Source organism: Brevibacillus reuszeri (genome assembly GCF_001187725.1).
Lineage (GTDB): Bacteria > Bacillota > Bacilli > Brevibacillales > Brevibacillaceae > Brevibacillus > Brevibacillus reuszeri.
The window spans coordinates 1,953,192-2,010,862 of record NZ_LGIQ01000009.1 but is presented as its reverse complement, the minus strand read 5'-3'; the positions used below and the strand labels follow the sequence as shown (position 1 = coordinate 2,010,862).

The 57,671-nt window shown below is 47.9% G+C and carries 51 protein-coding genes (2 of these 51 cut by a window edge); 12 read left to right on the top strand and 39 right to left on the bottom strand.

Annotated features, from left to right (window positions below):
• The 7 genes from kamA to speE form a co-directional block, all read right to left on the bottom strand.
• Positions 1-740, bottom strand: partial view of a lysine 2,3-aminomutase gene (gene kamA / locus ADS79_RS23810; protein WP_049740828.1) — the 5' portion only. Its footprint begins 619 nt before the window's first position; the window shows 740 of its 1,359 coding nt (coding positions 1-740); the start codon lies at positions 738-740; the stop codon falls past the left edge of the window.
• Between the two features lie 170 nt (positions 741-910).
• Positions 911-2,341 (bottom strand): sigma-54 interaction domain-containing protein, encoded by a 1,431-nt coding sequence (locus ADS79_RS23805; RefSeq protein WP_049740827.1) that lies wholly within the window; start codon positions 2,339-2,341, stop codon positions 911-913.
• A gap of 89 nt (positions 2,342-2,430) precedes the next feature.
• A complete protein-coding gene (locus tag ADS79_RS23800) occupies positions 2,431-2,823 on the bottom strand; it encodes a hypothetical protein (protein ID WP_049740826.1) in 393 nt (130 codons plus the stop codon).
• 78 nt (positions 2,824-2,901) lie between these two features.
• Positions 2,902-3,315 (bottom strand): YwiB family protein, encoded by a 414-nt coding sequence (locus ADS79_RS23795; RefSeq protein ID WP_049740825.1) that lies wholly within the window; start codon positions 3,313-3,315, stop codon positions 2,902-2,904.
• A gap of 66 nt (positions 3,316-3,381) precedes the next feature.
• The gene (locus ADS79_RS23790) at positions 3,382-4,629 is read right to left on the bottom strand and encodes an MFS transporter (protein ID WP_049740824.1); all 1,248 of its coding nucleotides are present in this window, start codon (positions 4,627-4,629) and stop codon (positions 3,382-3,384) included.
• A 319-nt stretch (positions 4,630-4,948) separates the two neighbouring features.
• The gene (gene speB / locus ADS79_RS23785) at positions 4,949-5,818 is read right to left on the bottom strand and encodes an agmatinase (protein WP_049740823.1); all 870 of its coding nucleotides are present in this window, start codon (positions 5,816-5,818) and stop codon (positions 4,949-4,951) included.
• Between the two features lie 20 nt (positions 5,819-5,838).
• The gene (speE, locus tag ADS79_RS23780) at positions 5,839-6,672 is read right to left on the bottom strand and encodes a polyamine aminopropyltransferase (protein ID WP_049741125.1); all 834 of its coding nucleotides are present in this window, start codon (positions 6,670-6,672) and stop codon (positions 5,839-5,841) included.
• Positions 6,673-6,977: 305 nt separating this feature from the next.
• Between speE and ADS79_RS23775 the strand changes: the two genes are divergently transcribed.
• Complete coding sequence (locus ADS79_RS23775; protein WP_049740822.1) at positions 6,978-9,029, top strand: transglycosylase domain-containing protein; 2,052 nt, start codon at positions 6,978-6,980, stop codon at positions 9,027-9,029.
• Between the two features lie 59 nt (positions 9,030-9,088).
• Here the strand turns inward: ADS79_RS23775 and ADS79_RS23770 are convergent, their stop codons facing one another.
• The 10 genes from ADS79_RS23770 to ADS79_RS23725 all read right to left on the bottom strand — a co-directional run bounded on the left by ADS79_RS23770 (position 9,089) and on the right by ADS79_RS23725 (position 21,327).
• Complete coding sequence (locus tag ADS79_RS23770; protein ID WP_049740821.1) at positions 9,089-9,343, bottom strand: hypothetical protein; 255 nt, start codon at positions 9,341-9,343, stop codon at positions 9,089-9,091.
• A gap of 268 nt (positions 9,344-9,611) precedes the next feature.
• Positions 9,612-10,109 carry a YwhD family protein gene (locus tag ADS79_RS23765; RefSeq protein ID WP_049740820.1) on the bottom strand — a complete coding sequence of 166 codons (498 nt, stop codon included), beginning with the start codon at positions 10,107-10,109 and terminating at the stop codon, positions 9,612-9,614.
• A gap of 82 nt (positions 10,110-10,191) precedes the next feature.
• The gene (locus ADS79_RS23760; RefSeq protein WP_049740819.1) at positions 10,192-10,518 is read right to left on the bottom strand and encodes a hypothetical protein; all 327 of its coding nucleotides are present in this window, start codon (positions 10,516-10,518) and stop codon (positions 10,192-10,194) included.
• Positions 10,519-10,538: 20 nt separating this feature from the next.
• On the bottom strand, positions 10,539-13,331 hold the full coding sequence (locus tag ADS79_RS23755) for an alpha/beta fold hydrolase (RefSeq protein WP_236700065.1): 2,793 nt from the start codon (positions 13,329-13,331) through the stop codon (positions 10,539-10,541).
• A gap of 67 nt (positions 13,332-13,398) precedes the next feature.
• Positions 13,399-17,259, bottom strand: coding sequence for an ABC transporter permease (locus tag ADS79_RS23750; protein ID WP_236700064.1), 3,861 nt, complete (start codon positions 17,257-17,259; stop codon positions 13,399-13,401).
• 158 nt (positions 17,260-17,417) lie between these two features.
• The gene (locus ADS79_RS23745) at positions 17,418-18,335 is read right to left on the bottom strand and encodes an S-layer homology domain-containing protein (protein WP_049740817.1); all 918 of its coding nucleotides are present in this window, start codon (positions 18,333-18,335) and stop codon (positions 17,418-17,420) included.
• 101 nt (positions 18,336-18,436) lie between these two features.
• Positions 18,437-18,817 (bottom strand): thioredoxin family protein, encoded by a 381-nt coding sequence (locus tag ADS79_RS23740; RefSeq protein WP_236700063.1) that lies wholly within the window; start codon positions 18,815-18,817, stop codon positions 18,437-18,439.
• Between the two features lie 171 nt (positions 18,818-18,988).
• Complete coding sequence (locus ADS79_RS23735) at positions 18,989-19,426, bottom strand: hypothetical protein (RefSeq protein ID WP_049740815.1); 438 nt, start codon at positions 19,424-19,426, stop codon at positions 18,989-18,991.
• A gap of 88 nt (positions 19,427-19,514) precedes the next feature.
• Complete coding sequence (locus ADS79_RS23730) at positions 19,515-20,039, bottom strand: YwgA family protein (protein WP_049740814.1); 525 nt, start codon at positions 20,037-20,039, stop codon at positions 19,515-19,517.
• A complete protein-coding gene (locus ADS79_RS23725; protein ID WP_049740813.1) occupies positions 20,032-21,327 on the bottom strand; it encodes an HD domain-containing protein in 1,296 nt (431 codons plus the stop codon). The genes ADS79_RS23730 and ADS79_RS23725 overlap by 8 nt, the downstream gene beginning before the upstream one ends.
• 244 nt (positions 21,328-21,571) lie before the next feature.
• Here ADS79_RS23725 and ADS79_RS23720 point away from each other — a divergent pair, with 244 nt between their 5' ends.
• A complete protein-coding gene (locus tag ADS79_RS23720; protein ID WP_049740812.1) occupies positions 21,572-22,417 on the top strand; it encodes a CPBP family intramembrane glutamic endopeptidase in 846 nt (281 codons plus the stop codon).
• Between the two features lie 63 nt (positions 22,418-22,480).
• Here the strand turns inward: ADS79_RS23720 and ADS79_RS23715 are convergent, their stop codons facing one another.
• From ADS79_RS23715 to mnmH, 9 genes are all read right to left on the bottom strand, one after another.
• Positions 22,481-25,591: an efflux RND transporter permease subunit gene (locus tag ADS79_RS23715; protein ID WP_049740811.1), complete on the bottom strand. Its 3,111-nt coding sequence runs from the start codon at positions 25,589-25,591 to the stop codon at positions 22,481-22,483.
• Positions 25,588-26,820: an efflux RND transporter periplasmic adaptor subunit gene (locus ADS79_RS23710; protein ID WP_049740810.1), complete on the bottom strand. Its 1,233-nt coding sequence runs from the start codon at positions 26,818-26,820 to the stop codon at positions 25,588-25,590. The genes ADS79_RS23715 and ADS79_RS23710 overlap by 4 nt, the downstream gene beginning before the upstream one ends.
• 33 nt (positions 26,821-26,853) lie before the next feature.
• A complete protein-coding gene (locus ADS79_RS23705; RefSeq protein ID WP_049740809.1) occupies positions 26,854-27,477 on the bottom strand; it encodes a TetR/AcrR family transcriptional regulator in 624 nt (207 codons plus the stop codon).
• 185 nt (positions 27,478-27,662) lie between these two features.
• Positions 27,663-28,385, bottom strand: a complete 723-nt coding sequence (locus ADS79_RS23700) for a polymer-forming cytoskeletal protein (protein ID WP_049740808.1) — start codon at positions 28,383-28,385, stop codon at positions 27,663-27,665.
• Positions 28,386-28,405: 20 nt separating this feature from the next.
• Positions 28,406-29,029 (bottom strand): YhbD family protein, encoded by a 624-nt coding sequence (locus ADS79_RS23695; RefSeq protein WP_049740807.1) that lies wholly within the window; start codon positions 29,027-29,029, stop codon positions 28,406-28,408.
• 101 nt (positions 29,030-29,130) lie between these two features.
• Positions 29,131-30,063, bottom strand: a complete 933-nt coding sequence (locus ADS79_RS23690; protein WP_049740806.1) for an RluA family pseudouridine synthase — start codon at positions 30,061-30,063, stop codon at positions 29,131-29,133.
• 74 nt (positions 30,064-30,137) lie between these two features.
• Complete coding sequence (locus tag ADS79_RS23685) at positions 30,138-31,187, bottom strand: LLM class flavin-dependent oxidoreductase (RefSeq protein ID WP_049740805.1); 1,050 nt, start codon at positions 31,185-31,187, stop codon at positions 30,138-30,140.
• A 217-nt stretch (positions 31,188-31,404) separates the two neighbouring features.
• Positions 31,405-32,517: an aminopeptidase gene (locus tag ADS79_RS23680; RefSeq protein ID WP_049740804.1), complete on the bottom strand. Its 1,113-nt coding sequence runs from the start codon at positions 32,515-32,517 to the stop codon at positions 31,405-31,407.
• Positions 32,518-32,598: 81 nt separating this feature from the next.
• Entirely contained in the window at positions 32,599-33,660 is a 1,062-nt protein-coding gene (gene mnmH / locus ADS79_RS23675) for a tRNA 2-selenouridine(34) synthase MnmH (RefSeq protein WP_049740803.1), read from the bottom strand.
• Between the two features lie 77 nt (positions 33,661-33,737).
• Here mnmH and selD point away from each other — a divergent pair, with 77 nt between their 5' ends.
• From selD to ADS79_RS23655, 4 genes are all read left to right on the top strand, one after another.
• Entirely contained in the window at positions 33,738-34,799 is a 1,062-nt protein-coding gene (gene selD, locus ADS79_RS23670; protein ID WP_049740802.1) for a selenide, water dikinase SelD, read from the top strand.
• Between the two features lie 530 nt (positions 34,800-35,329).
• Complete coding sequence (locus ADS79_RS23665) at positions 35,330-36,568, top strand: MDR family MFS transporter (RefSeq protein WP_049740801.1); 1,239 nt, start codon at positions 35,330-35,332, stop codon at positions 36,566-36,568.
• Between the two features lie 143 nt (positions 36,569-36,711).
• Positions 36,712-37,353, top strand: a complete 642-nt coding sequence (locus tag ADS79_RS23660) for a hypothetical protein (protein WP_049740800.1) — start codon at positions 36,712-36,714, stop codon at positions 37,351-37,353.
• Positions 37,354-37,520: 167 nt separating this feature from the next.
• The gene (locus ADS79_RS23655) at positions 37,521-38,081 is read left to right on the top strand and encodes a GNAT family N-acetyltransferase (RefSeq protein WP_084766035.1); all 561 of its coding nucleotides are present in this window, start codon (positions 37,521-37,523) and stop codon (positions 38,079-38,081) included.
• Between the two features lie 36 nt (positions 38,082-38,117).
• On the opposite strand, the gene ADS79_RS23650 is transcribed toward ADS79_RS23655, so the two are convergent.
• Positions 38,118-40,805: a DUF4855 domain-containing protein gene (locus tag ADS79_RS23650; RefSeq protein WP_049740799.1), complete on the bottom strand. Its 2,688-nt coding sequence runs from the start codon at positions 40,803-40,805 to the stop codon at positions 38,118-38,120.
• 34 nt (positions 40,806-40,839) lie between these two features.
• Positions 40,840-42,006: a THUMP domain-containing class I SAM-dependent RNA methyltransferase gene (locus ADS79_RS23645; RefSeq protein ID WP_049740798.1), complete on the bottom strand. Its 1,167-nt coding sequence runs from the start codon at positions 42,004-42,006 to the stop codon at positions 40,840-40,842.
• A 332-nt stretch (positions 42,007-42,338) separates the two neighbouring features.
• On the opposite strand from ADS79_RS23645, the gene ADS79_RS23640 reads away from it, so the two are divergent.
• On the top strand, positions 42,339-43,148 hold the full coding sequence (locus tag ADS79_RS23640; RefSeq protein ID WP_049740797.1) for an Fpg/Nei family DNA glycosylase: 810 nt from the start codon (positions 42,339-42,341) through the stop codon (positions 43,146-43,148).
• A 17-nt stretch (positions 43,149-43,165) separates the two neighbouring features.
• Here ADS79_RS23640 and ADS79_RS23635 read toward each other — a convergent pair whose 3' ends face one another.
• The gene (locus tag ADS79_RS23635) at positions 43,166-44,071 is read right to left on the bottom strand and encodes a GNAT family N-acetyltransferase (RefSeq protein ID WP_049740796.1); all 906 of its coding nucleotides are present in this window, start codon (positions 44,069-44,071) and stop codon (positions 43,166-43,168) included.
• 143 nt (positions 44,072-44,214) lie between these two features.
• Here ADS79_RS23635 and ADS79_RS23630 point away from each other — a divergent pair, with 143 nt between their 5' ends.
• Both ADS79_RS23630 and ADS79_RS23625 read left to right on the top strand, forming a co-directional pair.
• Positions 44,215-44,637, top strand: a complete 423-nt coding sequence (locus ADS79_RS23630; protein WP_049740795.1) for a 2Fe-2S iron-sulfur cluster-binding protein — start codon at positions 44,215-44,217, stop codon at positions 44,635-44,637.
• A gap of 117 nt (positions 44,638-44,754) precedes the next feature.
• Positions 44,755-45,396: a thiamine diphosphokinase gene (locus tag ADS79_RS23625; protein WP_049740794.1), complete on the top strand. Its 642-nt coding sequence runs from the start codon at positions 44,755-44,757 to the stop codon at positions 45,394-45,396.
• A gap of 78 nt (positions 45,397-45,474) precedes the next feature.
• Here the strand turns inward: ADS79_RS23625 and ADS79_RS23620 are convergent, their stop codons facing one another.
• Entirely contained in the window at positions 45,475-46,158 is a 684-nt protein-coding gene (locus ADS79_RS23620) for a uracil-DNA glycosylase (RefSeq protein WP_049740793.1), read from the bottom strand.
• A gap of 236 nt (positions 46,159-46,394) precedes the next feature.
• Here ADS79_RS23620 and ADS79_RS23615 point away from each other — a divergent pair, with 236 nt between their 5' ends.
• Positions 46,395-46,910 carry a stalk domain-containing protein gene (locus ADS79_RS23615; RefSeq protein ID WP_049740792.1) on the top strand — a complete coding sequence of 172 codons (516 nt, stop codon included), beginning with the start codon at positions 46,395-46,397 and terminating at the stop codon, positions 46,908-46,910.
• Positions 46,911-47,064: 154 nt separating this feature from the next.
• On the top strand, positions 47,065-47,394 hold the full coding sequence (locus ADS79_RS23610) for an antibiotic biosynthesis monooxygenase (protein ID WP_049740791.1): 330 nt from the start codon (positions 47,065-47,067) through the stop codon (positions 47,392-47,394).
• Between the two features lie 54 nt (positions 47,395-47,448).
• Here ADS79_RS23610 and ADS79_RS23605 read toward each other — a convergent pair whose 3' ends face one another.
• The 4 genes from ADS79_RS23605 to ADS79_RS23590 form a co-directional block, all read right to left on the bottom strand.
• Positions 47,449-48,912, bottom strand: coding sequence for a sigma-54 interaction domain-containing protein (locus ADS79_RS23605; RefSeq protein ID WP_049740790.1), 1,464 nt, complete (start codon positions 48,910-48,912; stop codon positions 47,449-47,451).
• Positions 48,913-48,937: 25 nt separating this feature from the next.
• Positions 48,938-50,149, bottom strand: a complete 1,212-nt coding sequence (locus ADS79_RS23600) for a trans-sulfuration enzyme family protein (protein WP_049740789.1) — start codon at positions 50,147-50,149, stop codon at positions 48,938-48,940.
• Between the two features lie 215 nt (positions 50,150-50,364).
• Positions 50,365-52,083, bottom strand: a complete 1,719-nt coding sequence (locus tag ADS79_RS23595; protein WP_049740788.1) for a GMC family oxidoreductase — start codon at positions 52,081-52,083, stop codon at positions 50,365-50,367.
• Positions 52,084-52,101: 18 nt separating this feature from the next.
• Positions 52,102-52,845, bottom strand: coding sequence for a gluconate 2-dehydrogenase subunit 3 family protein (locus ADS79_RS23590; RefSeq protein WP_049740787.1), 744 nt, complete (start codon positions 52,843-52,845; stop codon positions 52,102-52,104).
• 157 nt (positions 52,846-53,002) lie between these two features.
• On the opposite strand from ADS79_RS23590, the gene ADS79_RS23585 reads away from it, so the two are divergent.
• Positions 53,003-53,704: a hypothetical protein gene (locus ADS79_RS23585; protein WP_049740786.1), complete on the top strand. Its 702-nt coding sequence runs from the start codon at positions 53,003-53,005 to the stop codon at positions 53,702-53,704.
• 58 nt (positions 53,705-53,762) lie between these two features.
• Here ADS79_RS23585 and ADS79_RS23580 read toward each other — a convergent pair whose 3' ends face one another.
• The 5 genes in view from ADS79_RS23580 to ADS79_RS23560 are tightly spaced (at most 15 nt apart) and all read right to left on the bottom strand, a layout consistent with a single transcriptional unit that may run on beyond the window.
• Complete coding sequence (locus tag ADS79_RS23580) at positions 53,763-54,614, bottom strand: alpha/beta fold hydrolase (protein ID WP_049740785.1); 852 nt, start codon at positions 54,612-54,614, stop codon at positions 53,763-53,765.
• A 15-nt stretch (positions 54,615-54,629) separates the two neighbouring features.
• Positions 54,630-55,418, bottom strand: coding sequence for an energy-coupling factor transporter transmembrane component T (locus tag ADS79_RS23575; protein ID WP_049740784.1), 789 nt, complete (start codon positions 55,416-55,418; stop codon positions 54,630-54,632).
• A gap of 1 nt (position 55,419) precedes the next feature.
• Positions 55,420-56,232, bottom strand: coding sequence for an energy-coupling factor ABC transporter ATP-binding protein (locus ADS79_RS23570; RefSeq protein ID WP_049740783.1), 813 nt, complete (start codon positions 56,230-56,232; stop codon positions 55,420-55,422).
• Positions 56,229-57,071, bottom strand: coding sequence for an energy-coupling factor ABC transporter ATP-binding protein (locus tag ADS79_RS23565; RefSeq protein ID WP_049740782.1), 843 nt, complete (start codon positions 57,069-57,071; stop codon positions 56,229-56,231). Before ADS79_RS23565 ends, ADS79_RS23570 begins: the two co-directional genes overlap by 4 nt.
• A protein-coding gene (locus ADS79_RS23560; RefSeq protein WP_049740781.1) for a QueT transporter family protein crosses the window boundary here: on the bottom strand, positions 57,071-57,671 show its 3' portion. Its footprint extends 2 nt past the window's final position; 601 of the gene's 603 nt are visible here — the last part of the coding sequence; the start codon is cut by the window's right edge — 1 of its three bases falls inside, at position 57,671; it ends in the stop codon at positions 57,071-57,073. Before ADS79_RS23560 ends, ADS79_RS23565 begins: the two co-directional genes overlap by 1 nt.

Genomic DNA, 57,671 nt, shown 5'->3' with positions numbered 1-57,671 from the left:
GCTTCTGGCGTGATTTCTTTTGGGTGGTTAAAGTGTGTATTGAGCCACACTGGATGATACTTTTTCAAAATGTTGCACAGGTTTTCGGTAATGCGCTGCGGGAATACAACCGGTGCACGTGTACCGATACGGATGATTTCTACATGCGGGATGTCACGCAGGCTGCTGATGATATATTCCAGGATGCGGTCGTTGATGAGCAAACCGTCGCCACCAGAGAGCAGGACATCGCGTACTTCTGGTCTGCTGCGGATGTAATCGATACAAGCATCGAGCTGTTTCTTTGGCACACCCATACCGATCTGACCGGAGAAGCGGCGGCGTGTACAGTAACGGCAATACATGGAGCATTGGTTTGTTACCAGGAACAGAACACGGTCTGGATAGCGATGAGTCAGTCCAGGTACGGGTGAGTCCGTATCCTCATGCAACGGGTCTTCCATGTCGTATTTTGTCCGAACCATCTCGGAGGACAGAGGTACAGATTGCATGCGAACCGGATCAGTTGGATCGTCTGGGTCCATCAGGTTGGCGTAATAAGGCGTAATATTCAAAGGAATCGTTTGCGTGGAAATGCGCACGCCCTCTTCCTCTTCTGGAGTCAGATTAATTACCTTTTTCAAGTCATCAACCGTTTTAATAGTGTGGGTCAATTGCCACATCCAGTCATTCCATTGTTCGTCTGTTACATCCTTCCAAAGATCAACCGAGCGCCAGTCACGTTTTGTTGCTACCGTCATCTGCGTCACATCTCCTCTCATCAGTAGTGAAGCTCATGCGTTTCACTCGCCAAGAAAGAGATGCAAGGGTCGTGCCAACTAAATCAAAAGATTTAGAAAATAAGGAATAGAGCGTTTTGTAAGCGCATCTTCCTTTTGGTCATTGTCTTGTTCTGCCGAATTTTCGGCATTCAACAGGGTGGAATCATCCGCTGTGACAGCTTGTATTGCAAGGTCTGTCTTGGGATCCCGAGCAGCTTTGCGGCACGGAGCACATTGCCATCGGTCGTTTTCATCGCGTCTCCAATCATTCGCTCCTCAAGCTCTCGCATGATGTCTGGCAGAGTACGCCCATCCCCAGCCTGCAGCAAGGCTGCTAAATCCATCATCGGCTCCGCTCCAGCTATCCCTGACAAATTGCGTTCCAGTACATGTGGCGGTAAATGCTCCATCTCGATCGTCTGTTCCTCGACCATATTCATCGCCGCTTCCACGACATGCTCCAGCTCGCGGACGTTACCCGGCCAGTCATATACTGCAAATAAGCGTGCTACCTTCGTGCTGACCTGCTGTACGTTCATCCCGAATTGCTGGTTAAATTTATCCAGGAAATGCCCTACCAAAAGATCAATGTCTTCTCTGCGCTCGCGCAAAGGTGGCAATTCAAACGAAACGACATTGATCCGGTAATACAGGTCTGCCCGCATCAGCCCTCGCTGAACAAGGGATTGCGGCGCTTCATTGACAGCAGCGATCACACGCACATCCACCCTCGTCGATTGACCACCGCCGATTCTCCTGATTTGTCCGTCCTGCAAAACACGCAGTAGCTTCGCCTGTAAATCGAGTGGCATGCTGTTTAATTCATCTAAAAATAAGGTTCCTCCATCCGCCAATTCAAACAAACCGGGACGATCATCTGCTCCCGTAAAGCTCCCTTTTGTTGTACCAAAAAGCAAGCTTTCCAACAGAGAGGCAGGGAGAGCAGCACAGTTTTGCGCGATAAACGGCATCGTGCTGCGGGACGAAGCCTGGTGAATCGATTGAACGAACAGCTCCTTTCCCGTCCCTGTCTCGCCGTATAGGAGAACAGGTGAGGTCGTACGTGCTGCACGGCGTGCGCGTTCTTTCAGATGCTTCATTTTTTCACTACTCGTTAAAATATCCTCAAAATGAAACGTGACTTCATCCACTGCACGCTTTGTTCGTTTGGGTTTGCTGATCTTCGCCTGCAAATCTACCAATCGCTCGGACAATGCTTTTAGCTTGCCGATATCCTTTGCTACCTCGACAGCGCCAACAAGCCTTTTTCCAACGCGCACCGGCAGTGTTGTATTGATCGTTTCTACACGCATGCCCTTCCAGTTTTTGTATACCTGTGTCTGGTTGTAAATGGATTCTCCGCTATCAATCACTCGAAGCAAGGTGCTCGATTCACGATCTAATGAGGGAAAAACCTCCAGAAGAGGCTTTCCCAATACTTCATCTGACGTCAATCCGTCCAGCTTGGCTGCAACATGATTATAAAAAATGGTAATCCCTTCAGCGTCGACCACATGAATCCCTTCATCAATGGCCCCCAGAATGGCCTGTAACATTTCAACCGTATCAGACAACGGCATCCTGGCATTCACTCCTCTCATCCATGCTGCCAAAAAACCATCACTATGCCGAATATTCGGCAAAATCTTCTTCATTCTTTTAGTCTGTGCTATCTATTTCGCCCGACCTGTATCGCAAGCATAATCGTATACAACAAATGTCCCAACACCCAAATCAAAAAGGCAAGCCATGTCATGGGGGTATTGCTCAGCAGACTGAAAGGCAAAAAAGCTACGGCAAAACCAAGCATCCAGATTCCAAGATATTTGAATGAACCTGCCCCCCGCTCCCGCGGATAAAAGTGCATCAGAAAAAAGGCAATGATGACACTAATCAGGAGATGAATCAACAGCTCTACAATAGATGGCAGATTTTCCATACCAGGTACATAGCTGAGGTCTATAAGCACAGGAAACGTTTGTGTATCAAACAATCCGTCACCCAGTGCGAGAAACGCTGCCAATCCCAGACCCGCGATAAGTCCGTTTACGAGTATAAACATCTGACAAAATCCCCCTTCCACATCCAGCCGCGAGTACTCCTATTGTACGTGTAAAAAACCGCCCTTGCCAAGGGCGGCTTATTTTCCTAGCTCTATTCGCAGTTCATGCTCACCACTGTACTGCTCGTTCATCCATAGCTGGTACGCGATTTCTATCAACACAGGCAGCTCATTCTCATACTGAACGCGCAGCTTGTTCGTATGCGTCTCCATGGCAAAAGGACCATAGGGACTTTGATAGGTGGATTGCGTACTTACCCCATTTTCAAACTGCTGTCTGGTAGAAACGCCACCTTGGCGAATCAATGTTAATGCTTTATCCGACAACTTTAAGGTTGTACTGACCTCACCTGCACCTTCCATGTGCTCCTTGTAGGTGACGTACCAGGACGTTGCCTTTTGTACACATTTTCCCTCGTAGTGATGGGTGGACGCGTCCCAGTTGCCCTCTACAAGGTGTTTGGCTGTCAGTTTGATTTGCACATCTTGCATATCTGTCTCCACACTCCACTTTCTGTACTACCGCTAGCAGCTATATATCCGTCCATTGTACGATCATCACTCTCCGCTTGCAACCGCAGCCTGTGCCTGTGCTTCTGCATCCGCAAGCAAATATTTCATCGTTGCAGCTACACCCCATGCAGCGAGCAGCAGCAAGCCTGCCAAGACAAGATAGCCCATTCCCGCACCGGTGTAATCGATCATGACGGTAAACAGTCCGATCAATATCAAGCGCATCATCATACCAATCGAGTTGAAAAAGCTCATGACTCGTCCCATAAACTGCTTGGGCACAACTTTCATATAAAGCGATTGGCGAATCAGTCTGACCGACGAATTACACCAGCCGTAGACCATGTACGCCGTAATCAATGCCCAGCCATATGGCAAGGCAACCATTGCGATAATGACGATAGCAAACAGCAGCGTATTGCCAATCATTGCTGACAATTGTCCCATTCTTCGCACGACGAGAGAGATAAGGATACCTGCGCTGACAGCTCCCAGCGCATATGCCATTTCCCCTAGTGAAAAGGTCGATACATCTGCCTTGAGCGTCTGACTGACATACACTGGCTTCAGCAAATTACTGGCCATGACCGCGATAAACGGCATCAAAGCCGAAATTCCAAAGATGAGGAAGCCTTTCTTTTCCTGAATGTACCGCCAGCTTTGTACGAGCTGTCCGATCCAGGATACACCTTGATTCAGCTTTGCTTCCCGCTCCAGCGTAAACGTATATTTCATCGTCGACAATAGACAGAAGGCAAACAGGTACGTGAACGCATTAAACAAAATGACCACATGAAGTCCGTAATTGCTGAGCAAAATCCCGGAAACGCCCCCTGCCAGTACCGTGGCAGTCTGCCCCTCAATTTCCAGCAGGCTGTTGATGTCATTGTAATGCTTTGGCGCAAAGGTCTCCTGCACCAGTGCCGATTGAGCCGGGTAATGAATCTGGTACATAAATGTCGTGACGAGATAAATTACGATGAGCATCCACTCCGCGTAATCTCCGAAAAATCCCCAGATGGCGAGTAAACACAACACAGTAAATCCGATCATGTTTTCAATGAGCAGCATTTTTTTACGGGAGAAGCGATCAATCAGAGTCCCGAGATAAGGTCCAATAAAAAACATTAATACCGCTGAAGTAAACATAGTGGAGCCAAGCAGCTGTGCAGATCCTGTTGTTTCGACGAGATACCAGGCAATACCGATCATCGTCATCCCTTGACCAAAACCCGAAAAAAGATTCGAGAAGAACAGCTTTCGAAATTGGACGTGGGCAAAAACCTCTCTCATATTCAAACAACTCCCCCGGTAACCTGAAAAGCATTTGGAAACATTTTCTTAGATAAGATTTTAACTCCTTTTATATACTTTGTAAACAAAAATGTTTGTTAAATTATTTGAAGTTAGGGAACCAGACTAATCGTCCTGACCAATAGCGACAGGAATGTATAAGAAAACCCCTATCGAGGCTTCCTCGAGGAGGAGCGACCGCGTTCAGCAGTAGCTTATCATGCGCTCCAGAATTCATAAGCGCCTCGCTTATAAATTCTTACACGTAAAAAAACCCCCGGTTTCCATACAAAAACCGGAGGCTTTATTCACATCATCATTATTTTACAAAGCTAAGGAGCAGCTCGCGCACGATTTTGGATGCCACAATCTGTGTCATCTCGCTGTGATCGTAAACTGGCGCTACTTCCACTAGGTCACAACCAATCACGTTTGCACCATTGTTGGACATGAAATGAATGGTATCGAGCAGCTCACGAGACGTAATGCCACCCGCTTCTGTTGTACCTGTACCTGGCGCATGTGCAGGGTCTAGTACGTCGATGTCGATGCTCAAGTAAATCGGGCGATTGCCGATGGTAGGCAACACCTGCTTCACTGGCTCCAGTACATCGTATTTGTACAAGTGCATGTTTTCTTTTGCCCACTCGAACTCTTCTCTCATTCCGCTGCGAATCCCGAACGAGTAAACATTCTTTCCACCAATCAGGTTGCACACCTTTTTAATTGGCGTGGAGTGGGAATATTGGTATCCCTCATAGTTGTCACGCAGGTCAGTATGCGCGTCAAAGTGGAATACCACCATATCCTTGTATTTTTCATAAACCGCTTGGAATACAGGCCAGGAAACGAGATGCTCTCCACCTAGTCCAAGAGGAAACTTGCCGTCTTCGAGAACTTTTGCCACGAATGTACGGATCGCATCCAGGCTACCTTCCACATTTCCAAAAGGAAGTGGAATATCGCCAGCATCAAAATACCTGATGTCTTCCAACAGCCTGTCCAAATACGGGCTGTACTCTTCCAGTCCGATGGATACTTCACGGATACGAGTTGGGCCAAAACGGGACCCTGGACGAAAACTCACTGTCCAGTCCATTGGCATGCCATAAATGACAGCTTGACTCTCTTCGTAGTTCCCGTGACTACGGATGAAGACATTACCGGAATATGCTTCGTCAAAACGCATGTTCACTCGTCCTCCTCCAACTAGTCGCGAGTCAGCTCAGCCACAAAGTTTGGCAACTTGAATGCTGCGTGGTGAACTTCCGCGTTGTAGTATTTGGTGTTCAAATCTTTGATTTTAGATGCATCTACTTCCAATGGATCGTGCTGTTTGGAAGCGATGGTGAAGCTCCACAGTCCGGATGGATACGTAGGAATGCTGCAAGTGTACAGACGAGTAACCGGGAAAATGGATTTCAAGTCTTTGAATACGCGCTTGATCAGCTCACGGTTGAACCATGGAGATTCAGTTTGCGCTACCATGATTCCGTCTGGTTTCAGGGCGTCATGAATGCCTTGGTAGAAGCCTTTTTCAAACAGACCTACTGCTGGTCCTACTGGCTCTGTAGAGTCAACCATGATTACATCGTATTCGCCTTTGTGATCATGGATATGTTTAATACCATCAATCACCTGTACATCGACACGCGGATTGCCAGTCAATGCACTTGCAATTTCAGGGAAGTATTTTTTGCAAGATTCAATTACGCCACCGTCGATTTCAGCCAGAACTGCTTTTTCCACGGATGCATGCTTCACGATTTCACGGATTGCACCGCCATCGCCGCCACCTACTACGAGAACCTTTTTCGGATTCGGGTGAGTATTAAGGGCAATGTGAGAAATCATCTCGTGGTAAACAAACTCGTCGACATCAGTGGTCATAACCATGCCATCGAGTACTAACATGCGACCAAACTGCTTGGTAGTAATGACATCGATTTGCTGAAACTCGGATTTTTCACTGTATAGGGTATCCGTAATTTTCGTTGTAATGCCGTGATTTTCCGTTTGTTTTTCGGTGTACCACAATTCCATATTCATGGTTATGTAACCTCCTTCAAGTAACCGCATGAAAATACCATATAACAAGAAAATTATAGATGCTGTCTAACAAAAAGCAAGGTTTTTTTGTCCAGACTTTAATTTAACCAATCTCTATTCCCGATCCGTGCAAATACTACTCCGATAAAAGCCATGGTGTACCTGGTTTTTTGATACAATCATCTTCTTTGCAGCGAGGCAAGTTTATCCAGCCTGCAAGTGACCCATACTAAAACTATCCTGCGATTTAGTATGTCCTGATTTATGGATTCAATCGGAAGAAAGGAGGGGTAGGCACAATGGAAGTCATTCGAGAGGCTCCGTTGCTGCGTTATCTGCGCTGGGCCAAGAAATTCGTAAAATTTTTCATACTCAGCCTATTATGCTTGTCATTTGCTATTTTGCTGTTAATTTTGTACCTGCGCTCACAGCCACTTCCAGAAACCTTTGTCAAACAAACAACGACCATCTACGCCTCCAATGGCGAGGTTCTGGATACTATGCACCGTGGTGAAAATCGCATTTTAGTCCCGATACAAGAGATTTCCCCTGCACTTATCGATGCCACAATTGCCATCGAGGACAGGTCGTTTCGCGAGCATTACGGTTTTGACTGGAAGCGTCTGGCTATGGCTGCTTACATCGATGTAATTAACATGGACATGCGTCAGGGAGCCAGTACGATTACGCAGCAGCTGGCACGTAACCTTTACTTGACCCTGGACAAAACATGGGACCGGAAAATCAAGGAAGCGCTCCTGTCCATTCAACTGGAGCTCAATTACAGTAAAAATGAAATTCTTGAAATGTATATGAATCAGATTTATTACGGTCACTCCGCGTATGGTGCACAGGCAGCAGCGCAAACGTATTTCGGCAAAAATGCAAAAGATTTGTCCCTTGCCGAAAGTACGATGTTAGCAGGCATTCCAAAGGGACCGACCTACTATTCGCCCTTTAATGACTTTGAGCGGGCAAAATCTCGGCAAAAGCTCATTCTCGACTCGATGGAACGAGACGGAATGATCTCCTCTAAACAGGCAGATCAGGCATTTGCTGAACCCATCAAGCTCAAGGAGAGAACGAATGAAAATTTGGCAGAGCAAGCGCCTTATTTCCGTGATTACATAGCCAGCCTCGTGAAAAATAAATACGGCATCGACGAAGAACTGTTTATTCACGGGGGGCTAAAAATTCATACGACGCTAGATCCCGTCATGCAAAAGAAGGCAGAGGAGATTGTTGCATCCGTATTGCCTAAGGATTCACCCAATTTGCAAGCCGCATTGATCGCTATGGACCCGGATACGGGCTACATCAAAGCCATGGTTGGCGGACGAGATTACAAAACAAGCCAGTACAACCGCGTACTGGGCAAAAGACAACCCGGCTCTTCCTTCAAGCCGATTATGTATTTGTCTGCCTTGCAAAATGGCTATACCCCGCTCACGCTGATGAAAAGTGAACCGACTGTGTTTACGTACGATCAGAACAAGCAATACATTCCCAGCAATTTTGGTGGAAGATATGCCCATGCCATGATCAACATGCGGGAAGCAATCAAAACCTCGGACAACATTTACGCTGTCAAAACGATTGATTTCTTGGGTCCACAAAAGGTTGTGGACGAAGCGAAAAGTCTCGGGATCACGAGCAATTTGCAGGCTGTTCCCTCGCTTGCATTGGGTACGTCACCCGTTTCTCCCTTGGAGCTGAATGCTGCCTATGCCGCGATCGTCAACAAAGGGGAGGCTGTGAAGCCAATTGCCATTACTTCCATTGAGGACAATCAAGGCAATATTCTGGTGGAGGAAAAGCCGGAGAAAACGCGAGTGGCCGATCCGGTCGCCTCTGCCCTGCTGGTAAATATGATGCAAAGCGTATTTGAACGAGGTGGCACCGGTTTTCGCGTTGCGAATGAAATTAACCGTCCTGTCGCGGGAAAAACAGGGTCCACAGATTATGACGCCTGGCTTAGCGGCTTTACTCCACAGCTTGTTTCCACGGTATGGGTTGGCTACGACAAAAACCAAAAAGTGGACGACGTAAAAGAAGGCTATTTATCCAAGAAAATCTGGGCACAATTCATGGAGGCAGCATTAAAGGGGCAACCTCCTGCACTCTTTGACATGCCAGCAGGAATTGTCTCTGTCTACATTGATGCCCAGTCAGGCAAGCTTGCTACCGAGCATTGTCCAACACCTCAATTGTTCTACTTTGCGAGTGGAACAGAGCCGCAGGAATACTGCACCGATCATTTGCCAGAAAATGAAGCCCCGACTCCATTAAAGCCGCCCGATTCTTCTACCTTCTGGCAGCGAATGGGCAGCTGGTGGAAGCCGTCGGATTAGAAGAAAGGGACGTGTGCATGTGACACGTCCCTTTTCTCGTGATGAGGCAAGTGTGTTTTTTATTGAAACGATTGCGTTTCTCCACCGCCAACGATGCCATCGCCATCGGCAAAAACATGGTCGTTGACAATCGTAATCAACCCTGCCTTGTCCAATTGCTCCAACACTTCAAACAAGCTTTCCCTTTTTCCGGCAGGAAGCTTGCGAATGAAGTTGTTTATTTCTACTGGTGCTACGTGCGAGCGGAAATGGACGCCGCCGTACTTGGCATAATGATCGTTATCGACTTCCTGTGCACGGGGATCTTCGTTCAATGGGTACCGCCCCTTCCGTCAAAAACAGTTTGGTTATAGCCCCATTAGTTTTTACGCACAACGCAGAAAGCATGACCTGAAAAAATAGCCTGAGTAACCGTTTACATTTTAGAGCTCGTTGAACGCAAACAGGGAAAGAGTGACGGCTCTTTCCCTGTTTGTTGACCCAGTGTACATGTACACAGATATGAAATCAAGTTTACCTGACTTCAATACTGGTAACAATTGATTTCACCATTTGTTCACATACCGTTCACGATTTCCAAGTTTAGGACAAAATTTGCTTTAATTCCTCACTTGAATTCTCATACATGGTTGCATTGTTTTCGATCAGCAGCTTTTTTAATGCAGCCTTTTCTTTGTCGCCCAGATCAGACAGCATAATGCGACGTTTCATGGAGTAATCCATACGATTCACATGGTCAGCCAAGATTTTGTAGCCTCGACGCGCTTCGCGATCAACCTCCATGTAGCATGCTGTTGCCCCAGCGTAATAAGGTCCTGCTTCATTCCGGTCAACCGTCACCCAAACGAGCCAATAAGGCTTTCCGTTCGGTACTTCTTCTTTATTGGTCGTCCATTTGATGCCTTTTTCTACTGAACTTTTTGCATGCAAAGCACCCATGTCAATATAAGCCTCATCACCGTCAATAATGACCGAGGAAACAGCATTCAGATCCAATACACCTTGACCAAAGCCGCCATGTACATCGGTCTTACCACTCATGATCGTAAAACCGCCTTTTTTATTATCAAAAATATCCATGTTATACACCCTCCAGACAAAAATTCTCCTTTCTATATTCTACTCGCAATCCTACAACGACGCAATTTACCTATGTGCCCAGTTATTGTTCCGTGGGCTCTTGGTCACTTTTTTTCCGATAGCGATTCCAAATTTTATCGAAAATCCATAAGAGAAAGGTTAGAAGCAAAGCCGAGTGGATTGCCATTAGTGCTTTCACCAGTAGTAAAGCACCAAGCATCGTATTCGATGGAACAACAATCATGTAGTACAGGAAGCTGATTGCAAAGGTAGCCCCCAGAATCATCCAAAAACGAAATCCGAAAATCGCCCGTAAATAGCCACCCACCAATAACCCGATGATCGGTCCACCAAGCTCGATAGAATATACAAACGGTCCCAAAAACAGCCAGACAAACAGATTATCCATGATTCATTTTCCTCTCTTGGTTACGCCGCTTCCTCATTGCTTACCTCTGTCAGACCAGCCTCGTCCAAGATATAGCGTCTACCGGTTTCTTGATAGGCTTTAGAATCGTCGGACGAAAAACGGTCGATGAAATAGCGCGGAGTTGGCTTGTCCACTTGTGGTGCAGGCGATGCAAACTCAATCTCTTCGTCATCCAGAACACGAATGACTGCGATACGGTTGTGATACTCGATAGACAAATCCTCCGATATTTCCCTTTCCTCTGGATCAAGCGTCATCGTCCGCCCTGATTTTGTAAAAGTAATTCTCGGAAAATCCCTATCCTCCTGAGAAATTACATAATAGAGATAGTTCGCTTTCCTCGTAGCAGCATTTCGGAGGCCAGGCTGCACCTTTTCCTCTCCCTTTAACAGCTGTGTGACTTGCTCGATCACTTCAGGGATGGTCGGGAGCTTGGCATGCTCTCCAGCTACGTAGTAACGTTTTTTGATGTCCTTTTGCGCATAATTGGCGCTAATATACGGTACCGTTCCGTCTCCCAAGCCCGTGTCGTAATAAGGGGCCCATTCATTGTGATAGGCATCGAACCAATAGCCTAAAAAGGTCGGTTGACCTGTTCCAATGATGGAATACTGTGGAACGTTGATCGTTTTGTTCTCCCATTTCTCATGCAGCAGCCCGCCTTGCTTTACAAGAGGCGCATAGGCAAGTTGAACTTTTTTATCCTGCAAAAATTCGTCATAGGTGTACAGATCATTTCGATTCTTTTTCAGAAAGCTAACCGTTTCAAAATACTTTTTGGAGGGCAACAGCTCATAAACAGCTGGCGCGTACTCGGAGATGATCCTGCCTGTATCCTCAGCCATCCATGGGATCGAGAAATTATAACCAAAGCGGATTGCCTGATACGCTCTCGGAGAACCTAGAAACGGAGTCCCCATGTAAACAATTCGATTGACCTTGGACTGATAGGAGACATTGGACAATAACGTCTCTCTGACCAGTAATCCCCCCATGCTGTGAACAACCAAATGAACCTGACGTGCTCCAGACCTTTGCAAAGCCAGATCGATTTTTTCTTTTAAATAGGTGGAGTTCTTTGTACTGCTATACCGCCAATCATACGGCATGGCAAATATCGTTCTGTGCTTTCGGTATCCCGTCTTTTCCAACTTTTTCACCATACTGTAGTACTGTTCGGTCATATTTCGTACTGGATCAAGGGGTGAGTATGACAAATATTCAATAGCACTAAACCCTTCATCGGCCCGTTCTGGATAAATAGTGACTCCTTGTTCTCTCGGCCCTACATCAACACTGTTTGGCCGAATTGGTTCAAGGGACAGCAATCGGCGATGCTTCGGATCATTGATGCCGACAAGACTATCTCCCAGTCCCAGCCAAATTTCTGTAGTTTTTCCTCCCTCTTCTGCTTCCAGACGCGAGCCCCCAATTCCCGGAATCAGAATGACCGGAATGGTCTTGGCTACAGCAGTGAGCTTGTACGAATTCGGAGTAAAACCAGAGCGCTTGCTCGCCATCACCTTAATCAAGTACGTACCTGGATTTGTATTGAAAATGATCTGCTCGTTTGCGTTTTTTGGCTTTTCCGACTTGGCTAATTCCTTCCCGGATTCATCCAGCAAGTACAAATCGATATCCATCCCCTCAGGCATGTCCTTCAGGTCGATAAAAAGCGTCGAAGCCAAGCTGAATGAAAAGCGATAGAAATCAACATCTGTCCGACTATGAAGATTGCCAATCAATGATGCGCTGTAATCTGAAGGCAATTCATACGCGGTTTGAATCGTGTTGTTTGGTTCATATTCGTCTACCTTGCCATTTTCTTGATCAGCCAGTACATCCGCACGTATGACATAGTAAAAGTCTTTGTGATACGAATTTCCGTTGCCGCTTACCTTCACGTAGTACCACTTGTTCTTTTCGATCGCAATACCTTCTACACTCTCATCACTGTTCCCGGATTTTTCCGACTTGCCCATTTCTTCTTGCTCTGCGTTGTATACATACAGATTGTAATCCTGTCCGTGTGGAATCTCCCGTAGCGAAACATTCATCATGCCGTCTTTGGTTGCCTTGATCTTCCACATATCTACATCGCCACTCTTGGCGATCCTGCCTCGGCCATCCTTCCCGTCAAACAGCCAATCTGCTTTTCCAAACGTATCGTTGGGCTCCAACTCAAAGATGACAGCTCTGCTCCGTAAAGCAGCTTCATTGGACTTATCCTCTACCGTGAACTCATCGTAAAAGTCATCTGCCCATTCCTGTATAGAGCCCTGCTGTTCGTTGCCCTCTGTCCCATCACCATTTTCATCAGTGTCTCGGTTCAGCTCTTCATCTGCATTCTCGTTTGCAATCAGCTCTATAGCTTCTTCCTTTTTGGCGGCTTTTTTATCCCAGGATTCTTCCCTGATTGTCAATCCCTTGTCACTTACGTTCACTGTTTCGGGTACAGTCAACTGCCAATCGCCAATTGGCTTCTCCTGGGAGGACAGTCGTAACTGTACGCTCAATGGACCCGTGCTGGATGGATTGATAGCTACCGATAATCGTGATTCCTCTCGAAGCGTCAGGGATTTTTTCTCATCATCCTGGATCACTGTAAGCAGGATTTTGGGCTGGGTGCTGGCAAGCGCAGCTTGTATCCGCAGCTCTCCATTCTCCACCCAAGCCCACACCTCTTCGACTATCGAATGACTCTTTTCGGCCCATCCTAACGGGGCCGAATTTCCCCAGCATAGAACGAGCATAAGTACAAGAAATAACGCTCGCTTGACTGTGTTTCTCACAAAAAAACCCCCTCTTCCTCTTACTCTCTTCACAGTAGGAAAAGACAGATAGGGGGTGCAAACATATTTACTGGGTCGTATGATTACGTATTCCCTGGCGCTCCCATGCATTTGCAATGATTCGGAAAGGTAAATGATAATCGCTTAGCTCATGACCTTTTCCAGCATTTTTATTGAGATAGGGAAAGCCTTTGTTCACATCGAAGCGAAAATGCACCTGGTAGTAGACCGCATAGCTTGCATCCTTTTTAAAGCCGTGCTGCTTGTCACCCATCAGCGGGATATCTACCCCCTGCTCTCTAGTTCCCAGCTTGGAGGCTGAGTAGGTAGGTCCCTTCCAAAGCTGCGGAGAAATCGCTCGCAAGGACAGCAAGGATTGCAGCGAGGTCTGTCTCAGGCCCGTTTCCGATATCCACGCTTGTGAAGCCGTAATGACCGGATATTGATTGCTGACAGGATGGCGATGACGCGGCTGTAATTCAATCTGCGCCAAAATTCGCTCTCCGGCGTAAAAGTCGTTGGACTGGCTGTTTGGATACCGGTCCCTGGAGTGGTACTCCTTCCATTCCTCCGTGTGATGAATCGAGCCAGTCGCGTTCGGCTCAAATACTTCGAATGGCCGCTCTCCCCCTTTTACCGTGATCGTATAGCGACCTGTCATCGTTTTCGAAATTTGATTCGGCTTGCACGTCTTATTCTCTTCCTCATCGGTTGTACACATCTCATAGGACAAATCGAAGCGAATACTGTAGTTCATCGTGATAACAAATCCGTTAATCTCTGCTTTATATTTTTCAGATTGCAAGACTTGCCGCCAGGTCGTTTGGGTCGGCACAATCGTTCCAGTGTACAAGTAGTCACCGCCCGTAGAAGTACTGCTCACCTGCCACTGCTGCGGAGTGCCAGGTCCACTCACACGTAAATCAAGGGATGCCGGAGAGTACACAGCCATGCTTTTTGCATCTGCAATCCAGCCTGGGGTCGCTGTGACCGATACATTTTCGATGTTTTCTCCACTCGCGGATTGCTCCAGCAATGCTTTGTAGTCTGTAATGCTCTTATTGATCTCCTGTTGTACTCTTTGAAAGCCCTCATTGATTTTGGTCTGGTCAATCACAACACGAATTCGGGCAGGCTCTCTTTCCCATACCCCATCTACATTGACCTGCAGTTTTTGCAGCTGCCGATTATCAGCATCGTAGATTTCCAGTCCGATTTCTCCGCCATCCATATCACCACCAGGGCCTTCTGGATCAGGCGGATCGGGAGGCTTCGGCTCCGGTAGCTCAGGATCTCCGCCACCAACAACCTTTACTGGCCAAAGAGCACGATTATCAGACCAAATCGTTTCGTTATCCGGGAGGTTCTTGGACGGATTAATATTCGCAATGAAATTCTCGGATTTTTGCGGATACTGAGTCGGAACCGTAATCTTGCGAATTTCCCCAGGCTTAAACTCGTTGACATCCAGTACCGTTTCTTTTGCTGAGCTTTCCCAGCGTACCGCAAGTTTTGTATTGTGGCTCAGTTTACCTTCATTTTTTACATCAAACGTAATCGTAGCTTCTATTCCCGCCTCTTGTGGACTATTCGGTGTAATCGTAAAGCTACTTTTTATGATGAGGAGATTCTCCCCTTCAAGCGGAGAGCTTCCAATTTTGACAAAGAAAAATCCAGAGCATCCTTCTTTGTCATAAACTTCTACCATGTACAGACCTTCGAGTAACCGTTTATTTGTATCTGTCGGGAAGTAAATATGATGTTTATTTTGAGCGTTCCTACTAGCACCAAGGTCTTGGCCGTTTCGTTTCCACTTCCATTTTTTATCGTCTGGATCGAACCAATTCACGAGATAGTGCGTGTCTCCTGATGTGAACACACTAAACCTGTAGTTGCCTTCATAGTCAGCATCTGAAAGCTCTATGGTTTCGCCTCGCTTGATTTCTTTCGACCACTTTTGGTCGGAAACCGAGACTTCTGATGAAACGAGGATGTTGTAGCATTTGCGATCTGACTTCACAGTAAAAGCGATTCGCTCAAGGCAGCCCTTGTCAGATTCAAACTCTAGCAAGACTTCACCAAAAGACTCTGCCAAGTCGGCTGGGATTATGAGATCAAATTGTTCGTTTGCTGCTAATTTGCCTGTTAACGCGGTCCTCTTATCACCTTCGAGCAAATACCATGTGCCGGGTGCATTGGCCGAAAAGCGCATGTTTGTATCATAGCTATCTGCGTTTATCATGGTGAACCACTTGAAGTACACGTCGTAGTACAATGTCGATGGCTTGCCCCCAGGCTGCTGATAAACTTCGTCACCAGCAGGTGAAAATGGATTCGGCGGATTGCCGTATACCTGAGCTTTGAGTGCATTCTGATCCGAGATTTCGCAGGCAACATTTCTGACTTTAATCGTAATTTCCCAATTACACTCTGGACGTTTATCCCAATCGGTTTGAGAATAATTCAGCTTGATTTTATACGTCTTTCCTCTTTCAAATACCACATCGTCTGGACTTCGACCATTCCCCCATGGAAGATTGAGCTTTTCTGAGTTGTAGGGGCGCCATCTGTCTCTGTCATCGTACTGGCCTGGCAACGTAACCACACTACCATTTGGTCTAGTGACATCCCACATAACAAGAGCAGGTCCACTTGTACCGTCTTTGTCCGTATACTTCGCATGGAAGTATAGCTTGTCTGTCGCAAAAATTTCGATCGTATCTCCATTGCGAACGGTGGCGTTAGAAAGCGTGATGATCGGACATTTGTCTTCGCCGCCTTTGTTAATAACAGTAAAGGTTTTTTCCCAACACTCAGTTCCATCGTCTGAGGTATAGACCACTTTGTATGATCCAGAAGACCCGACACTTTTTACCCCTGTTTTTCGATCGCCTTTATACGTAGGCATTTCTACGCCATCCATTTTGAACGTTCCCTGCTTTTTTGCAAAAATGCTAATGGTAGCATTCTTTTCGACCGCGATGCTGCTTCCGCTTGAAACAGCCGTGTAGTCTTTTACATCCTTGTCACCATCTACGTTTATGTCCATTTTGGTTTTGGAGCTGTCAATTGTGCATGATGGACCGGGATCAGGATTTTCTGGATCAGGAGGAGGTGCATCGCCAACTTTAAAGGGTACCTTATAAGGTACCCCTGTTCCGCCCAGTGAAGAGGCGTTCTGGCTATTTCGATCGTGTAGATCGGTTATTAGGAGGCGTGCTTCGTAGTTTCCGGGCTTGGTCGAAATGTACTGTTGCCCGGATACTTCGATGTGATAAGGATTGCCGGGCCCTCCTTTGGAGTAATCACCATTCGTAATGGCAGAGTGTTTCTTGATTTCACTGGAAAAGCTATGCTCTGTTACTTGTGTATCAACATTGTAAATATAATAATTAAGGACCTTAATTCCTCTGTTAAAGAAACTAAAGTCCTCCGCCCACATATTTACTTGTACGGTGTCTCCAACCTTGTATTGGGATTTACTACCGATTCCGATCCCCCCTTTTGGTTGGGGGGATGTTTCGAAGTTGACGACGCCTTTGTACCGCTGATTCGGATACTCACTTGATGTGTAGGGTATGGTTGTGTACGGTAACCCACTGCCTCCGGACATTTCGGCGATTTGGGAGAGGAGGTAGCCTGTGTAAATATCTTCTCCATTGTCATGTTGAACATAAAATTCATTCAACCCGTTAGAGTAAGAAATGAACGAAGGATTACCATTAAAAATAGATGCCCAAGCTCGCGCTTCATTGAGATCTACTACTGGATATCCGTTGTCCGAAGTTGTGGAGTTTTTTGTATAATTTAATACCTGACCAGAACCCGTTTTTGTCCCTTGCACTTTAACATCAGCTATAGAGACATTCATTTGTTCGTACTTATCGATTTCTGCTAGCCCATTAATTTTGTACTTACCGCTGTCCATAACTTTTTTATCCTTATCTAAAAAACCTGGTGCAACATCATAAAGCTCTGGACTATTTACAGCAGCTTTAACTGTATTTTTTAATAATAAAAATTCATTAAGTCCTGTCAAAAATATGATGCACGACATTAGAATTAAACAGACTTTTTTCACTAAAGTCACCGCCGTATGTTTTCATAGTCTAAGCTTGTAGGTAATTTAGTGTATTGATATAATGCCTGCGGAATCGCTTTTCCTTTATAGACAACGCGAACTCCCATTTTATAGGCTTGAGAAACGTCAATTGTAAACCTTCCTGTCTCTTTATAATCTTTTACTCTTGGACCATTTAAGTACAAAGCAATTTCCAAGAAATACTTTTCAGACTTTGGTATAACCCCTGTTACTTTACCATTGGAAAGTTTTAAACTCTTATGAAATTCCCCAAACAAAATCTCTGCTTCATTAATTCCAACAGTATCCTCATGAAGTTTATGTAGACTATAGGATACTTCTGCTCGTGTCATTGGTGATTTACTATCGAATTTCGCCGTTTGTGTTCCATTTGGCAGTTCTCCTGATTTACTGATCATAAATCCTGTACTCCCAATGAATTGTACTTGTGATTGATTTTTATATCTTTCAATTTCTTTTTCCGTTCTGGTACCACGCAGATTCTCCCAAGCATTTATAAGCAAATATGCTGCGTCTTCACGAGTTAAAACCTTGTTCGGATCGATAGCAACATTTAAGAGAATATCCTCTTTAGCGGCCTTCTCATAATACGTTTTTGCCCAGTGATTTGCAGGGATATTCTTGACCTCTATGCCTTGAGTTAACCCTTTTGCCTGAGCAATCCCCACAACCAAATCCGCCTGCGTAATCGTTTGATCCGGACGAAAATTCCCATCTGGAAACAGCCACATCAGTTGATTTTTCATCGCGTATTCGATATCTGCCTTATGCACATGGTTTTGATAGTCCTTAACTGCTTGATTCGCCTGTGCTGCAAAAACGGTTGATGATTCTCCCACACCGCCACCAGCTGCTGTAGCCGCCGCCAATACTATCGCCAGAAAAAACGATTTCCTTTTCACAATGAATCACCTTCCTACTCAGGTTCTATCATTCGAAATGAACGGTGTCATCTGGTTATCATCACTCGTCCATCATTTCCTTTTCAGATATTTTACCTATATTACCCATTTTTAGAAAGAGATTCATTTATGTTTTTTTGCAAAAATTCCCGCAAATGATGTTCCGGCACATCGCCTTCCAGCTTGTCTTTGACTTGCCCCTTTTCCACGATAATAATCGTGGGCGTAGCCTCTGCTCCCAAATTGAGCGCCTCATCCAGCCCCTGCTTTTTGTTAATATCCAATCGATCGATGATATCTGCGGGGTACTCCTGCATGACCTTCTCAAAGGTTGGTCCAAAGCTCGTGCAATACCCACAGCTATCGCTGTAAACATAAACAATTTTTATCTCAGGTGATCTTGATGCACTCCATGCCGTTACTGCTGTAAGAAGTAGCACGATGACGAGTGTCAGCCACAACCATACTTGCTTGATTCCCACGACCTCTTCCTCCTCTTGTCGCTTGTGGTTCCTCATCCATAGTCGCTTCAGTTTGTTCTATGTACTTGTCAAGGAGCAATGCTCGTATTATGCCTGCTCCCCCTGAGACAAAAAAAGTCAGCCCATTTGAATGGCTGACATGGCGACAACGTCTTGACGATTTTTTCTGCTTCAATTCGATTTTTCTTTTTGGAATACACCTTCTTCTGTAGCTTGGAAAAATTCATCTTCTCCTGCTTCTATCGCAATCGAAGCGCTCTGATCAACGCCTTTGATGGCATATAGCTTGGTGCCCTCCTCCAAATAATTGGAGACAATGACTGTTCCCGACGCTGTCCCTTCTTCTCCTTCAAACTCGTACTTCATTTCTACTCTCCCTATTTGTTCTCCGATAAGCTCCTTCGCTACCTTGCCTTCACCACTGGTTTGGATGACATAAACACGGCCCTCGATTTTGACAAAAGGATATGGCCAGCTAGCTACTGCATTCGTTTTCTCTTGCCTACTAGGAGCATTGCTTTCGGCTGGAGAACAGCCAGAGATTAGAAACAAAGCCATGAAAAACGCCACCAACCACGCCATTTTTCCTTTGCACCAAGTATGTTGCACCCTACCGTCCCCCCTCTTTTTTAACAAAAAAAAAGACGTACCTCAACTCTTACAAGTTCGTACGCCGTGCTGGTCATCGATTCACTTCTTACATCAGGTTCGTACCGTCTTCCTTCATCAATACTCGCAACTCTTCAATAAACGTCTGGCCCTTCTGAATTTCTTCCTCGGTATAACGCTGTTTGCTTTTGAAGGTGAAAATTTTGCCCTTCATCTCTTCGTACGGCAAATGGTTGAAATAGAGGATGGTAGAAACGAGCTCAAGAAAACGGGAATTTTCCTCGTTCATTCGCAGGATGGCACGCTCGCCGAGGCCAAAGTCCACCTCATGGAAGCGAAGAAAATCGCGTCCGGTTTCGTTCAGCTTGTAGCGATACATATGAATCGCGCCTTTGCTCTCCATCTGTTCATCCAAAAGCCCCATGTTGCACAGCTCGTCTACACGGAGAGTCAACTCCTCCGAATACGGTCCGTACATATGAAATTCGTAGCGTTCATCGAAATCCATCTCCAGCTGTTTCCCTATGTACACCATTTTCTGCAGTTTTTTCCGCCCGCTCACAACGCCTGCAATCTCAATCAGGCGAATAATTTTGGCGTGACGATTAAGCATCTTGCATCACTCCCAGACGTTCTCGAATCTTCCGGGAGAGATCCCCCGGCAAAGCAATGACTTTATCCAATGGAAAGTACAATTTGTAGTCAAATCGCCTTTTTCCGCTAATGGCCTGTACAATCTCAGACTTCTGCGACAGCTCGACAAGCTCGCCTGAAGGCATTTGGAGCATAATCGGAATCCGCTCCTCTTCTTCGCCGGCACGGTAAAAATCATACGGAAGATCAGAGGTCGTGTCTACCTCCAAATAATACATAGGATCAATTCCCGCAGCTTGGAACTCTTTTTTCAGCTCTGCCAGCAAGCGGAAATCCCTTGGATTATATTCGACGTATTTGAAGAGATTCCTGTCCAAAAAACGTGAGCACAAATCTTTCAATATCGGATCATTTTCTTTTCGCCACATCTGCATGTGGAAGAGAATAATCGATTCATCGAGCGCCAAATAATCCGCCAGCTCTACTTTATCCTGTAGAAATGGTAGAAGCATGATCGGCTGTTGAATGAACGGATAGCCTTGTGAAAATAACAATTTTGCCCGTTGAAAAATTTTGCACAACACAACCTCGGCACTTCGTGTCACCGGGTGGAAATAAACCTGCCAATACATTTGGTAGCGAGACATGATGTAGTCCTCGACCGCATGCATACCGCTGAACTTGAAGACAATCCCGTCCTCTTGCGGGCGCATGACACGAAGGATTCGTTCAATCTCGAAATTGCCGTAATTGACCCCAGTATAGTACGCATCGCGCAGCAAGTAATCCATCCTGTCCGCATCCAGCTGGCTGGAAATCAGACTGACAATCAGCTTGTTGTCGTATGTTTTATTAATCACTTCGGCAAGCTTCTTTGGGAAATCGTCGTCAAAGCGACGAAGAATTCGATTAATCTGCGTATCCCCTAGCAAAATGGCACGTGTCCAATCCTCATGATGGTACTTGAACACCTTTTCAAACGAGTGGGAAAAAGGCCCGTGACCCACATCATGCAGCAAGGCGGCACATAGACATAAGAGCTTTTCCTCATACGTCAGTTGAATCCGTCCCTCAAATGTATCCAAAATTCTGCGCATCAGCTCATATACGCCAAGAGAATGGTTAAAACGACTGTGCTCTCCACCATGAAAGGTAAAAAAGCTGGTGCCCAGTTGCTTGATTCGGCGCAGCCGTTGAAATTCTGCTGAATTGATCAAATCCCAAATAAATTTGTCCCGCACATGAACATAGCGGTGAACTGGGTCTTTGAAAACTTTTTCTTCATGAAGCAGTTGTGGCTGTTGCATCCTGGACACTCCCTTCCTATGTTACGCTCTCTCTATATGTACTCTGGTAATTTGCCTCTATCATACCACACCCGTTTCTCATGGAGAAACGAATGCATGTTGAGACTTTTAAGGATCGTTATCTTGTCTGTTAAGAAATTCTTCAGACTCTGAAATAAATCTGAAGAAACCGAAAATCCCATAGACCATTTCATTGATAAATAGGAGGATATAGGAAAATATTTAAAATCGTGAGGTCATCTTCATGTGGAAAAGTATACTCCGTTACATGTGCCTGAATCCGCTTTTGCTGGTCGTGCTGTCCATACTCCTCTTGCTGCCTCTCATCGCTACCTGGGGGCAATTTATCACTAGTGGTTTTTTGTCCGAATCCATCAAGGTTTCTCTCTTGTTTTGGCCGCAATCGACCTGGAGATTTTTTGTACAAATTCCCGGTTGGCTGATTTTTGGGACGTTTACCCTGCTGTATCTGGCAGGAATGTACTCACTCATCCGTCGCAAAAAGCTGGGGGAGGCATTCCTCATCGTTTTGGCGGGCTTTATTCTGGCAAAAACGGGTGGATTTTTGTTTCAGGCGATTACAGGCTGGGTTTCTACGAATCAAATGAACCCAAACGATTTAGTAGGCAAAGCAAACCTGCTCGTATTTGCTACCTGGCATAATCCGATATGGGAAGAAGTAGTCTTCCGCGGCATTCCGCTCGCACTTTTGATGGTTGTCTACCGCAAAGCCCCCTTTCCTACTGGAGCAAAGTGGCTTTATCTAATTGTACCTTCCATCATTTTTGCTATTTATCATGTTCCTGGGCATGGGGTTGGAACCGTGTTTGAGTCTTTCCTGATTGGTGTCCTATGGGCCTTGGCAGCCTTGCGATGGGGACTTTTAGCTCCGATTATCCTGCACATTTTTGCAGATGCCATGCAGGTTCCGCTTTTAGCTCAAATGAAGAACATGCCCTTGGCGGAAATCCCCTGGCTGGTGGATTATAGCTGGTTGCTGAATTCCGTCTGGACGATCTCCATCCTGCTCCTGCTTTTGCTAGTCCCGATTCTTTTTCTGGTGGGATGGCGCAAATCTATCCGTTCATAGCAAACGAAAGACAAACGCCCAAAGCAAATACCTGGACGTTTGTCGCTGTTTCCTTTTGTAAATCTATTCCATTTGTGCCTCTGGTCCATACAAATCAGGACGCTTGGCTGCTTTTTTCGCCAGCTTCTTGATTTTGCGCTGCGTCAGTACTGTATAGAAAGCAGGTACGACAATCAACGTCAGCAAGGTAGAGAACAAGAGGCCGGAAATAATCGTGACAGCCAGTGGCTTGAACAGGACATCTCCTGAGATCGCAAGTGGCATCAAACCGGCAACTGCTGTAAGTGAGGTCAAAAGAATCGGCCGCAAGCGTGCCTCGCCCGCATGAATCACCGCTTGCTTCAGCTCCACGCCTTCGTGACGCGCCTCTTCGATAAATTCGATGAACACAATCCCGTTCCTCACGACAATCCCTGACAGTGAGATGACGCCCATCATGGTCATAAACCCAAGAGGTGTCTGTGTGACAAACAAGCCAATTAAGCTACCTGCCACTGCGAGGTACACGGTACTCATGACCAGCACCGGAATCGTAAGCGAGTAGAATTGCATTGCGATCAAAATCAAAATCAGGAACACTACGAGAATCGACAGTTTCCCCATATCGATGAAAATATCGGTCTGCTCGGAGGTTTCCCCGCCGATTTCAAAGCGATATCCTTCTGGCAGGGACATGCCAGACAGCATCGGCGTTATTTCTGCCATCACTTCCGTAGCTGTCCGTCCTTTTACATCACTTGAAATCGTCACGGTACGGGATAAATTACGATGCGGAATCTTCTGGGTACTAAAGGTTGGCTTCATTTCTGCCAGCTGAGAAAGCGGGATCAGCTCTCCCCGTGCATTGGCAATACTGAGCCTTTGGAACAAAATCGACGGTTCCTCATCTGCTTTTTGCAAAAACAGCTTCATGTCCACCAAATCACTGCCCGTATCAAACTCACTTACGGTAATTCCCTCGCTCACCAGACGAAGCGTTTGGGACAAATCCGTGTAGTTCACGAGCTTTTGCTCCATCAGCTCTTTGTTAACGACAAACTCCAGTGTATGACGCTGAACTCCAAAGTCATCCTGTACGTCTGAAGTGCCTGCTAAGCTGGCAACCTTGTCTTTGACTTGCGCAGACAGAGAGCGTAGCGTCTCGATATCATCTCCATAGATGCGAATGACAACCGGCTTGCCGACGGGAGGACCCGCCTCCAATTGCTTGGGAATAATCGTTGCCTCTGGATACATTTTCTTAAATTCTTCTGTCCATGGCTCGATGATGTTTTCTATCTTCGTTTCCTTTTTGTTATAGCGGATGACAAGCTGCCCTGCAGTAATGCCGCTGCCAGCTGCCGTATCTCCGCCAAACATCTTCGGAGCACTGCCGCCACTATAGGCTGCTACGGTTTCAATAGCTGGCTGCTTCCGTATCCAATCAGAAACACCTGTCACTACCCGATCCGTTTCTTCCAGGCTGCTGCCGACCGGAACACGTACATCGACGAGAAATTGCGGTCGATCGTCGACTGGAAACAGCTCCACAGGGGTGAGTGGAATCAATCCGTATGCAGCAGTCCCAATCATGACTCCAACCATACCCGCCAAAAGCGGCCGTTTCAAAATGCGCGGCATCAGGCGACCTGCATACCAATGAGTCAGCTGTGTCAATTGTTTGCCTAATAGACCCGCTGGCTTGCGATACCCTTCGACGCCTGCTTTACGTCTCATTTCGTACCATTGACGGAAAATCGGAATAATTGTCAAGGACATGATCATGGACGCCAGCATTGTCAGGGAAATAATCGCAGGAACAGGACGAATAAACTGACCTACGTTACCATTCAGAAACATGAGCGGAGCGAACGAAGCAATCGTTGCCAAAGTAGCCGTAATAATCGAAATGGATACTTCCTTTGCACCGTTAACAGCTGCTCGTAAAGGCTTTTCCCCGAGAACGGACAGACGGCGCTCGATATTGTCATTCACAACAACCGCGTCATCCACCAAAATTCCGAGAACAATGATCAAGGAAACAATCGAAATCATGTTCAGCGAAATGCCCAATGACGGCAGGAACAAAAGTCCGACTGCAAGCGAGATGGGGATCGCCAGCGCCACAACAAAAGATGTAATGACATTTAAGCCGAGTGTACAAACCAGCAAAACGGCAAAGACCGCGATTATCATTTCCCGGGTAAGATCGCTAAACAGATCATCCACCCGTTCATTTTGACTGTAAATGGAATGTCTTTCCGCCCAAACTGGCAATGATTTATCCAGGGTGAGCATCATTTCATCCAGTCGTTTTTGCAGAGAGGGCACGTCACTACCTGTCTCTGCGTTTACACTGAGCGTAATCGCTGGCTTCCCGTTAAAGTAGGAATTGAAAGCGACGGTTTCTGTCGCCATTTTCACCGACCCGATGTCCTTCAAGTAAATCGGGAAGCCGTCTTTGGAGCGAGAAATAATGACCTTATTCAATTCTTCGACATCTTCGTTTTCTGCCAGCTTCAGCTGATAGGTACGTTTGTCGGTAGTTAAATCGCCAAGTGGAATTTTCTCATTTTCTTTTTTGACAGCCATCATCACTTGGCCCCAGGTAATTCCATACTGACTCAGCTTTTGTGTATCGACCTCGATGTGAACCTCTTGCTTGGGTAATCCTTCGACCAGTACATCCGCTACATTCGGGAGAGTACGCAGCTGGTCTTTCCATGATTTGATCATCGTCCGCAGGCTGTACAGCTCTTCTTTTGTGTCTGCTGTAACTGCAAAGCTTTGGACAAAGGTACGGTTCAAATCGTCATTAATTATCGGCTGTTTGGCGTCTGCGGGCAGGTCCGCCTCTGCGTCCTTTACCTTTTTCCGCAGCTCATCCCATTTTTGCTTCGGGTCCACATCGCCTTTGGTCTCCACCATGATCGAGGAAACACCGAGTGATGAAGTGGAAGAGATGTAGTTTAAGCCTTGCAGCTCGTTTATTTTTTCTTCCAGCTTTTTCGTTACTGTCTGCTCTACCTTTTCCGGAGAAGCCCCAGGGTAAATGGTCGTAACGATCGCCATATTGACAATAATATCGGGTGACTCTTGCTTCGGCAGCTGGAAAAAGCTCATAAAACCGACAAGCACAACCATTGTGAAAAACAGCAGGGTAATCTTGCGCTTGCGGACGATATACTCGATCACGGTTGTGTACCTCCTGCCGTCTCGATTGGGTCGCCGTCAAACAAACGGTCAACACCCTTGACGATCAGTTGGTCCCCCTCTTTCAAGCCACTTTTAATCTCCAGCTTGTCGTTTGTAATCTGACCAATCTCTACACTGGTTTTGACCGCCTTGCCATCCTGATTGATAAAGACATGTGCATCGTTATTTCCTCTGCTGATGACAGCCTCTACAGGTGCATAGATGCCGACCTGTCCCTGAATCGTCTTGGTCGCTTTTACTACCTGACCGGCATACCAGTCATGCTTGGCGTTTGCAATCTGCACCTCCACACCAATCGTTCCGGTGCTTTGATTCGTGGCAGGAAAGATTTTCGTTACCTTGCCTTCTCGTTTTTGCCCATAAAGATCAAGAGAGACGACCTCTCCCTCTTTCCACATGGAGATTTCGCGGTCTGGCACTGGCAGTACGACTTTTAGCGTATCGATGTTGCCTACCTGATAAACAGGTGTTCCTGAGCCGACCAGTGAGCCAGTCGAGGAAAGCTTGGAAATAATCGTACCGTTAATCGGGGAGCGCAGCTGTGTTTTGGCCAAGGAGCTGGCTGCCACTTCTTGTGCAATCACCGCCTGATTGTAAGTAGCGCGGCTCAAATCCTTGTCTTCGGCACGTGCTCCCTGCGTCACGAGTGAGTAAGCCTGCTGAGCATTTTCCAAGTCCTTTTGCGATAAGGTCAAGCCATTCTGAGCGCTGTCGAAATCACTTTTGGAAATCGCCTTTTCTTTATAAAGCTGTTCAATGCGCTTGAAATCATCCTGCATTTTCTGATAGCCAATCGTCGCTTTTTCCACCAGCAATCGAGCCTGTGTAATTTCCTGCTCCCGAGCTCCGTTGTTTACCTTGCTCAGATTGGCTGCGCTCTGCTGTACAGCAGCACTGGACGAGGCTACCTGGAGGGAATAGTCCTGCGCATTGACCTTGGCAAGTACATCGCCTGCCTTGACCGTATCCCCTTCGTTTCGATTCAGCTCTACAATCCGTCCACCTACTTCAAAAGACACCATCGCCTCTTCCAAAGGTGCCAGTGTACCGGAAAGCTCCGAAACAGTCGTTGCCTGCTCCTTTTTCACAGCGTCCATCACTACGTGCTTTACTTCCTTTACCGGTGCAGCTGCGGGCTGTTGTCCACTGCAAGCTGTAGTCGTCACGATCCCAAGCATCATTACAGAAACAAGCCATTTTCTTTTCATGACTTCCCCCGCTCCTATGTATCATCTGTTTTGTTATTTCTTGCAGTTGATTCCTTGCAATAAAATGTCTGAAGCGTTCTCGAACAGCTTTTCCTCTTCGATGTCCAAATCAACATTTACCCGGTATTTGGCCATAAACGCGTAGAAGAAGGTGGAAATAAACATCAGGGCAGCCGTACAAGGATCACCCTTTGGCAAATGCCCTTGTTCTTCGAATTCCTTTAGCTTGTTGCACAAGACATCAACAGCTGTTACCGGAAGACTGCTAAATAGCTTGACGACCTCTGGTTGATTATCCGCTTCAATCATGCAGATCATCAAAATTTCCTTTCGCTCCACCAGCAAATTGAAATAGGTTCTCGCATAATTTACTAGCAATTGCTTGATATCTGCATACTCGCCCTGAATTCCTTGCTCCAGCTGCTGCCGTACATCAAGGATATCCTTTAACAGCTCCTCCAGAATCGCAACCTTGGTTTTGAAATGGCGAAAAATCGTTACTTCATTGACCCCTGCGAGCTCCGATATTTTACGCGTGGTTGCTCCCTTGTATCCTTTTTGCGCCATTAATTGCCGCGCGGCTGACAAGATTCGTTCTCGCGTCTCCTGTTCTTCTGCCTTTCCCCCCAGTGACGGATCGATCGGTGGGTGTTCCATGACGCACCTCCTATGCATGCAAGTAGTTACTGTCATTTCAATATTTTCCAACGCCATTATATATCGCTCACGCATGCATGTAAATACTTGCATGCGCTTCCAACCCAAATATTTTTTCGGGCTCATTTTCGCCCAAAGAAAAAAAGCCTGAACATATATTCTCAGGCTCTTTCAACTCAGCGTCACTATCTGCGCATTTGTTCTTTAATCTGGGAGGACGGATCGTAACGGAGATCTGTTGCATACTCGACCAGATCAATCTCGCAGCCAGGACCGATGACGATGTTGTTACCGCGAACAACCTTGGCTCGTGTATATTCCAGATAGATTTCATCCCCTTCGACCGTATCTACCGAAAGGGTATTATTAAAAATGTGCTTCAGCAGCTTATTGAGTGTACTGCTCCCAGCTTTGCGTACCTCGATATGCTCTCCGCCTATTTCTCTTGCTTCACAGCCTCCATGCAAATGCACTTCAATGCGTCCTGCATTCAAAAGCCCTCCGACAGAGAAAGCACCTTTGCCCACAAACACTTCTGCTTCGCAATCTCCAGTGGTTTTTAAAAACCCGCGCACCTTGATTTCTTCACCAGTCAAGCTTCCGTGTACCTTGGCACTGCCATCTACTCGCAGCTTCGTAAAATCGACATCACCATTGATATCTACCTGACCGTAGACCTCGAGCGTGTCCATCTCTACCTTGCCGCTAATCGAAGCATTGCCTTCCACTTTCCCAAATGAGGAGAGCACATCGCCAGAAATCGTGACATGTCCTGCGCAGCGCAGCTCCCTGCATTCCACATTACCCGTGATCTTGCCGAAGCCTTGCACATTGACCAGGTTGTATACGCCTCCTGAAGTGTTAGTGGAGCCTTGTATGATCAGATCAGGTCGATTTTCCTGTTGCATAAATCATGCCTCCTTTATACCTACGAAATTTTTGCTTTCAGCTCTTCTATACATCCGGCTAGGTTCAGCCGCTTCACTACTTTTACACCGCTGTCGAAATACAGCTCAGTCGAGCTGGACACGAGTATAAAACTAGAAATCCCCATTTTTCGCACAAAAATGAGCTCGCACGGTTTTCCCTCAAGCTTGGGATAATGGCTGACCAAGGCTTTCAGCAATCCCGCGCCCTCGTCCAAGCTCATCTCTCCGGTCACCAGCAAGCGCTCAAGAACATAAGCGTACAAGATTTGTTGGAAAGTGTATGTCTCTGACTCCCCTTGCTGGTGAACGAACAGCTCCAACGAAGTTTTTGAAACAATGTTACGTTCCAATAATTCTACAAAAGTAAGCTTGGTGCCAGCCAGATTGGGAGAAAACACGTCCGCCAGCTCATCCAGCGATAAGTCATCCTTCATGTTGATGATCTTGTCGATCCGGTCCAGGATTTGCTCTCTGGGGAAAAAGGTTTCCTGACCGGTGAAGGTTGCCCGGCGAATAAACCAGTCCTCAGGGATCAAGTTTTTCCTTTTCCAACGATACAGCTGACCGTAAGAAATCCCCGTGAGCTCCAGCAGCTCCTTTTTCGAAATGACATTCGGATCCATATTCAGCACCTCCAAAAACAATGTAACATAACACTGTTACGTTATCAACCTGCTTTTTACAGAAAAAAGGACTCCCGAGGAAGTCCTTTTTTGCTTATGTCTTATTGAAACTCAGCCTGAATCAATCGTCTCATATCCGCTGGCACCGGTGCATTCACAGTAATTTCCTCTTTACTAACCGGATGCTCAAAGTGCAGTACTGCTGCATGCAGTGCCTGTCTGCGCATCAGTCCTCTGGCTGCACCATACATCGTATCTCCGGCAAGCGGATGTCCGATATGGGCAAAATGCACCCGAATTTGATGCGTACGCCCCGTCTCCAGCCACACGCGAACGAGACTCATCTGTGCGGAGCTTTTGGTTACTTCATAATGGGTAACTGCGTGATCACCTGTATTTACCACCTTGCGCTTTGTCGGGTGCTTTTGATCTCTGCCGATCGGAGCATCGATCGTGCCCGATTCGTCTGCCACAGCTCCATTGATGACAGCGAGGTATTCCCGGTGAATACCGCCTTCGCGCAGCAAGCGGTCTGCCATTTGATGACCGTAACTGCTTTTTGCTAGCAGGATAGCGCCCGAGGTTTCTTTGTCCAGTCGATGCACCGGATGAATGCTCAGCTGCTCGCCTTTTGCCAAGAATAAATCTGCGAGCACATGAACCAGCGTACCGCTTTGCTCTTGCTTGATCGGATGTACCATCATGCCTGCGGGCTTGTTCACGATCAACAGATGGTCGTCTTCGTACAAGAATTCAATAGTCGGAATACTCTCCTGTGCCACGACTCTCTCGGATGCGGCTGGAGAAGCATCGGGCAAAGGCTGTCTGTCTACTACCCGTACAGCTACTTGGTCGCCAGCTTTTACCTGCCGCTGCAGGAAGGGCTGTTTTCGGTTGAGCAGTATTCCTTTGCTTCTCGTCAGACGCTGCATCATGCGACCAGAAACATTCAGCTTTTGCCGGACGATCTGTTCCACATTCATCCCCGCGTCTTCTTCTGTGACGGTATATTCCAACCAGTTTTTGCTGCTCACGAATGATCCCTCTGTTCCATGCTTTTTTCCTATTGTAGCAAAAGCAGGCGGTCGTGTCTTTTTAGAGCTCGTGCTTACAGCGTCGCTTCCCAGCGTGCGATTTCCTCGCGAACCCGTGGCGCTACCTCTGTTCCGAGGAGACGAATTGCGTTCATGACATCATCATGTGGCATCGTGCCTACTGGTACATGCAGCATAAAACGTGTGATTCCTACCTGCTTGCGAAGATGGATGATCTTCTGGGCAACGGTTTCCGGGTCACCCACGTACAGAGCACCTTCAAAGCTGCGTGCCGCATCGAAGGTGGAGCGATCATAATGACCCCACCCGCGTTCTTTCCCAAGAACGTTCATGACCTGCTGCGTAGATGGGAAGAACTTATCAGCTGCCGTCTGTGTATCCTCTGCCACAAAGCCGTGGGAGTGAGACGCTACGGTCAGCTTAGATACATCATGACCAGCCTGGGCTGCTGCCCGCTTATACAGCTCGACAAGCGGCGCAAACTGGACTGGACGCCCTCCGATAATGGCAAGAACGAGCGGCAATCCCAAAAGCCCTGCGCGAATGGCCGATTGAGTATTCCCGCCACTCCCGATCCATACAGGCAACGGGTCTTGCACCGGGCGGGGATAGACACCCAGATTTTGAATAGCAGGTCGATGTCCGCCTCTCCATGTCACTTTTTCGGAAGTGCGTATTTTAAGCAGCAGCTCCAGCTTCTCGTCGAACAGCTCATCGTAATCCTGCAAATCGTAGCCAAACAGCGGGAACGATTCAATAAAAGAACCTCGTCCAGCCATGATTTCCGCCCGACCATTGGAAATAGCGTCAAGCGTCGCAAAATCCTGGAATACACGCACGGGATCAGCAGAAGAAAGCACGGTCACTGCGCTTGTCAGCCGTATCCGTTTTGTCTGAGATGCAGCGGCAGCCAGCACAATCGCTGGTGATGAAGCAGCATAGTCTTTGCGATGATGCTCGCCTACTCCGAATACATCCAATCCGACCTGATCAGCGAGTACAATCTCCTCAACTACCTCACGTAAACGCTGTGCATGGCTTATGACCTCGCCGGTTTGAACGTCCGGCGTCGTTTCTACAAATGTGCTCAGACCAATCTCCACTAGCACTTCCTCCTCTTTATTGTCTTATTCTCTTAACAAGAGCGGACAGTTATTCGATACCGCAAGCTAATATCTCTATTTTAAGATTCTTAATTCCAAATTTCAAGCTCTCAACTGTTAAGCTTGCCTTTATTCTGGTTGGGGATACAAAAAAGAGGCAATCCCCACGTCTTCTTCAGACGACAGGACTGCCCCGATTCTTTTCTTTACTTGACTCTTAGCCCTTCAGGTTTTCCGGGTTCAAGCCTTGCAGCTCTGGCAAGACAAACAGACCGTCTTTGCGGATCAAAACATCATCAAACCAGATTTCGCCTCCACCATACTCTGGACGCTGAATGTTTACCATATCCCAGTGGATTTGGCTGCGGTTAGTGTTATCTGCATTTTCATAAGCGCGACCTGGTGTGAAATGGAAGCTTCCTGCGATTTTTTCGTCAAACAAAATGTCATTCATCGGATGCAGGATGTATGGATGTACACCAATCGCAAACTCCCCGATATAGCGCGCTCCCTCATCCGTATCAAAGATTTGATTCAGTTTTTCTGTATGGTTGGCAGTCGCCTCGATAATTTTCCCATTTTCGAAGGTCAGGCTGACGTTTTCAAACTTGGTGCCCATATAGCTTGTCGCTGTATTGTACGTAATTTTGCCATTGACCGAGTCACGTACAGGTGCCGTAAAAATTTCCCCGTCCGGAATGTTGCGCAGCCCGGAGCAGATGACATTGGGAATATCTTTGATCGAGAAGGTCAGGTCTGTGCCTGGTCCAACCAGTCTTACCTTGTCTGTACGATCCATCAGGTCTTTCAATGGCAAAAACGCTTCATGCATTTTTTTGTAATCAAGGGAGCAGACATCAAAGTAAAAATCCTCGAACGCTTCTGAGGACATGTTCGCGCTTTGTGCCATCGCTGCGGTTGGGTAGTTGAGCAGTGTCCAGCGAACATTGGAGACCAAGTAATCATTTAGCTCCTGCATCACATTTTGATGTGCGCGGCGACGCTCTACCGGAACATCCGACATCTCGCTGTCATTGACAGGTCCATTGATGACGATTAACGTATCCAAATCCTTGAACATCGGCTCTTCCCATTTCACCAGATGCTCTGCACGTGCTTCACTTGCCCCGAGCATCAGCTCACGGTTGATCGCTGGGTCGATCATTCTCACAAATGGATATGCACCGAGGGCATAAGCCTGCTTCACCAGTTCCTTTGCCAACGCGTGACCTTCCCCGCGAACCTCGATCAGCAGCGTTTCTTTTTCCTTCAGGCGTACCGAGTGGCAGAGCAGGTTTTCTGCCAGCTTGATGATTCGTGTATCTAACATACAATCTCCCCCGTTCCCAAATTGTTCGATATGTAAGTAAAGCTCAATTTTGGTCAGTTCATACAGTCTGCAAAAAATATTTTACCGAATAGACTGACCTTTTTCAATTAGCGATTGAATTTGCATTGCCGTATCATTCAAGTCGGTGGCTTCCAATTGATATTGAATTTCTTTGACATAATCGCTCTGTTTATTTTCATAACGAGGATCGTAGTAATAGACCAGAAGCGAGGCAATCGCAGAGCGATAATCCTTGACCCGCAGTGCTTCTCGCAGTAAGGCTGCCTGTTCGGTAGGCATTCGTCTCGCAATCGATGAATACGCGAGCTCTACCTTTTCCGCAAAATCGGACCGCCACGAATACGGAGTGACGTACTCGTCATAAATGCGCTGTACACGCACCTCGAGTGGGGCTGTCAATAGGATATGTACAGCCTGCTCCTTTGCCTGCATTAAAAAAGACGGCAAAATGGCATTTCCGATTCGTTTGCTCTCCGCCTCCATGACAAAAAAAGGAGCATCCTTGTAGTTGTGCAGTGTTTCAAACAGCCGCGCATCAAACATCTTCTGGTTGGCCGGCTTGCCTTTGCCAATATGCCCAAACACCGAACCGCGATGTCCTGCCATCCGCTCCAGGTCAATGACTGGAAGACCTTTTTCCTCCAGCCTTGTGAGTAGTTCTGTTTTTCCTACTCCCGTCATACCGTGCAATAAATACACAGGTACTTGCAGTTCGTATGGCTCAATCGTTTCCAGCACATGCTGACGATAAGCTCGATACCCTCCCTGAAGACGTCTTACCCGCAAGCCTGCAAACGTTGCAAATGTTGCCATTGCTCTGCTCCGCATTCCCCCACGCCAGCAAAAAATCGTGGGAGGCTCCCCCTGTTCTTCTCCTCGCTGACGGATTGCCTGCATCAGCGCATCCATTTTCGGGGATACGATTTGCATGCCTAACCATTGGGCTGCGGCTTGCCCCTCCCGTTTGTACATCGTACCCACCTGGGCACGCTCCGGGTCGCTAAACAGAGGGATATTGACGGCTCCGGGAATCGACTCCCGTGCAAATTCGCCAGGCGACCGGACATCTATTAAATTCCCGTATCCTTTTACCAATAGCTCTTCCACTGTTATCTCTTGCAATGTTTTGTCACCCTAACTTCTGTTATGCTAGATTTATTAATTTTACCATTATTCCTCAAACGGTAGGAGGTCATAACATGTCAGAGACTATCAAGCTTACATCACTTACCACCAAAGGAGGCTGCGGTTGCAAGATTAGCCCGGATGCCTTGTCCGCTGTCTTGAAAAAGCTTCCCGCTCCACCGGTACGCGATCCGCGCCTGCTCGTAGGAGTAGAAACCTCTGATGACGCTGGCGTCTTTCAACTGACGGAGGATCTGGCGATTGTGCAGACACTCGACTTTTTTACCCCGATTGTGGATGACCCTTATTGGTTTGGTCAGATTGCTGCTGCCAATGCAATCAGTGATGTTTTTGCCATGGGCGGCAAACCTGTCACCGTACTCAATATCGTCGGCTTCCCCATCTCCAAGCTGGACCCGTCCATCCTGACCGAAATCCTGCGAGGAGCGGCAGATAAAGTTGCAGAGGCTGGCGCCGTGCTGGTTGGCGGTCACTCGATTGACGATCCTGAGCCAAAATTCGGACTCTCTGTCACAGGCACCATCCATCCTTCCCGCGTCCTTACCAATGCGACAGCAAAGCCAGGAGATGTGCTCATTTTAACCAAGCCGATTGGCGTAGGGATTCAAACAACCGCGATCAAGCGTGACGCTCTCTCTGCTGAGCAAACGGAGCGAGTCATGACTGTGATGGCAACACTGAACAAGTACGCAGCAGAATGCATGGAGGCTTACCCCGTCAACGCCTGCACCGATGTGACAGGCTTTGGACTGATGGGTCACTCTCTCGAAATGGCAGAAGGCAGCAAGGCAGGAATCCGGATTTATGCGGATCAGGTTCCAATCCTTCCTGGTACACGTGAGCTGGCAGAGCAAGGGATTATTCCCGGAGGAAGCAAGTCCAATTTCCGCTGGGTCGCCGATCGCGTGCAATTTCCTGAGGAGATGGAGGAGCTTGATCGCATGATTTTATGCGACGCCATTACTTCTGGTGGACTATTGATCAGCTTGCCTGCAGAGGACGGTTATCGCCTGCTAGAGGACCTGCATGTACGCGGTATCAGCTGGGCAAAAGTCATTGGGGAAGTGGTAACAGAGCACCCAGGAACGATTTCCGTCGTTTCCAAAAAACGGTGAAAATTTTTCTTGCAATTATTCTGTCATCTAGAGTATCCTAGTCAACAAGAGTTTATCTGTGAAAAAATTTTGAAGGACGGGAGTGTTGGTTCATGGTAATTGCTGTAGTTCTCTGCGCTTAGGTAGGGCCTTTTGTGAGGGGCACTGCCTCTTACAACCTTATCGAAAGCTAGAAGCTGCAGGTTGCCTGAACCGCTTCCGTCTTTTCCCGATATGATGTGGGCGCCAGTTTTACGGGGTGTTGTCGGTTTTTTGTACCAAGAATCGCTTGGACATAGACCGTTTCTTTCGTTCTCCCGTTTTCCCGGCTGTTTTTCCCACCCTTTTCTATCGTTCGGCAAAGCGCAAGCGGAAGAGCATCGTCTCTCTACCGTTTGCGCTTTTTCCTGTGACAAACGTCTCGACGCTTTTCGTAAAAAAGTGGATGTGACCGCTTGCGGTCAAACAATACGGTCATCACCGTTTTGTATAGAGCATGAGCACGGCACCTGTCGGCGAAGAACCAAAATACGAATGGAGGAATACTTGTCATGCATTGGCGTTCATGGGATCTCAATTTAAAAGTACGTCTTTTCGGCGAATTGATCACCCATACTTTCTTTTGGATGTACTTTCCCTTTATGGCGCTCTATTTCAGCGATACATTCGGCAAAGACGTTGCTGGTCTCCTCCTGATGGTGCCACCGCTCCTCGGAATGCTTTCCAACCTGTTTGGAGGCTATCTCTCGGATAAAGTCGGGCGCAGATTTACAATGCTCCTCTCCCTATCCATGTCGACTGTGATGTTTGCCTTGTTTACATTCTCCACCTCCCCTTTGATGGACTATTTTGCGTTCATCGGGATTGGAATCGCAGGTGCCCTATACTGGCCTGCCAGCTCTGCCATGGTGGCGGATCTGACTACTGAAGAAGATCGACGTATCGTTTTTGCGACATTTTACACAGCCATGAACATTGGGGTAGTAGCAGGACCTGTCCTGGGATCGTTTTTCTTTGTTCATTATCGCTTTGAATTATTGCTTGTCTGTACCATCATTGAATTGCTTTATTTGATCGCCATCTTCTTTTTAATCAAGGAAACCTTGCCCGAAGAAGTACGTCGTGAGAAAGCCAAGGAACGTTTTTCCCTGACTCAGCAATTCAAAAGCTATTCCATCATCTTCCGCGATAAAGTTTTTGCCCTCTACATTCTCGCAGGAATATTCGTCGCAATCGGATTTATGCAGCTTGATATTTATATGGCCTTATACGTAAAAGAGCACGTCATGTCCCAGCCGCTGTTTTCCTGGGGCGATTGGAGCTTCTCTATCGGGGGGACAAGTGCATTTGGCTGGCTGATGGGGCTAAATGGTCTCTTGGTTGTTTTGTTTACATTGCCTGTTACACAGTGGTTCCAGCATTGGAGCGACCGCAACAGCCTGGTCATTTCTTCTGTCCTGTACGGCTTAGGCATGTTCCTGATGGCCTTTACGTCAAACATTTGGCTTTTGTTCGGCTGCATGGCGATTCTCACTCTGGGGGAACTGATTCGTACTCCAGTCGCGCAAAGCTTTATTAGCAAATACTCGCCCGAAGACGCCAGGGGTCAGTATATGGGAGCCTCGTCCCTGCAATTTTCCATCGGACGCTTTATTGCTCCCATGACAATCGGGTTATCGCAATGGCTAGCACCAGTCGGTGTATTCGGGATCATCTTGGCCATTTCTCTGGTCAGTGCGTATTTGTACATCGTCTTGTTCCGCATGATTCCATCAGAGCAAAAAGGATAATCGTTGCTAGTCTACAAGTCGACCTTCACCATAGGTCGGCTTTTTTGCGCAAAGCCAGGTTTTTCAATGAAATCGTACTAGTTGGCCAAGTCTAGCATATAGTAATGACGAGCAAGCTGAATGAATAGCTAGGAGGTTTTCTCATGAACCAGCTGCAGGCTTTTGCTACATTCAGTCAATCAGGAGAGCATGTATATCGCACATCTACCTATATCCAATGGGGCACTGGCGCTCAATCACTGGGCAGCTGTCTGTTGCTTAACCCAGGCTCCGCAACTCTTTTCCGGGAAAGACCTGCTCCGAATCATTCGATCATGGGCCAGATTACACTTGATCCCACGATGCAGCAACTGGTCAAGCTGGTGGCGGAAATCTATCAAAATCGATCGCTCGATGGCAGATTTACCATCTACAATCTGTTTACATTGCAAAACCCTCGATCCGTTGACGCCATTGCCACTTTTGAAAAGCTCGTGGAGAACGGCGAGACTACCATCAGCGAACAGCTGGTACCGATCCAGGAGCTACAGCAGCATCCGTGGATTTTACTCGGGTGGGGCTGCCAAACGAAAGCTTCCTGGCAATACCTCCCCCTGCTCAAGCAATCGTGGCTACAACGAATTGCTGCATCAGGCATCCCCTTCTTCGGGAAAACGTGTTCCAACGGCAGAGACTACTATCATCCGTGCCCACAGCTATTCGCTACACGAGAAGCTCTTTTGCGCGATTTGGTCAATGAGCACATACAGATCAATCCTGGAAGCCGTACTGCTTTTTGGCGTTAATAAACCGGTAGTAAATTCCCCGCGCGACTCTACTAGACATGCTGACAGTAGAGAACGCGGTTTTTCTATGGAAAAGTTTGTATTGATTGCGAACGTTTGTTCTGATATGATTTATTTATCAGACAATTCTCATCCTGATAACAAGAACCTTGAATGGAAGTGAGCGTATGTCGGAACAGATGAATGCATCTCAAGTACGTATTCACCCTTGGTCTGAGGAAGACCTTCCGTTGCTGCATCTCTTGAACGCCTCCGAGATGACGGAGCATTTAGGAGGGCCGGAAACAGAGGAACAGGTCGTCAGCCGGCACAATCGGTACGTGAACACCTTGGGGAAAGAGTCAGGGTGTATGTTCCGTGTCACCCTCCTGCCAGAGATGACATCCGTTGGCAGTGTCGGCTATTGGGAGCGCTCTTGGCAAGGAGAAGCCGTGTACGAAATCGGCTGGAGCATCCTTCCCACCTATCAGGGAAAAGGCATTGCGTCAGCTGCGGTAGCAGAGGTTATCGCTCACTGTAGAGCTGAGCAAAAGCACACATCCATCCATGCGTTTCCCTCCGTGAACAATGCCGCATCAAATAGAATTTGCCGCAAGCTGAACTTTTCGCTTGTCAGCGAATGCGATTTCGAGTATCCACCCGGGAGCATCATGAAATGCAATGATTGGCGACTGGGGCTTGGCTTGGGGACGGAGGGGGCAGAAAAAAAGAGCCTGCTTCCCGGTTAAGGAAACAAGCTCTGACTTTAACCTTATTCAAGCAAACTACGGCATTTCGTTTGCCTCAAAGTACTCTTCCCGGTCAAAACGTCCCCGCATCCATTTATACGTATCGTCGTAAATGGCGCGCATGACCGAGTCTTTGTTGTTCGCTGCCTCGATCAACGTTTTGGAACCGTAGTAATACGCATGTACATTGTTTTTATCCATTCCCAGCCTACGTGCTGCAACCAGCTGGTTGTAGTAAATCTGATAGAACTTCGGATCCTTGTACATCCGCTCGTCTCCTTCAATTTCTACACCCATGCCGTACTTGCTGACAACCTCGAGCACCCCTTCAATACGATCAAGCCCAACAGGTTTGTCATTGTAATAGTTCGGCTGCAGGAAGGCATAGTCGAAATACAAGGACTTCCACTCTTCCACTCCTGGCGCACCAAAATACGGAATCCAATAAAAACGAAGTGCGTTGTCATGCACCATGCTCGCTGTACTGCGGATCAGCTCGCGCTCCTTTGGTGCACTATCATCGATAAGCTCATGGAACCAGTAAATGCCCTCCAGCTTGAGGTACGCGTAGCCTTCTTTGTTCCAGCGCTTTTGCAGCTCCTGGAAGTACCACTCTAGAGCTTGCTTGCGATTCAAATACGCCTGCTCCTCGCCAATCGTCGCAGCGTTAAACGAGAGAGAAGGTTTATCCGAAGCCATTTTTCCAAAATTGGTCTGATTGGCATTCGGATAAGGCAGTGCGAGAACTACGTTTTCCTGTGTTGGCGTCGTATACAGGGTTCCGCGCAAACGATTGTACTCCCGCATCGCCTTGTTCAGAGCATCCAGCTGCTTCCCTGAGCCAAACAGATCGTTCATGTAGCTCTGCCAGCCATCCTTGGTGACAGGCATGTTTTGATAAGGCAAAAAGAGGATCGTGTCAAACATCTGATCACGCATGTAGCCATCCGCTGTGCGGTAGCCTACCATCGGCAAAAAGTCTTCCATAGACCAGGTGCCGCGATCTCCGTAAGATCCCGAATAAGCCAGAAGCATATTCTCTACCCGATTGCCTGCCTTTTTATCTTCCATCAACTGTGTTGGACTTGGCGGTGGCAGTAAAACTGGCCCGCCTTCCCAATGATTGCTTGATTTTGCCCATACCTCTAGCTGGCGGGCGAAAGTAAATACTTTTACCGGGAACGATACGCGTACATACCGGGTTTCTACGTCCGGCAGCATTACGGTCAGCGTACGTTCTACAATCTTTGCTTCTGACTGCGCTACATCATGCAAAGATCTTCCTGCATAGGACCACGCCTTGCCATCACGCGATACTTCTACATCCATGTACTCAGGTATTGTAATCCCCGATGACTTCTGATGCTTGAAAGTGAGCGTGACTTTTTCCAAAGGTTTTTCCTCAGCCAAGGCGACGGTTACCTTTCGTCCAAACTGACGGTTATATCCGGTCCAATCCTGAGAAGGAGTTACCAACCCGCCAACAGGACCTGGATATTGCTTTTCGATCTCACGGAAATACGAATCCGGTTGCCCAAACGTGTCCACGGATGTAAAGCTTCCCGGTGCCACATTGATCAGCTCTTCCTGCTCGGCAGGTTCGGACGGATCTGTGGACTCTACTGGAGCAGACGGATCTTTCGTCTCGCCAGCGGCTGCCGGGTCAGTCTTTTGATCGCTGTCCCCTGCTTTCGCCTTGTTATCCTGTGCTGCCGGAGTAGAGGCAGTAGAATCGGCTGTGCCTGCCCCCTTTTCCTCCACTTGCGCAGGTGGCTTTTCTTCATTTTTGATTTCAACAGGAATCATCACCGTTTTGTATCCCATAGTGACCGTTATGTTTCCTTTTCCTGGGGTAGGTCCGGCAACGAATGTTCCGTCTGCCAGCACCGTTCCCAGCTCAGGGCGATCAAAAGCAAAGATCGGTGTAAATGGAAGCATCTCTCCGTTTACGCCCGTGACCCTCACGCGCTCGCTCGTCCCTGCCAAAAGGCTCAGCACTTGTGTATTCACCGTAAAATTCGCCTGCTCTGCCTGTTGGTATCTGGATTCTAAAATACGCTCCGCAATGACCACGGCATCAGCGCGTGTCACGATTCCTGCAGGATTGAACTTTCCGCCATTCCCCTGCATCCAGCGTTGATTGGTCACCTCGTGGATTGCCTCCTTGGCGTAATCCGCGATTTCGTCCTCGTCAGAGTAGGCTAACTCGTTAGTTGTCGCTGTTTTTTTGACACCCCCTGCTTTCATCAAGCGAGAAAGCATCACGGCCAGCTCTTGCCGGGTCAAAGGATCAGTAGAACCGAGTGTTTGATCGTTTCGACCATTCATTACCTTCATCTCTTGAAGACCGTATACATAAGACGCATAAGGGCTATTTAGAGGTACATCTTCAAAACGTGCGTCCTCCACGCTTTTGGGCTGCAGCCCCATTACCTTTGTTAACAGTACCGCAATGTCTTGACGGGAGATGCTATTGTGCGGGTTGAAGCGGTCGTTCCCCTGACCGTTGATCAAATGAAGCCCAACCAGTCTGTTTACAGCATTGCGGGCGTAGCTGTTCTCGATATCAGAAAACATGACCGTCTGCTTTTCTGGCTGCGGCTTTTCCGTCGTCTGCTTTTCTGGATCGGTACTGGCAGAAGCCAGCGGCGCGGTTTGAACCAGCAAAGTGGTTACTGCCAAACAAGCTGCCAGCATCCGACTTCCAAATCGTTTCTTACTCATTGCTTTTTCTCCTCCAAAATGGCCCTTCTGTCTGTTACTCAGTTATTACATTGGGGGAAGCCAACTGCTGACGTGGTGGTTTTGGGCCAAAAAACTGGTAGTAATCTACCTTCATATTCCCGTTGTAGAGCTTTCGCTTTTTGCTTGCTGTGCGTCCAAAATGCTCTTCAAACAGCTCGTCCGACGTAATGACGTAAAACGACCACGTATCCATCGCAGCAAAGGTCTTGCCCATCTCGCCATACATGCGGCTTACCTGCTTCCACTCACCCAGTCGTTCACCGTACGGTGGATTGCAGATCAAGTAGCCGTATTTGCGCTTGGTTCTTACATCCCGTACATCCATACGCTGAAAATGGATCAAATCATCTACACCTGCTTCTCCTGCATTCCGGCGTGCAATTTGTAGAATCTCATCGTCCATATCGGTACCGATGATCTCCAGCTTTTGATCATAGCGAGCCTTATCATGCGTTTCAGCACGTGCTTCACGCCAAGCTGTTTTGGGAATGACGGGCCAGCTCTCGGACACAAACTCCCGGTTCATGCCTGGGGCGATGTTTTGACCGATGAGCGCTGCTTCGATCGGGATTGTCCCAGAACCACAGAAAGGGTCCATGAATACGCGATCCGGCTTCCAGCGTGACAACAGGATCAATGCCGCTGCCATCGTTTCCTTTAACGGAGCGGTACCAATTAGTTCCCGGTAACCCCGCTTGTGCAAGCCCGGCCCAGACGTGTCAATCGTCAAGGTCGCCACGTCCTTCAGAAGAGCGACCTCGATCTTGTACAAAGGTCCCTGCTCCTCAAACCATTCTGTCTTGTACTTCTTTTTCAAGCTTTCTACTACCGCTTTTTTCACGATAGCTTGGCAATCCGAAATACTGTACAACGTTGACTTGACCGACTTGCCTTCCACTGGAAATGCTGCGTCTTCCGTAATCCAATCCGCCCATGGCAGAGCCTTTGTCTTTTCAAACAGCTCGTCAAAGGTGGTCGCTTTGAACTCCCCAATCTTTAGACGCACGCGATCGGCAGTTCGTAACCATAAATTTGTGCGCGGAATAGCAGAAATATCTGCCGTGAATGTAACCTTTCCATTTTCTACCTGGACGGGTCCGTAGCCAAGAGCTTTTACCTCTTCTGCCACTACTGATTCCAAACCAAAAGTCGCCGTAGCGATCAATTCTACTTTTTGCATGATACGATCTCCTGTCCGTGCCAATATACTTGGGTCATACTCTTTTCGTTCGTGTTCAAAAAGAAGACTTTTTGAACCACCTCTTAATACTATATTACCCGATTTGAACATGGGGTTGGTAATCTTGTCTAAAACAAAACGGTCATGACCGTTTTCCCCTCTCGTCGGGGAACAAAAGTGTTTGACCTCAAGCGGTCACATCCACTTTATGTCGAGAAGTTTTTCACAGAAAAAAACCCTGCCACTCTAGAAAAGAGGCAGAGCCCGGATTACGCTTTCTCCTGCTGGAGACGCTATGTAAAAATGCAGCTGCGCGCAAGGAGAGGAAAGTCATGCCTGAATTGCCGGAAATGGAAACATACCGTCGTTTGTTACAGGACCGCATCGGTGGACGAACGATTACTGCTACCCATGTGCAACGGGAAAAAACGATTAATCTGTCTCCGGCAGAATTTGACCGGGTTTTACTGAGAAACCGGATCACACTCGTGGATCGCCGTGCCAAGCACCTGTTGTTTCATTTGGAAAGCGGACATGTATTGCTGCTTCACTTGATGCTCGGAGGCTTTCTTTATTACGGCTCAGCCGAAGACAAGCTGGAGCGCACTGCCCAAGTCACACTCTCGTTTGACCAGCACCTACTTTATTTTCATGGACTGCGTCTAGGCTATCTGCATTTGCTCACGACCGGTCAGCTAGACGAGCGGCTTGACTCACTTGGTCCCGAACCGTTAGATCCTGCCTTTACCCTCACCCGTTTCACAGAGCTGCTCGCAGAAAAACGAGGCGTTCTCAAAACAACGCTTGTTGATCAGCATTGGCTTTCCGGAATTGGCAACTGCTATTCAGATGAAATCTGCTTTGACGCTCAAATCCTGCCGACCAGACGCATTCCCGAGCTGTCCACCGAGGAGATCCAAAGACTCTATCAATCCATGCAAAACGTTTTAAAAGAAGCGATTCAGTTTGGCGGCTATATGAAGCCATCCCTTTACCGTGACGATCCGTTAACGGGTGGTTTCGACGACCGTTGCCGGGTATATGATCGCGGTGAAGAGCCTTGCCCGCGTTGTGGACAATCGATTGTCCAAAGCAAACTATCCTCACGCAAGGTTTTTGCTTGTACCAACTGCCAGCACTAATCGCTCATCGAGGCTGCTTACTCGACCACTGCTTCTTTTTCCATCTGCTTGCTCATATACACCTGCTCCGTGCCGGATGATTCAAAGCCTGCCTCAGCCAATAACGCGAACAGCATTTCGTCAGATGCTCGCAAATTGAACGTCGACCGGCGGCACTCCACCTCATGCGGAGCGTACACAGAAGCTAGTGCGGTACGCAGAATGTTTTTGGCATCGGGATGACCTGGCTGTGCAGCACATTGGCGCAGAACAATCGCACCTAGCTTGCCATCGTCATTCAGCACGATTTTATACATCGCATAACCAACTGCCTGCCCATCCTGATCTTCTACTACCAGGGCTTGTGCATCCCGCAAGCTCAGCCACTGGTTTTGCCATGGTACATCTGAACGGTAAATGGGCAATCCCGCTATTTCCTGCACCAGAGCCGCTCTCACCTGATAACGCCCATCTGTGGGCTCTCCAAATGCCTGCTCAGGAAGCGCGTCCATCCGTTGCCAAAACAGCAGTCGATCATCCAGCTGATAGCCCAGCTGCTCATAGAGTGCGATGGCCTTTTCATTTTGGCTGAGCGCCTCCAGTGTAGCTACATCCACTCCCACCTCCTGGTACCGTTCAAGCGTGGCATGAATTAGCAAGCGCCCAACTCCCTTTCGGCGATACTCCGTCGCTACACCTGTCCCGCCGTTCCACGCCACCCTTTGATTTCCGATCGTTCTTAGTCCACTCGCTACTAAACCGACTGGCTCTGTTCCATCAAAAGCCACAACGGATAAGGACATGACATAGCCCTCTGCCCCAAGACGCTGGACCAGGCTCTCCTCGGTCATCGAAACGGGTAAAAAATAGCCTTCAAAGCCTCTGTTCCATGCTTTTGTAACTTCGGCAAAAGTACATTCGCTCATCGACTTGATGGTAATCACAGTATCACCTTCCATTCTTTTGATAAAAATATTTTAATCGTTAAAAACTAAAAATTCAATCTTTTATAGCAGACTCTGCACTCCAACTGTCCCTAGTACACACTACATGATAAGATAGAAAAAATGCTTATCCGGGAGGTATTATGCGCAAACAGCTTACGGTCGGATCGCTCCTGCCTTCACGTCCAGCTTTACAAACAGCGAATCCTGTCCCCGCATTCAAGGAGCCGGTACCTCAAACACAAACTGCCTTTACCCGGTCAACGGCTCCTGTACGGCCTGAAAAAACGGAGCATAAGCACGTACAGATCAAACAAAAAGGGCAGTCGTTCACGGTTCAGTATGCTCCCTGTCAAACCCTTCTGGCCGCAGCTTTGAAACAAGGTCAGAATCTCGCCTACAAATGTCAGCAAGGCTCTTGTGGAAAGTGCAGTGTCCAGGTGCTTGAAGGAGACTTTTTGCTTGACGCTCCCAAGTCACAGGAACAGGCAACACTCGATAAAAAACTGGCTTCTGGCTACCGACTCGCGTGCCAAAGCATATTTCGCTCTACGAGAAGAATATAAAAGTGTATGTTCAAAAAGTTGGCTTTTCAGCACCGAGGAAATGTCGAATAAGCATTCAGGACTCCTTCGTGATCAAAAGACGACTTTTTGAACAACCTCTAAAAGGTGGTAGCAGTAATGAAACCAACACGAATCCTCTTGTTCGCTGGAGGTAATCTGGGAAGCTGGGCGCTTCGTGATATTCAAAAGGATGATTGGTTAGTCGGTGTGGATCGCGGCTCCCTGTTTCTCGTCCGAAACGGTCAGACCCCGCGGCTTTCTATCGGTGATTTTGATTCTGTCTCAGATGATGAGATGGCGGAGATCGAAAAATACAGTGAGGCGGTATCCTCCTGTGATCCTGTCATGAAGGATTTGACGGATACAGAGATGGCACTCACGTGGGCAATCGAGCAGCAGCCCGAAGAAATTGTCCTCATCGGGGTTCTTGGCACCCGTTTTGATCACTCACTGGCAAATGTGCATCTTTTGCAAAAAGGTCTGCAAGCTCAAATCTCTTGCCGCATTGTCGACGAGAAAAACGAAATTCGACTGATTGATCGCAAGTGCACCATCATGCGGGATCATTTTACCAACATCTCACTTCTCCCGCTCACTCCTGAGGTAACGGGCATTACGTTAACCGGTTTTCTCTATCCGCTGGACAACGCCACTTTGCGGATTGGCGATACGCTTGGCATCAGCAATGTCATCTCCGCTGAAACGGGCACCATTCAGATTAAAACCGGCAAGCTGCTCGTCATGAAAAGCAAGGACTAAGCGGGCAATGCTCGAAAAAGGATCTCTCCACACTAGAGATCCTTTTTCTATGTGTTGACGATAACGGAGTTTGACAGCTTACTCCTCAGCCTGAAGCGGTAGCTGCCAATCGATTTCCTCGATACCCTTGGAACGCAGAAATGCATTTGTGCGCGAAAAAGGACGGCTGCCGAAAAATCCGCGATTTGCCGAAAACGGACTTGGATGCGGAGACGAGATAATATGATGCTTCGACGTATCAATGAACGACGCCTTCTCTTGAGCATGCTTGCCCCACAAAATAAATACGAGTGGCGTCTCCCGTTGATTCAACAGCTCGATGACACGATCCGTAAACGCCTCCCATCCTAAACCCTTGTGAGAGTTAGGCCTACCTCCTCGCACCGTCAATACGGTATTTAGCATCATGACCCCTTGCTTCGCCCAATGCGTCAGGTAGCCATGCTCAGGAACCGCACAATTCAAATCGCTCTGCAGCTCTTTGTAAATGTTTTGCAGGGATGGTGGCGGCTTGATGCCAGGCTTGACCGAAAAGCTCAAACCATGTGCTTGCCCTGGCCCGTGGTATGGGTCTTGTCCCAAAATAACTACCTTTGCCTGCTCATATCCAGTCAAATGCAGCGCCGTGAAAATTTGATACATGTCTGGATAGATCGTTTGCGTTTGATACTCTTCTTTTAACATCTGACGCAGTTTCAAATAATACGGTTTTTCAAATTCCTCTGCCAATACAGGCGCCCAATCATTTTCCAATACGGCCATTTTTCCCCACCCTGTCCATTTTGTCTTATCTTCTACCTTATCACAAAGCTGCGCATCCCTAAACCAGGATTGTGTCCCGCAAGAAATAGGACCTTAGGCTGGAGAGCAGCCACTTTTCTCCAAATCGTAGTTAATGGTTCCTAGTACCCTTGGTTGATAGCTCCCTTTGTCGATTTTTGACATAATATTTTTTGGGAAGATATAGAATTAGACGGGAGAGAGGTTTTTCGTTCAACATGAAATGGGACCTGAAATCATTTATGGGGGGCATCATTGTAGGCTCGGTGCTTTTTTCTGGTATCGCTATTGCCGCTCCAGCTTATCCAGATGTAACCGAAGGAATCAAGACACCGTTCACCTACTACTTTGATGGTGTACCAAAATCACCAACGAACGAAGTAAAAGGCATTATGTACAATAACTCTGTCTACGTACCTATTCGTTTTGTCGCAGAAAATTTGAACAAGCCTGTTATTTACGATCAAAAATCGAAGTCGATTTATATCGGAAAGCTGCCAGTCGCCAAGATGTATTCCAAAATGGAAGCGGTTGAGCTGGTCAAAAAGAAATTGGCAGGCAGTCTGACACCTACACACGTAGTCGAGTATGATCATGATGATGAAAAAGGTCACTATGTGATTCAAGTGTATCAGACATACGTGAACAATTTCCAAACCGGTGCCAGCTACACCAGCACATATGGCTGGTTCGTTGTAAATCCGAATACAGGTGAGATTACGTCTTTACTCTAATCCTGCACTTATCCTTTTTACATACATGAACAGCGACTACTAGGGGGCCGCTGTTTTTGTTTTTCCAAATTGTGGGCTAATTTTCATTGACAATGATAATCCATCTCACTACTATGAGAAGGATGGGATTCACTAGAAGAGAGGTGTTTCGTCTATGATGATGGAAATAAAAACGATTGTTGTTCAAGAAGGCTATGCGGACAACATTATTAAAAAGTTTAGTGCACCAGGAGTAGTCGAGGAAGCTCCCGGATTTGTAGATTTGAGCATAATGGTACAAAAGTCGCGCAAAGGCGAAGAAGAAGTCGTGGTCATGATTCGATGGGAATCCAAAGAAATGTGGAAGCAGTGGGAGCTTAGCGAGCCACATCTGGAGGGTCACAGACAATCGCGAGGAAAACCTCGCCCTGAATATATTATCAGCTCCAAAAGCGGACATTACGAGCTGAAAGCTGTAAAAGAACCTCGCCCCGTTGCTAACTAGTTACATAGAAGCAAAACAGCCATACCTTCACTTTAACCGAAGGATGGCTGTTTTTTACACCAAGCCGTATTTTTCCATCTTCCTGTAAAGCGTGGACAGACTAATTTGCAATGTATCCGCAATCAAGGCTTTGTCCTGACAGTAGTGCGGATCAGCAAAAAATTGCTCCAGAATCGCTTTTTCGTACTGGTACATTCTCTGTTCCAGCCCTTGAACCTTCTCTCCTGAATAACCCGCATCCATCTGATCACAACCGTCCAGATGAAGATATTCCGGCAAATCCTCACGTGAAATCGTCGTATCCTCTGCCATATTGACCATATATTCTACCGCGTTTTCCAATTGACGAATATTTCCCGGCCACTCGTACGAAGCAAGCCACTTGGACAGACCAGCATCCAGAGCAAGCCCACTCTTTTGCAGCAAGGTCCGGTATCGATAGAGAAAATGCTGCAGGTAGAGAGGTATATCTTCTCTGCGTTCACGCAATGGCTTTAACCGTAACGGGATAACGTTCAGCCGGTAATACAAATCCTCCCGAAACGTGCCTTCCCTCACCATACTCTCCAAGTCTCGATGAGTGGCTGCGATCACACGCACATCGATGCCAAAGGTTTTGATGCCCCCTACCCGGTCAACCGTTTTTTCCTGGAGAACACGTAGCAGCTTTGGCTGTAGAGAAAGTGGAATATCCCCTACTTCATCCAAAAAAATCGTTCCCCTATGCGCTAATTCAAATTTTCCCGGCTTGCCTTCGCGTCTGGATCCTGTAAAAGCGCCACCCTCATAACCGAACAGCTCGCTCTCTAGCAGAGCTTCGGGAATCGCTGCACAGTTAATAGCGATAAACGAATACCGGCTGCGCTGACTTTCACTGTGAATCGCCTTTGCCAGAAGCTCCTTGCCCGTCCCGCTTTCCCCGCGAATGAGCACAGTGGAAATGCTGTTTGCCACCTTCTTCGCCTTGGCGATTACATCTCGCAGACCAGTCTCAGCCCCAATGAGCTGCGCAAAATAAACAGGATTCATCACTGCCGGAGGCATTTCCTCCTGTATGTTACAGCTCTTTTCCAGCTCCGCATCCAGCTCCAGTAGCTTGTGCTCAATGAGTGAGCTCGTATGCTGCAAAAAAGGCATCCATTTTTCCGAGTTATGGTGCATTCTTTCTTTTTGCTCAGGTGAAAAGGCAATAATCCCGATGACTCCGACAGTTTTCTCGCGCTTGTGTACGGGAAAGCCGATCGTCGCCAGCTCCCGGCATTGCTGCAGAAACTTGCAGTTCATGCACTGAGACTCATTCTTTTTCATATCGAAAATCATACCCGGCTGCCCGGTCTGCAGGATCATGCGAAAGAACGAGCCCTCCGGTGCAGGCAGACCAATCAAGTCCTGATAGTAGCCGGTTCCACTGACGCGAATCCCCTGCTCATCAAGGATGGTGACGTCTAGCCCCAGCACTTTGGAAATATTGTCTGCGTACGATTGAATGAATCCCTCAATCCGGGAAAATTGTGTCATGACATGCCCTCCTGCGCCACGTTCCTTACTCCCTGCTCGCTGTGCCCATCATTGGAATGGCAGCAAGTGCTTGCTCCAAATCCGCAATGATATCCTGTGCATCCTCCAGGCCTGTCGAAAAGCGAATCAAGCCATCCGTGATGTTAAACTTCAATCTCTCCTCTGCTGGGATCGAAGCATGCGTCATAGAAGCCGGATGCTGCACCAGCGTTTCAGGGTCTCCTAGACTAAACGATATCATAGCCAGGCGCAGAGCGTTAATGAAAGATTTGGCTGCCTCGTAGCCACCCTTTACCTCAAAGGAAACAATACCACCCATTCCCCTCATTTGGCGCTTGGCAAGCTCATGCTGCGGATGGGAGGCGAGACCAGGGTAATACACGTGAGAAATCGCAGGATGATTGTCTAAAAAGCGTGCGACTTCCTCTGCATTTTGGCAGTGCTGTCTGACGCGCAACCCGAGAGTCTTTAGTCCACGCAGGATTAAAAAGGCATCCCAGGCATTGAGGTTCTGCCCTAAATCTCCCATGATGTTCTTGCGCATGAACTGGATGTGCTCGTTTTTTCCTACGATAAATCCCGCGATCACATCTCCGTGTCCATTGATATATTTCGTGGCGCTGTGTACGACCACATCTGCCCCAAGCTCCAGTGGCCGCTGCAAATACGGCGTCATAAAGGTATTGTCTACAATAACCCGAATCCCGTGACCATGGGCAAGCTTGGACAGTGCCGCGATATCGAGCACAGTCAGGCATGGATTGGAAGGTGTTTCGATGTAGAGCACCTTTGTATTCGGTAAAAAGGCCTGTTCGACTGCCTGCAAATTTGTACAATCTACAAAATCGGCTGATATGCCGTAGCGTGGTGCGAGTGAAGTCAAAAACTTGTAGCTGCCTCCGTATACATCGCGCGTACATACGACATGATCGCCATGCTGCAAGAAAGCAAGCAGTGCCCCTGAGATTGCTGCCATTCCGCTGCTCACACCAAGAGCTGCTTCCCCGTTTTCCAATGCCGCAATCTTTTCTTCCAGCGTCGCAATGGTTGGATTTCCGTATCTTCCGTAATACGTGCCAGCCCTCTCGCCCGCTACACAAGCTGCCGCTGAATCGGCATCAGGAAAAGCATAGGCTACGGCCGGGACAACTGCCGATACAACTGCTCCTGTTTTTTGGCATGGTGTCTGTGCGGTATGAATAATGGCGGTATCCATCTTCCATTTGTTGTTTTTCATCGTCGTCTCTCCCTTGGTCTGCTCTTTTTCTCTATTGCCATAGCAAGGAATGTGCCAACGAAAGAAACCACTCAAATCGCGTAAAATGCTTATGTTCCTCTCCATATTTTCGCAAGTATGCGAAGCATTTGGGATGCAGATACAACAAAAAAGCCGTCGGATTGCCCTACGGCTTTTTCCAAACTTGCGAGAGGCTTTTGCAGCTTAGCGAAAAACTATACGAGCATGCCACCACTCTGTCTGTACTTCAAAATTCCCTCTGCCGCCCGATAAGAAAGAGCTCCCATTGTCCCTGTCGGATTGTAGCCGCTATTGTGCGGGAAGGCAGATGCCCCTACTACGAATACATTTTCCGCATCCCACATTTGCAAGTAGGTATTGACCGCGGAGGTATCCGGCGATGAGCCCATGATGACGCCGCCCGTGTTATGTGTCGACTGGTAAGGCGTAATATCATAGGGTCCAAGCTTGCGGTTGATTTCAAGCTTCTCGGCTGCTCCCATCTCCTTGACGATTTCGCCACACTTGTCTGCACAATAAGCAGCAAGCTGTCTGTCCTGTTCCTCAAAGTCAAATGTAATTCGCATCAATGGATCTCCAAACGCATCCTTATAGGTTGGGTCGAGATCGAGGAAGTGGTGACGGTAAGGCATGCAAGCACCTTGTGCCCCTACGGATAAAAAACGGTTTGCATACTTGATCGAGGCAGATTTGAATTCTTTTCCCCAGCTCGGTGTCCCTTCTGGTACTTTGTTGTTGGCAATCGGGCGTTGGCCAGTTTGGGTCAGACTGATGTTTGCCCCGTGGATAAAATTCAAGTCTTTATGATCAAAGTTGTCACCATTGAAATCGTCCAGGCACATTCCGAGTGATCCTGCTCCTGCATAGTTATTGAACTCCTTGTTGTCAAAAAAGCCGACTGCGCCGCCGCGGATGACCTGGTACGCGTAGTTTTTGCCGATCACACCTTTACCCGTAGCAGGATCATACGGCTTACCCAGGTTGGACATGAGCAAAATGCGTGAGTTGTTAAATACATAGCTGGTCATCACGACGATATCAGCAGGCTGTTCGATTTCTTCACCCGTAGTAACATCGGTGTATAAAACACCGGTTGCCTTTTTCCCGGTATGTAAGATGCGCCGGACATGTGAATGCGTGCGGATTTCAAATTTCCCTGACTTTTTGGCTACAGGTATGACGGTTACGACGGGATCTGCTTTAGCCCCGTATTCACAACCGAACCGCTCACAGTAGCCGCAATACTGGCATGCCGCCCGCGCTACACCATCTGGATTGGTATACGCCTGCGACAGATTGGCAGATGGCATCATATACGGATGCAGACTCTTCTTTTTGGTTGCTTCGGCAAACATTTTCATGCTCGGGGTGCTTTTCATTGGCGGAACCGGATACGGGCTGGAGCGTTTGCCACCCAATGGATTTTCCTCGCCAGCGATCCCCGCCATTTTTTCAAATTTGTCAAAGTACGGCTCCAATTGATCGTAGGTAATACCCCAGTCCTGTATCGTCATGCCGTCAGGAATTTTCTTTTCCCCGTAGCGCTCGATCGTTTTACTGCGAATCTCGAAGTCGTAAGGTAAAAAGCGGAAGGTCTGACCATTCCAGTGCACACCTGACCCGCCAAGGCCAGTTCCAATCAGGAAGGAACCGTACGACCGCATCGGGAGAGCGCGGACACTGGTCTTGCTGCGGAATGTAATGGTTTCCTTGGACAAATCCTGCATCATTTCGTAGCGCAGAGCGTAACGCAACTCGTCATGCACCATAAAATAGTCCTCGGTTTTACGCTCTTTTCCGCGTTCCAGTCCGACGACTGTCAATCCCTGCTTGGTTAGTTCGGAAGCGATAATTCCTCCCCCCCAGCCAACACCTACTATCACTACGTCCACTTTGGGCAATTTTTTCGCCATGACTATCGTATCCCCTTATTAATGTTGATGATCTCGCAAACTCAAAGGTGCCATTTTGACAAATTCGTCCTTTTCGATCACCTGGGTATAGGCCATCTGGTTGCCGGGGTAATTTTTCATTTTCCAACCATCCATGTTTTTGTTGCCTCCGTACAACGGGTCAGAGTAAATACCTTCCAGCGTGCTTGCACGAAGCATTTTGAAAAACGCACTCGCGGAGATCGTGGTCAGCTTCACTTCATCGGATTCAAATGCTTTTAAGACCGCATCTTGTTGTTCTGCCGCCAGCTCGTGGAACCGTTTTTGCTGCGTACTGTTGCTGTAGTTGTTCAACTCCTGAATTCCGATATCAAAGATTTCTCTTCGTTTTAAGCGCCCTTGATACCCTTGAGTTGCCTCTCCGGGAAAAAAGGGTCCCTGCATGTAATCTCGTGAATTGAAGCCCCAATCACCTGCTAGCTGGTGATCAATGAAATAGGCAGCCCCAAGTGTTTTTGCTCCTGGGCCGATTTCATCCTCAGGAAAAATACGTTCGCAGGCAGCTTCGACCACCTTGAACTGTTCCGGAGAAAAGTACATCAGCGCCTGATTGAAATCGGCAGTAGGAGCCGGTGTCGTTCCTGGCTGTTGCGGTGCTTCCGGTTTGCGAAGCAGGCTACCAGCTACACCCCCTACGACCAGACCGCCCAACACCATTCCGGTGTTTTTCAAGAAGTTTCTCCGTGATACTGGTTGCTCTTGTCTTTCGTTAGATTGTGCCAACACTACCACCTCCAGTTTTCATCTATCCTTTGTTTTGCGCTTTTTCTCGACAGACTAACCGCATTTTCTAGAAATTTTCCCAACAAGCACCACGCATACTGTTCTGATGTTCGAAGCAGGATAGTGCTAGGTAGAAAGAAAATCTTGGAGGGATACCATGAAGCTCGGAAAATGGATGGGTACTACAGGTCTAGGTCTCGCTCTTCTCGTAACTGCCTGCAATAACCAGGCGGCTCCAGCGCCACAGCACCCGGCTCGCACACAGACAATGCACCCTGCCGCACATGGAGATACCGTCATTCCCAGTGTGGATCGCGACAAGAAACTGACAACCAACTCGCACGGCACTACTTACAGTGGCATGGGTCATGCTTTATACAGCTCCATGGGCAGCTCGCACATGCATACTGGTGGTCCGTCGACCAAGCTTGAAGCCCAGTTGAATGCAGCGGGCGTACACGGTGTACAGGCACTGATCGTCAACGATGTTATTTTCCTCGCGCCATCGACAGCCAAGAGTCAATCCATCAACCAAATGGACCCGATGCAAGCGCATCTCATCAGCAACTTTGCAGGGAGTTCGAATCGAGGGTCAGAGCCTTCGGATAAAACGCACGGAGCCACCGGCACAGGTCATGGCACAACTGGCACGCTCGGAACAAGTGACCAGGGCGCTACCTTTACACAAGCAAAGGCACAGGTAGAGCGTATGTACGGCACAGATGCCGAAGTGCGTATGGTTACCTCCAAAAGAGGAATAGACGCATTGGAAAAAGTAAAAAAGGACATGCAGGCAAAGAAGCATGACAAGACTACTGCTGCCGAATTGGACAAGCTTTTCCGTGAAGCAAAGCATTAATCTTTCTGCTTTCGCATACGTAAGCACAAAAAAGGGACAAGCATCACGCGCTTGTCCCTTACTTATGGAGAAATCGGTTTATTTCATTGAGTGTTTCTTGGGGATTCGTCACCATGAGTAAATGCTGTGAATCCGGGATCGTTTTTACAATTACCTGTGGTACTGCCCTCTGATAGCTGTGGGCTGCCTCGCGATAAAACCTCTTCTGCTCCTCATCTGGCAGCAGCTTTTCGTCGGCGAGCAGCAATAAGACAGGGCAGGTTATTTGCTTGAAAAGCTGCTCCGTACTATGTGCAGCATATTCCTGAAAATAAGCTGCGAACGCTGCTTTCGGCAGTCTGTATCCATACCTGCCATCCGCCATATGCTGCAATTCGTCCTGCATCCAGCCCGTCGGCATCCATTTCGCATCATATCTTTGAGCAAATTGGTGTTCGGCATCCTCTACTGACGCAAACCGTGTCCCTGCTAATCGGGAAACTACGCTTTTCAGATCAAATCCCGGCACCTCTTCCAAGCAATAGTAGCCTCCATCCAGTAGAATCAGACTGGAAATGCGTTGCGGCTCACGAACCGCCAGCATTTGTGCGGGAACAGCGGAAAACGAAGCTGCAAGAATTGTTACCTGATCCAGCTTTTCTGCTTCAAGTACACACATCAGATCGCGTGTGATTTGCTCAAAAGTATACGGCTCAGCGACGGAAGATTGACCATGTCCGCGTAGATCAACAGCAATTACCCGGTATTTTTCTGCTAGAGCTGGCATGATACCCGCAAACAGCAGCTTCGTATTACGAATCGCGTGCAGCAATAGAAGAGCTGGCGCGTCGTGGGCTCCTGCTACGCCGTATTCGAGCATATCATCTCCCACTGCTATCCGCTTGATACGCCCAAAGATCATTTGATTCATCTATCCCTCTCCTTTTTAAATGCGTCCAGGGATCAGTACACCGAGGTGTTCAGGGTGTATACGCGCAAAATAGAAGAGCGTCGCAAACATAGCAAACCCGACGAGTAAAATCACGACCTCCACTGCTCGCCAGCGCTTGCTCCGATAAAAACGATGCTGGCTGTTTCGCATCCGAAAGCCTTTTGCATCCAGGGCATTGGCAATCAAAGGCACTCTTTTCAGCGAGCTGAAAATCAGCGGGACCATCAAAAAGCTGTACTTCCTGATGCGCTCCGGGACACTCCCTTCGCTCGTTGACATGCCCCGTACCATCTGCGCTTCCCGAATCGTTGCCAAATCATTTTTGACAAGTGGAATAAAACGGAAAATGAGCGAAAGCAAAAAGCTTATCGAAAAAGGTACGCCAATTCCGCGAAGCCCCATCGCGATCTCTCTCGGAGAAGTCGTGAACAGGTAGTACATCGACAGAAGCGCTACATTCGCCAGGCGAAGCCCCATACCCATCGCCCACAGGACACCCACATCTGTTATTTGAACCGGGTAATGTATGACCGGAATCTTGCTGCTCCAATAGGGCGTTCCTACATCTGTAAACGGCAGCCAGGTGATCGTTGCAAAAAGAGCCCCGATCCCTCCAACCAGTACGTATGCCTTGACCATGGACCGCTTCCAGCCTAGCTTGGCGATCAGCGCCAGATTGAAAAGCCAAACCATGACGAGCACACGAGGGTCCTGGAACAAAAACGGGAGCAGGCCCAGTAAAAGAAACACAAGCAAAGCAAAGCTGGGGTGGGCATTTTTCATGTCAGTCCCTCCTTGTCAGCATGCTTTGCATTCCAGCGAGCGTCAGTGGAATTGGCGCCAGAAATCCAGCTGCTTCGCCAAATCGATAGATGGCAGGCGGCTCAACTTGTGCAGAAGCGAGCATTTCAGGCTTTGTAAATACATGAGGTGGATCGCCATCGCAGACGATCTTCCCCCGATGCATGACAATGACACGTTCAGCGTATTCCGCGACCAGACGCATATCATGAGTAATCACGATGATCGTATGGCCAGACTTGTGCAATCGTCGTACGAGCTCCATCATCTCCTGCATCCCCCGATAATCGAGACCGGTAGTCGGCTCATCCAGGACGATGACCTCTGGACGCATGGCCAAAATCGAAGCCACTGCGATCTTTTGACGTGTGCCTTTGCTGGAGAAATACGGCTCTGCATCTCCTATGTGAGCCAAACCGACTGCTTCGAGCGCCTCGTTTACTACTTGTTCGATTTCTGCCGCGGGCAGCCCCATATTTTTCGGACCGAACGACACTTCCGCTTTTACTGTCTGGTGGAAGATTTGATGATCCGGATTTTGATAGCAATAGGCGACCGTTTTAGATAAACGGGCTACGGACATATCCTGCGTGTCGCTATCATTAACCGTCACCCTTCCTTTGGTTGGCTTGTACAAGCCATTGCAATGCTTGGCCAAGGTTGTTTTCCCGGAACCGTTTCCCCCGATTATCGCGACAAATTCGCCTCGCTTGATCTCTAGCGAAACTCCTTTTAAAACGGGCGTTTCCTTTTCATAGCCATACCATACATCTTCAAACGCAATGACGGTACTCACAGGCTTCCCTCCCCGACCAATTGCGCCTCCCGATAGAGGAGTGCCAGCTCCTCGACATCGAGCGGCAATACGCCGGGCTTCTCGCGCAGGGAACCTGTCTCACACAGCATGTAGTAGAGGCGAACGACCTCCGGTACAAATATACCGTTTGCGTCCAGTACATCGACTCGTGCGAAGAAATCGCGTACGGGCAGATCCAGAACGATTTTGCCCTCTGCTACCAAAATCATTCTGTCGCAAAAGGCTGCCAGCTCCTCCGTCGCATGAGAAGATACCATGATGGTCATTTCGTTCTCCTGCTTCAAGCGTTGCAGGAGTGAAAATACCTCTCTCGCGCCCAAAGGGTCAAGCTCTGAGGTCGGCTCGTCCAAAAGCAAAACATGAGGGGCATGTGACAAGGCAGACGCAATCGCTACACGCTGCTTTTCCCCGCCAGACAGCTCAAAGGGAGAGCGCTCAGCGAAGCCCTGCAACCCTACCAGCTCCAGGACCTCACCAATTCGCTGCTCGATTTGTGCATCAGTAAACCCTACATTCTCCAGCGAAAAAGCCAGCTCTTCTTCGACGGTAAGTCCGATAAATTGCGTTTCCGGGTCCTGAAAGACGATGCCGAGCTCAGCATGCGTCTTTCTTTCCCCTACAAAATGACCCGCGTAGTTTGCCGGGACCAAGCCGGATAGCATGAGCAGCAGTGTTGTCTTTCCAGCCCCAGCAGGTCCGACAACGCCCACTACCTCTCCTGGATACAAGTCGAGATTCACATTTGCCAAAGAAGGGGCTGCTGTGTCTTCATATTGCCAATGTACCTCCCTAGCTTGCAGCAGCGGTTCTTTTTTCACTAGAGGACCCTGCCTTCATTTCCCAGATAGCTATATTCCTGAAGTGGACGTCCGCGGTACAGACCCGAACGCTTCACGAAAGGATAGAGCAGCTTCAGCAGGATCGGACCGAGAATGGCAGTAGATATCGCCTGGTTTAAAAATACGGTCGGAATGAACATCGCAGCGATAGCCATCGGTGTCAAACCGAGTGCAACGTTAATGAGTATCGCGCACGCAACTACCGCGGAGCTGATAATCACTACGAACAAATAGTATTGAATCAGACTGCGCTTCGTTTTCAATGCAGGATGACTGACTGCCAGAAAGCCGATAAATCCACCTAAAAAGTTAGAGATAAATCCAACAGCAACCGCATGGGGTGGGGCACTTCCCGTCAACAAGTCACTCACCATATTCCCGAAGGCAAGTCCGATGCATCCAGGCAGACCAAAGAGCATGCCAAACACCGGCTGCAATGCGTTGGCTGGCCGGATTGGAACGGATGGAATCAGCTTGATATTCGCAAGCATGATGATCGCAACCGCATATAAAGCGGCTGTGACGACAATCAGCACATAATCAACCGTCGTCCATTTCCGACGGAAGAGTGAAGTAAGC

Coding starts and splice junctions, on each gene's coding strand:
- ADS79_RS23805 (WP_049740827.1), bottom strand. CDS start 2,341: ATGCCGTTGTCTGATACGGTTGAAATGTTACAGGCCATTCTGGGGGCC.
- ADS79_RS23800 (WP_049740826.1), bottom strand. CDS start 2,823: ATGTTTATACTCGTAAACGGACTTATCGCGGGTCTGGGATTGGCAGCG.
- ADS79_RS23795 (WP_049740825.1), bottom strand. CDS start 3,315: ATGCAAGATGTGCAAATCAAACTGACAGCCAAACACCTTGTAGAGGGC.
- ADS79_RS23790 (WP_049740824.1), bottom strand. CDS start 4,629: ATGAGAGAGGTTTTTGCCCACGTCCAATTTCGAAAGCTGTTCTTCTCG.
- speB (WP_049740823.1), bottom strand. CDS start 5,818: ATGCGTTTTGACGAAGCATATTCCGGTAATGTCTTCATCCGTAGTCAC.
- speE (WP_049741125.1), bottom strand. CDS start 6,672: ATGGAATTGTGGTACACCGAAAAACAAACGGAAAATCACGGCATTACA.
- ADS79_RS23775 (WP_049740822.1), top strand. CDS start 6,978: ATGGAAGTCATTCGAGAGGCTCCGTTGCTGCGTTATCTGCGCTGGGCC.
- ADS79_RS23765 (WP_049740820.1), bottom strand. CDS start 10,109: ATGGATATTTTTGATAATAAAAAAGGCGGTTTTACGATCATGAGTGGT.
- ADS79_RS23760 (WP_049740819.1), bottom strand. CDS start 10,518: ATGGATAATCTGTTTGTCTGGCTGTTTTTGGGACCGTTTGTATATTCT.
- ADS79_RS23750 (WP_236700064.1), bottom strand. CDS start 17,259: ATGGACAGCGGTAAGTACAAAATTAATGGGCTAGCAGAAATCGATAAG.
- ADS79_RS23730 (WP_049740814.1), bottom strand. CDS start 20,039: ATGCTTAATCGTCACGCCAAAATTATTCGCCTGATTGAGATTGCAGGC.
- ADS79_RS23725 (WP_049740813.1), bottom strand. CDS start 21,327: ATGCAACAGCCACAACTGCTTCATGAAGAAAAAGTTTTCAAAGACCCA.
- ADS79_RS23720 (WP_049740812.1), top strand. CDS start 21,572: ATGTGGAAAAGTATACTCCGTTACATGTGCCTGAATCCGCTTTTGCTG.
- ADS79_RS23710 (WP_049740810.1), bottom strand. CDS start 26,820: ATGAAAAGAAAATGGCTTGTTTCTGTAATGATGCTTGGGATCGTGACG.
- ADS79_RS23705 (WP_049740809.1), bottom strand. CDS start 27,477: ATGGAACACCCACCGATCGATCCGTCACTGGGGGGAAAGGCAGAAGAA.
- ADS79_RS23700 (WP_049740808.1), bottom strand. CDS start 28,385: ATGCAACAGGAAAATCGACCTGATCTGATCATACAAGGCTCCACTAAC.
- ADS79_RS23695 (WP_049740807.1), bottom strand. CDS start 29,029: ATGGATCCGAATGTCATTTCGAAAAAGGAGCTGCTGGAGCTCACGGGG.
- ADS79_RS23680 (WP_049740804.1), bottom strand. CDS start 32,517: ATGTTAGATACACGAATCATCAAGCTGGCAGAAAACCTGCTCTGCCAC.
- selD (WP_049740802.1), top strand. CDS start 33,738: ATGTCAGAGACTATCAAGCTTACATCACTTACCACCAAAGGAGGCTGC.
- ADS79_RS23665 (WP_049740801.1), top strand. CDS start 35,330: ATGCATTGGCGTTCATGGGATCTCAATTTAAAAGTACGTCTTTTCGGC.
- ADS79_RS23660 (WP_049740800.1), top strand. CDS start 36,712: ATGAACCAGCTGCAGGCTTTTGCTACATTCAGTCAATCAGGAGAGCAT.
- ADS79_RS23655 (WP_084766035.1), top strand. CDS start 37,521: ATGTCGGAACAGATGAATGCATCTCAAGTACGTATTCACCCTTGGTCT.
- ADS79_RS23650 (WP_049740799.1), bottom strand. CDS start 40,805: ATGAGTAAGAAACGATTTGGAAGTCGGATGCTGGCAGCTTGTTTGGCA.
- ADS79_RS23645 (WP_049740798.1), bottom strand. CDS start 42,006: ATGCAAAAAGTAGAATTGATCGCTACGGCGACTTTTGGTTTGGAATCA.
- ADS79_RS23640 (WP_049740797.1), top strand. CDS start 42,339: ATGCCTGAATTGCCGGAAATGGAAACATACCGTCGTTTGTTACAGGAC.
- ADS79_RS23630 (WP_049740795.1), top strand. CDS start 44,215: ATGCGCAAACAGCTTACGGTCGGATCGCTCCTGCCTTCACGTCCAGCT.
- ADS79_RS23625 (WP_049740794.1), top strand. CDS start 44,755: ATGAAACCAACACGAATCCTCTTGTTCGCTGGAGGTAATCTGGGAAGC.
- ADS79_RS23620 (WP_049740793.1), bottom strand. CDS start 46,158: ATGGCCGTATTGGAAAATGATTGGGCGCCTGTATTGGCAGAGGAATTT.
- ADS79_RS23615 (WP_049740792.1), top strand. CDS start 46,395: ATGAAATGGGACCTGAAATCATTTATGGGGGGCATCATTGTAGGCTCG.
- ADS79_RS23610 (WP_049740791.1), top strand. CDS start 47,065: ATGATGATGGAAATAAAAACGATTGTTGTTCAAGAAGGCTATGCGGAC.
- ADS79_RS23605 (WP_049740790.1), bottom strand. CDS start 48,912: ATGACACAATTTTCCCGGATTGAGGGATTCATTCAATCGTACGCAGAC.
- ADS79_RS23600 (WP_049740789.1), bottom strand. CDS start 50,149: ATGAAAAACAACAAATGGAAGATGGATACCGCCATTATTCATACCGCA.
- ADS79_RS23595 (WP_049740788.1), bottom strand. CDS start 52,083: ATGGCGAAAAAATTGCCCAAAGTGGACGTAGTGATAGTAGGTGTTGGC.
- ADS79_RS23585 (WP_049740786.1), top strand. CDS start 53,003: ATGAAGCTCGGAAAATGGATGGGTACTACAGGTCTAGGTCTCGCTCTT.
- ADS79_RS23580 (WP_049740785.1), bottom strand. CDS start 54,614: ATGAATCAAATGATCTTTGGGCGTATCAAGCGGATAGCAGTGGGAGAT.
- ADS79_RS23575 (WP_049740784.1), bottom strand. CDS start 55,418: ATGAAAAATGCCCACCCCAGCTTTGCTTTGCTTGTGTTTCTTTTACTG.